The sequence below is a fragment of the Streptomyces sp. MMG1533 genome (assembly GCF_001279775.1).
In the GTDB taxonomy this organism is placed as follows: domain Bacteria; phylum Actinomycetota; class Actinomycetes; order Streptomycetales; family Streptomycetaceae; genus Streptomyces.
The window spans coordinates 1-43,154 of sequence record NZ_LGDG01000270.1 but is presented as its reverse complement, the minus strand read 5'-3'; the positions used below and the strand labels follow the sequence as shown (position 1 = coordinate 43,154).

Below are 43,154 nucleotides of genomic sequence, written 5' to 3'. Positions count from 1 at the left end.
CGGGGGAGACGGGGGCTCGGCCGGCCGCGGGGGCGGCCGTGAGCGGGGCGCGCGCCGGAGTCTTCCCGTCGTCGCCCACCGCCTTCGCGACCAGAGGGATCGCCGCCCCCGTAGCCGCCACCGCGGCGCCCGTGAGCACCGCACGCCGCCCCGGCCCTCGCCGCTGCCCGGTCCACCCCGGCTGTCCCTCGGTCATCCGCTTCCCCAAGTCCCCGTAAATCGCCGTAGGGGATGGTCTGTACGCCCCCACAGGCTGTGAACGAGCTTGCAGTTTGCAGGTACTTCCTGTGAACACCGTTGCGGATTCATGGCGGTGGGCTTGCGGTGCTGTGGCGATCGGGGCCGGTCAGCCGGCGGGCGGCGACCAGACGTACGGCGTGGTCGTGGTGACCGCCCGGAAGCCCAGGCGCCGCAGGACGGGCGCGCTGTCGTCGGAGGCGTCGACATGCAGGTGGGTGACGCCCCGGGCAGCGGCGAGCCGGGCCCGCTCGGCCACCAGGGCGCGGTAGATGCCCCGGCCGCGCCACTCCGTGAGCGTGGAGCCGCCCCACAGGCTCGCGAACTCCGTTCCCGCGCGGAAGACCAGCCAGGCGGCGCAGACGACCTCCCCGCCCGCCTCGGCGACGTACACGGCGATCTCGTCCGGCGCGGAGGCCACACGGCCGATCAGGTCCTCGGCGAGCCAACTCCAGTCGTCGTCCCACACGACGGACTCCATGGCGGCGATCCGGCGCATGTCCGCGTCCGCCGTGACCCGGCGCAACGTGACACCGTCCGGCAGCACCGGTTCTCGTACGGCCATCTGCGCGACGCGTCCGACGAGCACCGTCTCCCGCTCCTCGGGCACGAATCCGGCCGCCCGCAGCCGGTCGGTGAGGTCGGCCGGTACGTCGTGCGCCCGGGTCTTCCACTCCACGGCCTCACCGCGCGCCGCGAAGAAGTCCCGCTGACGCGAGATCAGCCGGTCCAGCGCGTCACCCTCCACGCCGAGGTCGCGCGGCCCGCCGACGAACCCGCGGAACTGCCCCACGATCCGCAGCAGCGGGCCGTCCCGCTCGTACGTCACGCCTGCGGGCGGGTTCGGGGGAGCGCCGCGCATCTGGTCGTCGTAGGCGGCGAGGAGGGGATCGGTGGCTGTTTCTGTCACCGGATGACGGTCGGGCACGACAAGGGCGAGGGCAACCGTTTTCCGCGTTCAGGGGCTCTTCTCTGCCGGCACGCGCGCGTGAAGGTGCTCCGTCCAGTGAAGGTGCTCCGCCCCGTGAAGGTGCTCCGTCACTCGTCGCCCTGCACGCGCGCGTGCAGGTGGTCGTCATGCCAGCCGTCCGCGTGCAGCAGCGCGCCGCGCATGGTGCCCTCCAGGGCGAACCCGGCCTTCTCGGCGACATGGCAGGATGCCGGGTTGGCCACCGAGTGGCAGAGCGTCAGCCGGTGCAGTCCCAGGTCGTCCAGGGCCCACCGGCTGAGGCGACGCGCGGCCTCGACGGCGATGCCGCCGCCGCGTCCCGCGGGCAGCACCCAGTAGGCGATCTCGGCGTTGCCGCGGTTGAGATCGATGCCGATCCACGCGGCCAGGCCGACGACCTCGCCCCCGTCGACCCGCGCGATCGCCCAGACCGCAGCGGTCTCCGCCGCCCAGCGCTCGTGCATCCGCTCCACGCGCACGCGTGCCTCGTCGTCGGACAGCGCGGGCAGGAGGTTCCAATGACTGATCGCCGGATCGTGACTGGCGGCGACCAGCGCGTCGGCGTCCGCGAGCCGCCACGGCCGCAGTTCCAGACCGGTGCCGGGAAGGTCCAACAGGGGTTGGGCGTTGTCGGACATGCGGCCCGCCGGGACGACAGGGGGTATGGGAGCGATCATCGGCGCATCATGACATGCCTGGTCAGAGGGGAGTCAGGGCGTGATCGCTCACAGCGAACGCGGCCGGGGGAACATTCGGGGGCTCACGTGCATTGAGTCGGCATAGCTCAACTTGACTGCCGAAGGGGAGATCATGGCTGCTGAGTCCACGGCGTTCACACCGCTCACCTTGCCCGTGCTGCCGCTCGACGACGAGGTCGTGCTGCCCGGAATGGTGGTTCCGCTGGACCTGAACGACGCCGATGTGCGCGCCGCGGTGGAGGCCGCCCAGGCCGCCGCGCGGTCGGAGCCCGGCAAGCCCAGGGTTCTGCTGGTGCCACGCATGGACGGGACATACGCGAGCACCGGCGTGCTCGGCACCGTCGAGCAGGTCGGCCGGCTGGCCGACGGCGACCCGGGTGCGCTGATCCGCGGCCGCGGGCGGGTGAAGATCGGTGCGGGGACCACGGGCCCGGGTGCCGCCCTCTGGGTCGAGGGCACCCGTGTCGAGGAGAGCGTCCCCGAGCCGCTTCCCGGCCAGGTCGCCGAACTGGTCAAGGAATACAAGGCGCTTGCCACGGCCTGGCTGCGCAAGCGCGGCGCCTGGCAGGTCGTCGACCGCGTCCAGGCCATCGACGACGTCTCCGCGCTCGCCGACAACTCCGGTTACTCGCCGTTCCTGACCACCGATCAGAAGGTGGAGCTCCTGGAGACCGCCGACCCGGTCGCCCGGCTCAAGCTCGCCACCCGGCAACTGCGCGACCACCTCGCCGAACAGGACGTCGCCGAGACCATCGCCAAGGACGTCCAGGAAGGCGTCGACAAGCAGCAGCGCGAGTTCCTGCTCCGCCGCCAGCTGGAAGCCGTACGCAAGGAACTGCGCGAGCTCAACGGCGAGTCGGAGGGCGAGGAGTCCGACGACTACCGCGCCCGTGTCGAGGCCGCAGACCTGCCCGAGAAGGTCCGCGAGGCCGCCCTCAAGGAGGTCGACAAGCTGGAGCGGTCCAGCGACCAGTCGCCCGAGGGGTCGTGGATCCGGACCTGGCTCGACACCGTCCTCGAACTGCCGTGGAACGAGCGGACCGAGGACCAGTACGACATCCGGGGCGCCAAGGAGATCCTGGACGCCGAGCACGCCGGCCTGGAGGACGTGAAGGAGCGGATCACCGAGTACCTGGCGGTGCGCAAGCGCCGCACCGACCGGGGGCTGGGCGTGATCGGCGGGCGCCGCGGTGGTGCCGTGCTCGCGCTCGTCGGCCCGCCCGGCGTCGGCAAGACCTCGCTCGGCGAGTCCGTCGCGCACGCGATGGGGCGGAAGTTCGTCCGGGTCGCCCTCGGCGGCGTCCGGGACGAGGCCGAGATCCGCGGTCACCGGCGCACGTACGTCGGTGCGCTGCCCGGCCGTATCGTCCGCGCCATCAAGGAGGCCGGGTCCATGAACCCGGTGGTCCTCCTCGACGAGATCGACAAGGTGGGGTCCGACTTCCGGGGCGACCCGGCGGCCGCTCTCCTGGAGGTCCTGGACCCGGCGCAGAACCACACCTTCCGGGACCACTACCTGGAGGTGGAGCTGGATCTGTCGGACGTCGTCTTCCTGGCCACGGCCAACGTGCTGGAGGCCATCCCGGAGGCGCTGCTCGACCGTATGGAGCTGGTCCGCCTCGACGGCTACACCGAGGACGAGAAGATCGTCATCGCGCGCGACCACCTGCTGCCGCGTCAGCTGGAGCGGGCGGGGCTGGAGGAGGCCGAGGTCACGCTCGACGAGAGCGCGCTGCGCAAGCTCGCCGGCGAGTACACGCGCGAGGCGGGCGTCCGCAACCTGGAGCGGTCCGTCGCACGGCTGCTGCGCAAGGTCGCGGCCCAGCACGAACTGGGCCGCCGGAAGCTGCCGTTCACCGTCCGGGACGAGGATCTGCGCGGCCTGATCGGCCGGCCGCACCACGTCCCCGAGTCCGCGCAGGACCCGGCGGAGCGGCGCACGGCGGTGCCGGGCGTGGCGACGGGCCTCGCGGTCACGGGAGCGGGCGGTGACGTGCTGTTCGTCGAGGCATCGCTGGCCGACCCGGAGACGGGCGCGGCGGGCCTGACCCTGACGGGCCAGCTCGGCGACGTCATGAAGGAGTCGGCGCAGATCGCGCTGAGCTTCCTGCGCTCGCACGGGGCGGAACTGGAACTCCCCGTGGCCGACCTGAAGGACCGGGGCGTGCACATCCACTTCCCGGCGGGCGCGGTGCCGAAGGACGGCCCGAGCGCGGGTGTCACGATGACGACGGCGCTGGCGTCGTTGCTGTCCGGTCGTCTGGTCCGCACGGACGTGGCGATGACCGGCGAGGTCTCGCTGACCGGCCGGGTCCTCCCGATCGGCGGCGTGAAGCAGAAGCTGCTCGCCGCGCACCGGGCGGGCGTCACCACGGTCGTCATCCCCAAGCGCAACGAACCCGACCTGGACGACGTCCCGGCCGAGGTCCTGGACAAGCTCGACGTCCACGCCGTCACGGACGTCCGCCAGGTCCTGGAGCTGGCGCTGTCCCCGGCGACCAACGGGGCCGCGCCGGAGGTTCCGGTGGCGGCGTGACGGACGCGACCGGATGAGGGAAGGCCCGGTTTTCGTGAGGGAGGACCGGGCCTTCGCCTTTGTCCGATTCGTTGTCCGTTTCCTTGCCCGCTTCGCGGGTCAGCCGTTGGCGAGGGCGACGACCCGGTCGAGCGCCCCGTTGAACTTGTTGTGGTCGCCGACCGTCGGGCCGGAGGAGGTGTACTGCCACATGGTGTAGTAGCTCCAGCCCGCCGGGAGCGTCCCCACAGTCGAGGCGTACCGGGCGATCCACAGCGGGTTGGCGGTGGCGAAGCCGGCGTAGTTGCCGGTGCACTGGGTCCACCAGCTGGTGGCCGTGTAGATCACCGCGTCCCGTCCCGTGCGCGCCTTGTACTGGTTCAGGAAGTCACGGATCCAGGTGACCATCGCGCTCTGTGTCCTGCCGTAACAGGCGTCGCCGTACGGGTTCCACTCGATGTCGAGCGCGCCGGGCAGGGTCCTGCCGTCCTTGGACCAGCCGCCGCCGTGGTCGGCGAAGTAGTCGGCCTGCGTGGCGCCGCTCGTGGTGTCCGGGGTGGCGAAGTGGTAGGCGCCGCGGACCATGCCGACGTTGTACGAGCCGTTGTACTGCTGGGCGAAGTACGGGTTCGTGTAGTACGTCCCCTCGGTCGCCTTCGCGTAGGCCCACTTGACGCCGCTGCTCCACAGGGTCGACCAGGCGACGTTGCCCTGGTGGCTGGAGACGTCGACGCCTTCTGTCTGGGTGGCGCGGGTGTCGGCGGGGACGCCGCTTCGACCGTCGTGGGCGAGGACGCCCATGCCCATGTGGGCGGAGCCGCGGGCGGGGGTGCCGGCTGCGGATGCCGGGGCTGAGAAGCCGAGGGTGAGGGCGGCGAGCAGGATGCCGGTGAGGAAGAGGCGCCGGGAGTGGAGCGGACCGGGTCTGTGCACGGGCATGGCGTGCCTCCGAAGGGCTCGGTGCTGCGCGGTGGGGGGAACGCGGGGCATGTCCACCGCGACGGATCACCGTCGACCTGCCGTCATCATGGTGCTGGCGTGGGCATGCCAGTAATTGCCTGATAAAGAAGCTACGCACGTAGAACGCGGGGTGGGAAGAGGGCCCGGAGGCTGCCGTTGGTCTAGCCCTGCGAAATACTGGTGGAGCTGCGGCGATGAGGGCCTTTGGCGGAAACTTTCAGGACCGGGAAAACCGAGGCAGGGGCTGACGTGCACGAAGACGGAAACGGCGACGGACGCGGAGTCGAATCCGGCGTGGCCGCGAGCGGTGTGGACCAGCCCGCGTTCCTGGCGCTGGAGCGCGAACTGACCGTCCTGCTGCGGCGCGCCCGGGCCAACCAGGGCGAGATGGCCCGCGAGGTCCATCCCGACCTGGAGTCGGCGGCGTACGGCCTTCTCGTCCGCCTCGACGAGTGCGGCAGCCAGCGTGCCACGGAACTCGCCGCGTACATCGGCGTCGGCAAGGCCACGATGTCCCGCCAGCTGCGCGCCCTGGAAGACCTCGGCCTGGTGGCCCGGGAGCCGGACCCGGCCGACGGGCGCGCCTGGCTGGTCGCACTGACCCAGGAGGGGCACGACCGGGTGCGAAGGGTGCGCGAGGCGCGTCGGGCGCGGTACGCCGGGCGGCTTGCCGACTGGGATTGGCGCGAGGTGGGGGAGCTGGCTCGGTTGCTGCACCAGCTGAATCGGGGAATGGAGAAGTAGCGCCCGCCTCCGCGACGGCCGGCGTCACAGCTCCACGTACACCACCGTCGCGTCGTCGTGCGTCTTGCTGCGCCCGAGGAACTCCCGGGCCTCCGCATCCCCCCGCTCCAGCCCCCGAACCCGCTCCACCAGCGCCCCCGCCCCCTCCTTCCGTACGAACGTGTAGCAGTCGGTCCAGTCGCCCTCGCGGAACTTCTCCACCCACCGCGTCGCCCCGTCACTCAGGGCGGCCAGTGCTCGCACCTCCGAGCGCGGCAGCACGCCCGTCACAGACCGGCCCGCCACCGACGGGTCCGCCGCCGCCGTGAAGAAGCCGCCCTCCCTGTTGCGGACCGTGGAGTCGATCAGGGCGTCCGTGGCGAGGGCGGAGCGGGGGAGGCGGGACAGGCGGTCGTCCAGGTGGGCGGTCACCGTGCCGGCGGGGGACTCGACCAGCAGGGCCGAATCCGACAGGACCAGGTACTCCACGGACTCCGGCGACCAGCGGGCCACAACCACCGTCGCCTGCGGGGTGCGTGGGTGAGAAAGGTCACAAGTCGTTTCGTGGGCCTCGGCTGTTCGGCCTATCGCCCGCGAGAGGATCTCCGGCAGCGTCAGATCTCGGCAGGAAACGGTCAGTTCGGTCAGTGCGCCGCCGAGGCGGGACGTGAACCAGGGGACCGAATGCAGACAGCCCGTCGCACCCTTCGGGGGTGTGACCCCGTCCAGGACGACCAGCGCGCCGCCCAGTCCGGACGCCGGTAGGGCGACGCCGGCGAAGTCCTCGTTGGGGCGGTCCGGATCACCCGGCTCCGAAACAAGTTCCGTACGCATCCGGCCAGTCTGCACGAGCTCTTCACAAGGCGCGCGAAAGGGTGGCATCACTCGCCGAATTGATGCAGTCACGCAGGTCAGGCGCCTGGTTTGGGGTGGAATGCTTCGCTCCGGGAAGGCGTGGCGGCGAATACTGCCACCGCGGGCCGCCGACGTCCAACCGGCCTGCCGCGCAGGAGCGTCGCACACGCCGGAGGAACTTGCCCGCCAACTCCCGTCCGATGTTCACTCCTTCGGGTGGCGGGTCCAGTGATGCGCGGCCACTGCCCACCGGCACTGGGAGGGTCGGGGACCGTACCGGGTGTACGCAGAGTCGGCACTCGGTGACGGAGCGTAGCCCGACCCATGGGTACTCACGAGTTCAGGAATGCGAGCACCGGTGCAGAAGACGCGGCCTCGTCGTACAGGCAAGAAGGCGGCCTCCGAAAATGGCGTGGAGCGCACGCCCGGCACCCCCACCCCCGGTACGCCCGCCTCCGACACCCCCGTCGGCAAGGGCCGGCGCACGCACGTACGCACCCGGCTCATCCTCGCCGTCACCGTCGTGGCCGCCGCCATCGCCGGGGCCGGCGCGCCGTCCCTGATCACCGCCTCCGGGGACCTCGGCGACTCGCAGGACCTGGTGACGCTCGCCGAGCAGACCCAGGACGCGCTCGCGCTCGCCCACTCGCTCGCCGACGAGCGCGACGAGGTGACGCCGTACATCGCCGCCGGACGGCCCAAGTCCAAGGCGCCCAGCGAGCAGCGCAGCGTCCGCGTGGACCGGCAGGTCGAGGAGCTGCGCGCCGACACGGACCTGCCCTCCGCCCTCCGCGGCGACCTCGACGGCATAGCGGCCGTCCGCAGGGCCGCGCTCTCCGGCAAGAGCAGTGCCCTCGAAGCGCACCAGGCGTACTCCGCCGCCATCACCGACCTCCACCGGCTCGCCGAGGACCTGGCCGAGCAGCTGCCGCCCCGCGCGGGCTCCGGCGGGTACGCCCTCGCCGAACTGGACGCAGCCGTCCAGCAGGCCGCCGCGACCCGCGGGCTCCTTCTCGCGGCCCTCGCCGTGCCGACGACGACGCAGACCGTCGTCGACCCGATCACCGGCCTGCCGTCCACCGAGACCACCTCCTCGGACGCCGACGCCAAGCAGCGCGACGCCCTCTCCGCAGCCGCCCAGCAGGCCCGCCTGCGCTCGGACGCGGCCCTCGCCGACTTCGCGGACACCGCGCCCACGACGGCCAAGACGCGCTACGACTCCACGGTCACCGGTCCCGAGGTCAACTCCGCCGAGAAGTACCTCGCCACCCTCACCGACCAGCCGACCCTGTCCGACCGCGAACTCGGCACCAGCGCCACCAAGGTCGACACGGCCCTCTCCGCCCGCATCGACGCGATGCGCGGCGCGGAGGCCGCCCTCTACGACCGCCGGGTCAAGGACCTCGCCCAGCTGCGCGACGACGACGTCACCGCGCTGGAGATCCGCATCGCGGTGCTCGGCGCGCTGATGCTGCTGGCCGTCGGCATCGCCACCGCCATGGCCCGTACGCTCACCCGGCCGCTGTCCGTCCTGCGCCGCGGCTCGGCCCGGCTCGCCGGGGCCGAGGACCCGAGCGCCGAGGAGCCGGTCGCCTTCACCGGCCGCAACGACGAGTTCGCCCAGGTCGTCCGCTCCGTCAACGCCCTGCACGCGCACGCCGCCACGCTCGCCGAGCGTGTCACCACCCTGGAGGCCGACCGCAAGCACCTGGTCGGCCAGCGGCAGAAGATGGCCGACGCCCGCGAGGGGCTCAAGGCCGAACTCGCCGAGTCCGCCGCCCAGTTGGAGCGGATGCGCACCAGCATCGGCGCCACCTTCGTCAGCCTCGCGCTGCGCACCCTGGGCCTCGTCGAGCGGCAACTCGCCGTCATCGAGAGCCTGGAGGAGCGCGAGCAGGACCCGGACCGGCTCGCCACGCTCTTCAAGCTCGACCACTTCTCCACCGTGATGCGCCGGCACAGCGAGAACCTCCTCGTCCTCGCCGGCACCGAACACGTCCAGCAGACCGCCGGTCCCGTCCCGCTCGTCGACGTCGTGCGCGCCGCGGTCAGCGAGATCGAGCGCTACGAACGGGTTCGTATCGCCGCCCTGCCGCCGCACGCCCACATCGCCGGGTTCGCCGCGGACGACCTGTCCCACCTGCTGGCCGAACTCATGGAGAACGCCACCTCGTTCTCCCCGCCCGACCTGCCCGTCGAGGTCTCCGCCTGGCTCCTGGAGAGCGGCGAGGTCATGCTCTCCGTCCAGGACGAGGGCATCGGCATGACCGGCGACCGCCTCACCAGGCTGAACACCCGCCTCGCGGACTTCGACGCCGAGACGACGTACGACTCCTACGAGCAGGAGGACGAGGAGGGTCTCGGTCTCGGCCTGTACGTCGTCGCCCGCCTCGCCCACCGGCACGGCGTCCGCGTGCAGTTGCGCGAGCAGAAGCAGGGCGGCATCGCGGCCGTCGTCGTGCTGCCGAAGACCCTGCTGGCGCCCGCGCCGACCGCCGCGGTCCCGTCCGCGTCGTCGCCCACGGCCACCGGCGGCACGCACGCCTTCTCCCTGCCCGGCGCGGACGCGGAGGTCAACTCCAACGTCCTGTACGGCCGCTCGGAGAACGGCGACCCACTGGTCGCCCTCGCGGAGAAGGCCGTACGACGGTCGGAGGGGGAGACTCCGGAGACCCCCGCCGAGACCACGATGGAACTCCTGATCCCCGAACCGGCAGCCACCGTGGACGGCGGGGGCACCCCGCAGGGGCCGTCCGCACCCGGCGACGAAAGCAGTGCGGGTGGGACCGAATCCGTCGAAGGCGAAGCCGATACGGAACACGAGCGAGTCCGCGACGAGCCGGAGGAACTCGTCACGGACAAGGGCCTTCCCAAGCGCACCCCGAAGATCACCGCACCCGCACAGGCGCCGCGCCAGCGCAGTGGCTCCGTGGACGCCGAAGCACTCCGCCGCCGTCTGGGCGGCTTCCGCCGGGGGGCGGAGGCCGGCTACCGAGACGTGGAGGCGGAGATCGCCGAACAGACGGGCACGCACAAGGCATCCGTCAGGGAATCCGAAGCATCCGCAGAAGCCACGGGGGGCACCGTCGAGGAGGCAAGCAGTTGACCGCGCCCAGTACCTTCGGACTGAGCCGTGAGGCCCGCAATCTTCACTTTCTGCTGACCAATCTCGTCGAGGAGGTGCCGGGCATCCAGTCGGTCGCCGTCGTCTCCTCCGACGGCCTGCTCCTGCTCTCCTCCGACGCCGAACGCAACGCAGCGGCACGGGAGGCACACGAGGAGAAGCCCACCGGCCCGCGCGGCTCCTCCGCCGACCTCGCCACCATCGTCTCCGGCATCGGCAGCCTCACCATCGGCGCCGCCAAGCTGATGGACTCCGGTCCGGTGAGGCACACCATGGTCGCCATGGACGAGGGCAGCCTGTTCGTGATGTCGATCAGCGACGGCTCGCTGCTCGGTGTGCACGGCGCCGCCGACTGCGACATGAGCGTCGTGGCGTACCACATGGCCCTGTTCGTGGGCCGCGCCGGCCACGTGCTGACGCCCGAACTCCGCAGCGAGCTACGGCAATCCCTGGAGAACGAGTCGACGTCGACGGGGAGTACCCGATGAGCAGCACGCCGAAGAGGCTCCCCGTGCGCGGCGCCGACCGCAAGCCGGCGCGGGTGCGCCCCTACTCGCTCACCGGCGGCCGTACCCGCTTCGGGCACGTTCTCCTGGTGGAGACCTTCGTGGCCACCACCGCGGAGATCGAGGCCGCCGAGGAGCGCAAGGAACTGACGAACGGTTCCCTCAACAGCCGGGTCATGCCGGAGATGCGGGCCATCGTCGAACTGTGCCGCCGTATGCGCACGGTGGCGGAGATCGCCGCGCTGCTGAAGATGCCGCTCGGCGTGGTCCGGGTGCTCCTCAGCGACCTCGCGGACCAGGGAACGATCCGGGTGTACGGAACAGGAACCGGTCACGGCACGGGTCGGCCGGACCGCGCTCTGCTGGAAAGGGTGCTGAGTGGACTCCGTCGTCTCTGACGCCGCTCGTGGCGTCTCCCCGCGTCTCGAACCGGGGCGCGTCGAACCGGAGCTCGTCGAATCGGACGAGCCGCTGCGGCCCTGGCAGACGGACCGCACCCGCGCCCCGATCGCCACGAAGATAGTCGTGGCGGGCGGCTTCGGCGTCGGCAAGACCACGCTGGTCACCGCCGTCTCGGAGATCACGCCCCTGCAGACCGAGGCGCTGATGACCGAGGCGAGCGAGGAGCACGACGACCTCACCGCCACGCCCGGCAAGCTGACCACCACCGTGGCCATGGACTTCGGCCGCCTCACGCTCGACGACGACCTGGTGCTCTACCTGTTCGGCACGCCGGGCCAGCAGCGGTTCTGGTTCATGTGGGACGACCTGGTGCGCGGAGCGATCGGCGCGGTCGTGATGGCCGACACCCGGCGGCTGAAGGACTGCTTCCCCGCGCTCGACTACTTCGAGAGCTGCGGGCTGCCGTACGTCGTGGCGGTCAACCACTTCGACGGCAGTGAGCGGTTCGAGCCGGAGGACGTGCGGGAGGCGTTGACGATCCCCGTGCACATACCTGTCATGATCATGGACGCGCGCCGCAGGATCTCGGTCATCGAGACCCTGCTGTCCCTCGTCGGTCACGCGCTGGACGTCACACCCGAGTAGGAGAACAGCACCCGTATGCGGAAGATACTCGTCGTCGGAGCCGGCCAGTCCGGACTCCAGCTCGCCCTCGGACTCCAGTCGCACGGGTACGAGGTCACCCTGATGTCCAACCGGACCGCGGACGAGATCCGTTCCGGCCGGGTGATGTCGACGCAGTGCATGTTCCACACGGCACTCCAGCACGAGCGCGATCTCCAGCTGAACTTCTGGGAGTCCCAGGCCCCGAAGATCGAAGGACTCGGCGTCTCGGTCGCCGCCCCGGGCTCGTGGGGCGAGGGCCCCGCGGCACGCGCGATCGACTGGGTGGGCAGGCTCGACGGGTACGCGCAGTCGGTCGACCAGCGGGTGAAGATGGCCGGCTGGATGGAGACGTTCGCACAGCGCGGCGGCCAGCTGGTCATCCACGGCGCGGCGGTCGGCGACCTCGACTACTTCGCCCGTGCGTACGACCTGGTGCTGGTGTCGGCGGGCAAGGGCGAGCTGGTGTCCATGTTCGCCCGGGACCCCGAGCGCTCCCCCTACAGCGAGCCGCAGCGCGCCCTCGCGGTGGCGTACGTCCACGGCCTGGGCCCGCGTCCGGAGCACCCGGACTACGACGCGGTCCGCTGCAACCTGGTCCCCGGCGTCGGCGAGCTGTTCATCATGCCGACGTTCACGACCTCCGGCCGTGCCGACATCCTCTTCTGGGAGGGCATACCCGGCGGCCCGCTCGACGTCTTCAACGGCGTCAAGGACCCGGCGGAGCACCTCTCCCTGACCCTGGAACTCATGGAGAAGTTCACGCCCTGGGAGCACGCGCGGGCCTCGAAGGTCGAACTGACGGATGCCGGTGGCACGTTGGCGGGCCGTTACGCGCCCACGGTCCGCAACCCCGTCGGCCGGCTCCCCGGCGGCGGTCTGGTGCTCGGCGTGGCCGACGTCGTCGTCGCCAACGACCCGATCACCGGACAGGGCTCCAACTCGGCGTCCAAGTGCGCGGCGGCCTACCTCGCGTCGATTCTCGAGCACGGGGACAAGGAGTTCGACGAGGACTGGATGCGCGGCACGTTCGACCGGTACTGGGACACCGCGCAGCACGTCACCAAGTGGACGAACGCGATGCTCGCGCCGCCGCCGGAGCACATCCTGAACCTCATCGGTGCGGCGGGTCAGCTTCCGCCGGTGGCTGATCGTTTCGCCAACGGGTTCAATGATCCGGCCGACTTCGAGAACTTCTTCTACGAGCCGGAGAAGACGGGGGCTTACCTGGCTTCCGTTACCGGGGCCTAGGCCTGACCGGCGGCTCAAGGGCGATGGCAGGTGGGCCCACCTGGCCCACCTGGCCCACCTGGCCCGGCGCATGGCACAGGCTTGGTCCACCATGCCGGCCATGCTCTGAGGCATGACCCCGGGCCGGACCGGCGATCACTGCAGATTGAAGAAGATCATGGGGTTGTGGGAGCTCTCCCGGAGAGGCAGGCCCAGGGCCAGGCTGCGCTTCACGTCCTTCAGCCGGTCGTGGATCTCCGGCGCGTGGGCCCGGGAGGGCGTGAAGTAGGCGTTGTCCCGTTCGGCCAGCCAGCGCAGCACCACCGCACCCTCGCTGAACGGCATCGCCCTGCGGCCGTGGAAGACGTCGTGGACGCAGACCGGGATGCCCGCAGTCATGCGCGGGAAGAGGCGCTGGATGTACCAGCGGGCGAACCGTGCGGAGTGGGCCGCGTCGATGAAGAGGAAGTCCGCAGTGTCGGGGATCTTCTCCAGGTTCTCCCGGGCGTCTCCCTGGGTGAAGGTCCAGCGGCCGGCCGAGAGATGGTCCGGGACGTTCCGTACGACGTGGTCCACCATGTCGTACGAGTAGAGGTGCCCGGTGCCGTTGTCCCGCAGTGCGTGGAGTATCCAGATGGTGGACCAGCCGTGGAAGGTGCCGATCTCCACGACGGTCTCGGGGCGGGTGTCGCGCAGGAGAAGGTAGGTGATCTCCGCCTCGATGTCGTCGAGTTGGGCCTTCATCGAGGTCGGTGGCGCGAGCAGTTTCCGCTGCTTCTCGCGGACCCGGTCGAGGTCGTCGGCGTAGGTGCGGTAGAGGCTGCTGATGTGGTCGAAGTCGATCTGCGGGTGCATGCATGCTCCGTACGAAACCGGTCGATGGTCGGGACGCGGTGACGCTAGAAGCACGGTTCGGGAGGGCGCGTCACACCTGGGTGCCAACTCGGGCCTCGTACCTCGGTATGACGGCGCCAAGGTCCGGGCGCACGGCCGCCCGCACTCCTGAGCCCGCCACCGTCGCTGCGAGCGGGCGAGCGGGCGAGCGGGCGATGCCGTGGGCCGGCCGGGGCCGGGCATCCGCACGGTTCCGGCCACGGCGGCGATCGCACTACCCCGGGCCCACGAGTGCGGCGTCCGGCGAGCCGGCACCTTCGCGCCGGCGTGGCCGACCGCCGCGCAGACCCCCCGCACCCGGTGCGTGGGAAGCGTCGTGACCACCGCGAGCAGGAGGGCGAAGCCCGCGCAAGCAGCGCGGACCCGTCAAACCGACGGCCGCCAAGAGACCGACAGCAACGACCAGAACGCCCGGCAACCACCCACCCGCACCAGCCGCGCAACGGCGGCCGAAACCGCGCTCGTAACCGCCAGCCAGCCCTGCGGGCACGGGGAGCAGGACGTGAGCCAGACGATGCGCTTCATGTCGCCGGCCCCAGCTGCCACGGCGGCCCCGCATACGCTGCCGCCATGGGACTGGACCTCAACCTGCGTATGGCCGACTGGGGGCGGCTGCGCGAGATCCCCGTCGAGGATCGCACCCGAGTACTGGACGAAGCGATCCGGCCGACGGGTCTCGACGACACGTACTACGGCACGTACGGCTTGGCCGACGGCTGGGTGTGGCCCCCGGACCAGGATCCGGCGTGGTGCGCCGAGTACCGCTTCTTCAGCACCAGCGGCTCCTACAAGCCGCACTCCCACGCGGGCGACGCCTGGGCCGATATGCGGGTGCTCGTCGACGCATCACTGCGCAACGCAATGGACCGCTTCTTGAACGGCCTCATCTGGGACGAGGATCCGGCCGAGGAACGGGACGAGGATCCGGCCGAGGAACGGGCCGAGGATCCGGCCGAGGACCCCACGCCGACCGCCGGCGGGGGCTTCTTCCCGCCGGTCACCGACCGATGGCGACCCCGCCTGCTCCTCGTCTGCCCGCCGGAGGCGGCACCCGGCAAAGCCCGGGCCTGGCAGCGGGCCGCGCCGCGCCTGGAGGAGCTGCGCGGACCCTTCGCCGCGGAGTGCGAGGGCTGGGCCGGACGCCCGGACACCTTTAGGGAGTTCACCACGCTCATCCGCGAATGGGGCGACGTGGTGACGGAAACCGCCGTCCGCGGCTGGGGCCTGATCGGCCTGCCCTAGGGGCACACTCGACGCGCCCACCGCACGCCCCCCTGTCCGCCGGACAGGTCCTAGTCGGCGTAGGGGCCGCGGGGAGCCGGCGGCTGCGGGGTGTCCGTGGCTTGTCGCGCAGTTCCCCGCGCCCCTTCGGGTGGGCCATCCGGACGCACGGCTCCCAGGATGGGGTACGACGCGATCGGCGAGACCTTGATCTTCTCGCCGGTTCGCGGGGCCTCGACCACCTTGCCCTCACCCCTGTACATCGCCACGTGTGTCGCCTCGGGGAAGTAGATCACCAGGTCACCCGGTCGCAGCTCGTCGAGGGGGATCCTCGGGAGCTCGGCCCACTGTTCCTGGCTGGTGCGGGGGATCGGCGTCCCCGCCTGGCCCCAGGCCTGAGACGTCAGGCCCGAGCAGTCGTACGTCTTCGGACCCTCGGCGCCCCATTCGTACGGCTTCCCCAGTTGCCGTACGGCGTATCGCAGCGCCCGGTCGCCCTCGCGTGACGGCTTGCGTTCGCTGCTGAGGGCGCCGGAGGTCATGAGCTCGTCCTGGGCCTCGGCGATGTCCTGCTCCTCGAACTCGGCCAGGGCGGTGAGCTGTTCGGCGGTGAGGGAGGCGAGGAGTTCCTCCACGTCCTTCAGGCGCTTCTGTACGGCGTCCCGCTCCTTCTTCTGGCGGGCGGCGAGGGTGAGTTGGCCGTCCAGGGCCTTGCGGGCCTCGCGGGCCAGGTCGTCGGCCTTCTTCTCGCTGCCGGTCAGGCGGCCCACCGTCTCGGCGCGCTCGCGCGCCAACTGGCCGATCACATGGCCCTGGTCGAGGGCGTGCTGGGGGTCGCGGGCGAGGAGCAGGCGTACGTACGGGGAGATGTCGGTGCTGTTCTGGTACTGCTGCCGGGCCAGCAGGCCGGCCGCACCCCGGCTGTCGTGCAGCGAGAGCCGGGCCCGGGACAGCTCGGTGTCCAGGCGCCTCACCTCGGTGCGCCGTTCCTTCAGCTCTTCCTCGGTGGCGTTGTACGTCTCGGTCGCCTTCTCGGCCTCCTGGTACAGCCGCTGAAGGTCCGTCAGGAGCTCGGCGACAGACTCCCGGCCGGGCTCCCGTGGCTCGGGTACCGCTGCTGCCGGCAGGGGTGCCAGAGCGGTTCCGGCTGCCAATGCCGCCGTCGCCGCCGTACAGACGAGACGCAGAAGCCTTCCTGACACGTCATCACCTCCGGTGCGGGGCAGCCCTTCCGCTCCGCACCGCGAGCATGGGACGTGTGTGCCGGGTCCGCGCGCCGAGTGTGCGCGGTTCGGCGCAACGGGGTCACCCGTCGGTGGCGTCCGGCTTGCCGCCCGGCGTGGCGTCCGGCTTGGACCAGGGCCACTTGCGTCGGCCGGCCTGTCCGGTGGGGTCGTACTCGTACTTCCACCCCTGGTGGAGCCCGAGCCGCTTGCTGTGGGCGCGCGGGACCCGGCGGTAGACCAGCACGGTGGGCGGACCGCCGGCGGCGTCCGGGACGGGGATGCGGTAGGTCTTGGGCGGGTGCCCGGTGGCGCCGAGCAGGACGGGCAGGACGCGCCCGTCCATGGGGCCGCCCTCGAAGGGGGTGTCTTCGCTCTTCACGGCACCAGTGTCGGCCATCCGCCGCGGGCCTCAGCCATCGGCGGCGAGGGCCTCCACCAGGGCCTCGGTCTGCGGGTCGCGCCGCGCCGTCACCGACAGGACCGCCACGAACTGCTCCACCAGCCAGTCCCGCAGTTCGCCGGCGGGCGGCTGCTTGTCCTCGTCCAGCCAGATGAGGGAGGCCGCTTCGACGGCCGTGATCCACATGCGGACGGTCATCCGCAGCCGGGGGCCGGGCTCCGTGACCTCCAGGTGCCGCATGATGTGCTCGGCGGCGGCCCGCCGTACGCCGTCCACTATGGCCGTCGTACGGGACGTCTCGACGACGCTGCCGCCCTGGAGCAGCGCGCTGAAGCCGGCGTCGTGCTCGTCGACGAAGGCCAGATAGCGGTCCAGGGCGCGGGAGAGGCGGGGGAGGAGGGAGCCCTCGCGGGGCTCGTCGAAGCACGTCTGGAGTTCCTCGGCGGCGGACCGGAGGGCGGCCTCGTACAGCTGCTGCTTGCCGCCCGGGAAGTACCGGTACACGAGCGGCCGTGACACCCCGGCCGCCTCCGCCACGTCGTCGAGCGACACGTCCTCGGGCACCTGGTGCGCGAAGAGGGACAGCGCGGCGTCGAGCAGCTGAGTGCGTCGCTCCTCGACGCTGAGGCGGCGGTAGGCGGGGGTGGGGGCGGAGGGGGTCATGACGGGCAGCGTAACCGGCATGCCCCCGTAGGTAACCGGGCGAACCGGCCGGTACCAGGGCCGTCCGGCGGATCATGCCGCGGGCGCGGGGCCTGGCACGCCGATCTGCGGCGTTGTCGCCGGACAGGTCCTGCTAGGCCAGGAGCCCGGACGACCGCCACAGCCGCCGTCCCGCTCCCCGCAGCACCCCGATGTCGTCCAGGAAGTCCGTCAGCCGCTTGGCCCCCGTCTGCATGACCTCCCGGCGGTGTCCGCTCGCCTTCACCTGGGCCATGGCCTCCCGGCGGTCCAGTCCCACGTTCGTGTAGACCTCGGGATTCACGAACGCCACGGAGAACACCCGCGCGAACTCGCCCGAGGTGACCCGGGTGAACTCCTGCGACCACTTCGGTGCCGTCACCATCTGGCGCCGCAGCTCCTCGCGGGCGTACCGCACATGGCGGGCCTCCTCGACCACGTGGATCCGGGTGACCCCGCGTATCAGGGTCTGCACCCGCTCGTCCGGGAAGGTCAGCCGCTGCATCCAGTCGAGGACCTCCTCGCCGAGCAGCGTGGCGGTGAAGGAACCCGGTGTGGTGGAGATGGTCTTGAACAGTCGTCCGAGGTGCTGGTGGGCCCGGCTCACCGGGTACCAGGGCGTCCCGCCGTGCGAGATCAGCCGGGCGAACATCTTGGAGTGGCGGCACTCGTCCTCGATCTCGGTGAGGGCGTACCGCACGTGGGCGCTCGTCGCCGCCTTGTCGTAGACGTGCCGGACGAGCAACTGCATCAGGATGAGCTCGAACCAGATGCCGAGCGAGGCGAGCGCGGCGGCCTCGTGCCGCGACAGCAGGATCCGCTGCTCCTCGCTCATCCGCTGCCACATCGGGGTGTCGTACAGCGACACCAGCTCCGGCGGCCAGAACCACTTGCCCTCCTCGAAGGGCGCGTCCCAGTCCAGCTCCTTGTCCGGGTCGAAGGAGTGCCTGGCGGAAGAGGCGAGCAGCCGCTCGGCCACCTGCTCGCGGTCCTTGAGCAGGCCGAGCGCGTCACGCAGCCCGTCGAGCGCGTCGGCATCGGTCAGGGTCGTCATGGCTGATCCACCTAAGTTACCCGGGGTCACGTCGTGTCGTCCGTCTTATGAGACTGCTTGTCAGCAAGCCCGTCAATCCCCTCTGCGTGACTTGTTGACCCGGCGTCTGTGTGTCCCCCGCATCCAGTAACGTTCTGACGTGTCCACACCCCCTCCGCCGCAGAGCCCGTATCAGCCGCAGCCGCCGCAGAACCCGTACGGCCCGCAGCCGCCGCAGGGTCCGTACGGCGCGCCGCACCCGCAGCAGCCGTACCCCCAGCAGCCCTACGGGCAGCAGTCCGCCCCGCCGCCCTACGGCGCCCCGTACCCGCAGCAGCCCAACGGCTGGGTCCCGCCGACCCCGAAGAAGACCAGGGCCGGGCTCGTTCTCGGCATAGTGGGCGGGGTCGTCGCCGTGATCGCGGTGGGGATCGGCGTGAAGATCAACAGCGGTTACCCGGCGTCCGAGTACGCCCTGACCCTGCCGAAGACGCTGCTGGACGACCGTTACCGGCTGACCGAGGACCTCTCCGACGCCGAGGGCCAGGAGGTCGAGGACGAGATGGATGGTGCCTGGGACGCCAAGGTCGTCGACGCCAAGGTCGGCACCTACGGCCTGGACGGCGACGAGACCAAGGGCGCGTTCATGGTCTCGGGCATGTACGGCCGGTTCAAGAACCCCGACGACGACCGCGACAGCATGCTGGAGGGCGCCGCCCAGGCGGAGAGCGCGACCCTCGCCGTGTCGCCGAAGGACTTCCGGCCGAGCGGCTCGGACATCACGGTCACCTGCGAGGTCGTCACCCAGCAGCGGCTCGGTACGACGATGACCTACCCGGTCTGCGCCTGGGCGGACGGCAACACGGCGGCCGTGGTCGCGGAGGTGACCCCGGATGCCTACACGCAGGACCCTTCCGAGGTCGACCTGGAGGCGGCCGCTGAAACCGCCCTCCGGATCCGCTCCGAGATCCGGAAGCCGATCGACTGACCCGGACGGGCCGGGGGCCTGTCCGGGCAGCACACCTAGACCGAGCACCCCAGATCCTCGGGAACCTCCCCGACCACGGGCTCCACAGGCTCCGCAGCCCCCGCCGGGAACGACGTCCGCAGGGTGAAGGCGTACGGCGTCGGGCCGTTCGCCCGCAGGTGCAGGAGGCGGGCCTCCGCCTCGGCGATGGTCGGGCGGTGGCCGGCCGGGATCCACCACAGGGCCGTCATCGCCTCCGTCACGCGCTCGAACCACTCCTTGCGGCGGGACAGCATCTCGCGGTGGCGGCCCTGGTACATGAAGGCCGTCAGCGCGCTCTGGTCCCGCCACACCGTCATGTTGATGATCAGCCAGTCGTCGTCGAAGACGCGGAGGTCCGTCGCGTCGCCGGAGTCGCTCTGCAGCCGCCAGACGTAACCGTCGGCCGCCTCGGCGTCGGCGTTCACGGGGTCGAGGGCGTCGACGAAGTCCTTCAACTGAGGGGAGTCCAGCGGGGCTTTGAGTCGGGAGATGTTCACCTGGGCGAGTTCGTGTGCGGCGGCTGTCGTCATGGACCGAACGATAGGTCGGGAGTGTGGGGGCGGCCCAGACCCTGTCTCGTCAGATGGGCATTGTCCGTCTTTCACAACCCGGTCGCCGTCCGAGTGAGTACCTGTGTACCGTCGGCTTACGAACCAGAAACCGCCTTCTGACCTGCGCACCCGTAGCCTCACGGGGCATGACGGGGAACGTATCGACCACCCAGGGTTCGACCAATCAGGGTTCGACCGATCAGAGTTCGGCCGATCAGAGTTCGGCCAGTCAGAGTTCGGCCAGTCAGAGTTCGACCACCCGGCGTCCGGCCATCCATCGTTCCACCGGCCTGAGGCTGTCCGGCCTTCCGGGCTGGAACTCCATCCGCGGTCGCATGGCCATCGTCCTGGCCGTCCCGACCTGCCTGCTGCTCACCCTCATCGGAATCGGCGCCGCCGACCGTGCCGCCGACTGGTCCGCCGCCCGCGCCACCGAGGCGCACGTCGGTGTCCTGCTGCGCGTGCAGGACCTGGTACGCGAGGTGCAGCGTGAACGCGGGCTCACCAGCGGGCTGTTGGGCGGCGCCGAGGAGTACCGGGACGACGTGCGGGGGCAGCGGGGCCGTACCGACGCGGCTCAGGACGAGCTGCGGGCCACGCTCGACGACCAGCGCGGTGACCTTCCCGGCGCCACCGTCGCCGCCCTCGACGCCACCGAGGGCCCCCTCGCGGCGCTCACCTCGACCCGCGCCGACGTCGACGACGGCAAGGCCGGCCGTACCGCCACCCTGACCGCCTACACCAAGGCCGTCACCGCCCTGATCGACGCCGAGTCGGCCGGCGCGCCCGACGGGGACGGCGGTATCGGCCAAGGCGTGCAGGCGCTCCAGTCGCTGGCGCGTGCCACCGAGGCCGTCGCCCTCGAACGCGGCTCCATGAACGGCGTGTTCGCCGCCGGGCGCTTCCGCTCCGGCGAGTACCTCGACTTCACCGAGATCCGCGCCACCCGGCTCGCCGCGCTCGGCCAGTTCCGTCAACTCGCCGACGGAGAAGAGGAATCCGGGCTCGACAAGGCCTTCGCGACCGCCGCCGCCCGCCGCGTCACCGGATACGAGCAGCAGGCCGAGGGCGGTGCCGACGGCTCCGCCCTCTCCGTCGCCCCCGCCCGCTGGTGGGCCGACATGACCACCCTCGTCGACGATCTGCACGGTGTGCAGAAGCAGGTCGGCGACGACGTGCGCGGCCGCGCCGAGGAGACCGGGGAGGCGGCCACCCGGCAGCTCGTCGGCTTCCTCGCGCTCGGTGCGCTGATCCTCGCCGTGGCCACCGCGCTCGCCCTCTTCTCCGCCCGCTCCATCACCCGCCCGCTGGGCGCCCTCGCCGACGAGGCGGACGCGGTGGCCGGGGCCGGGCTGCCCGCCGCGGTGCGGCGCATTCAGGAGGCCGACCCCGACGCCCCGCTCCCGCCCGAGCCGGACAAGCCCGAACTCCCGGGCGGCGCACGGGAGATCACCCGCCTCGCGGCCGCCCTGCGCAACGTCGAGCGGACCGCCGTCGACCTCGCCGCCGAACAGGCCGTCCTGCGTCGCAACAGCACCGAGTCCCTGACCAGCCTGGGCCGCCGCAACCAGGCGCTCCTCAACCGCCAACTCGGTCTGATCACCACCCTGGAGAGCCAGGAGCTCGACCCGGAGGCCCTCGCCGAGCTCTTCGAACTCGACCACCTGGCCACCCGGATGCGGCGCAACGCCGAGTCCCTGCTCGTGCTGGCCGGCGCGGAGTCCCCGGCCCGGGTCTGGCGGGGCACGGTCGCCGTCCACGAGGTCGTGCAGTCGGCCGTGTCCGAGGTGGAGCAGTACCAGCGGGTCGCGGTCACCGACGTACAGCCCTGCCAGGTGCGCGGCCACTACGTCGCCGAACTCTCCCATCTGCTCGCCGAGTTGGTGGAGAACGCCCTGATGTTCAGCCCGCCCAACCAGCCCGTCGAGGTCTACGGCTGGCAGGACGGCACCGAGTACTGCCTCGCCGTCGTCGACCGGGGCATCGGCATGACCGCCGCCCGGATGGCGGAGTCCAACGCCCTGCTGTCCGGCCGCGATTCCTTCCTCAAGTCCCCCACCCGCTTCCTCGGCCACCATGTCGTCGGCGCCCTCGCCGCCCGCCTCGGCGCCCACGTCGAACTCCGGCCGACCCAGGGATCGGGCGTGACGGCGTACGTGGCCCTGCCGAGCGCGCTGGTCCAGAAGGTGTCGACCGCCGCCGCCACCCGGTGAGTGTCCGGAAGGCACCCCGGCCGCTGCCCCTCACCGCCCAGGAGAGGTCAACCCCCGCTGCCCCCACCCGAGTTCAGCACCGCCTCCATCACCGCCCGGGCGATCGGCGCCGCGTCCCCACCCCCGCTGATCTCCCCCCGGTCCGCCTCCGCGTCCTCCACCACCACCGCCACGGCCACCCTCGCCTCCATGTCACTGTCGCCCTGCGCCCAGGAGACGAACCAGGCGTACGGCGTCCCGGAGTTGCCGATGCCGTGCTGGGCGGTGCCGGTCTTGCCGCCGACGGTGGCGCCGGGGATGGCCGCGTTGGTGCCGGTGCCCTCCGTGACCACCTCCGCCATCAGCTCCTGCAGCCGGACGGCGGTCGCCGGCTGCATCGCCTGCCGGACGGGACGCGGGCCGGCCGTCGACACCGTGGCACCGCCCGCCCGGGTGGTCCGCTCCACCAGGTACGGCTGCCGCAGCTGCCCGCCGTTGGCGACCGCCGCCGAGACCATCGCCATCTGCAGGGGCGTGGCCCGCGTGTTGTACTGCCCGATCGACGACAGCGCCAGCTGTGCCTTGTCCACCGAGGTGTCGAAGGTGCTCTGCGCCGCCGAGAAGGGGATCCTTAGGTCCGTGTCGTTGAAGCCGAAGGACTGCGCGGTGGCGCTCATGTCCTCGACACCCACGTCCACGCCGAGCTTGGCGAACACCGTGTTGCACGACCACTTGAACGCCTCCCGCACCGAAAGGTCCTCGCAGCCGTCCGACTCGTTGGTCAGGCTCGTCGTCGTCCCGGGCAGCCGGTAGGGGGCCGGTGAGTCGGTCGGCTCGTCCACGTCCGTGACCACGCCCGCGTCCAGCGCCGCCGCCGCGGTCACCACCTTGAAGGTCGACCCCGGCGGATACGTCTGCCGTACCGCCCGGTTGAGCATCGGCCTGTCCGCGTCGCCGTTCAGCCGTGCCCAGGACCGGCCCACCGTCGCATCGTTCCCGGAGAGCGCCGCCGGGTTGTACGACGGTGTCGACACCAGCGCCAGGATCCGCCCGCTCGACGGCTCGATCGCGGCCACCGCGCCCTTGCGCCCGCGCAGGCCGTCGTACGCCGCCTGCTGAGCGTCCGGGGCGAGGGTGGTCACGACGTCACCGCCGGAGGGCCGGGAGCGCGTGAAGTCGTTCCACAGCGGGAACGCCGACAGCATCGGGTCCGTGCCGGACAGCACGGCGTCCTCGGAGTGCTCCAGGAGGGTCGTCCCGTACTCCTGCGAGGCGAACCCGGTGATGGGTGCGTACAGCGGCCCGTCCTGGTACGTCCGCTCGTAGCGGAGCTGCTCGCCGGTGTCCCGGGAGCCGGTCACCGGCACCCCGCCGACCAGGATGTCGCCGCGCGGCTGGCCGTAACGGGCGATGCTGCTGCGGCGGTTGGCCGGGTTGTCGTCGTAGGACCGGGCCTGGAAGACCTGGATGCGGGTGGCGTTGACGAGGAGTGCCACGAGCAGCAGGGCGCAGAAACAGGCGGCGTGCCGGATGTACCGGGTCACGGCCCCACCTCCCCGTCGTACTGGCTGCGGGCCGAGTCGCTCACCCGGATCAGCAGCGCCACCATCGCCCAGTTGGTGACGACCGACGAGCCGCCCTGGGCGAGGAACGGCATCGCCATGCCGGTCAGCGGGATCAGGCCCGTCACCCCGCCCGCGATCACGAACACCTGGAGCGCCACGATCGAGGCGAGTCCGACCGCGAGCAGCCGTCCGAAGGGGTCGCGCAGGGCGAGGCCCGCCCGGTAGCCGCGCTCCACCAGGAGGGCGTACAGCAGGAAGAGCGCCAAGAGGCCCGCCAGGCCCAGCTCCTCGCCCGCGGTGGCCAGGATGAAGTCCGACTTGGCGGCGAAGTCGATGAGGGTGGAGTGGCCGAGGCCGAGGCCCGTGCCCGTCATGCCGCCGGCGGCGAAGGAGAAGAGCGACTGGGCGAGCTGGTTCGGGCCCTGGCCCGCCTCGATCGACGCGAACGGATGCAGCCAGTCCTCGACCCTGCTGTGCACATGCGGTTCCAGCCGGCCCACGGCGACCGCGCCCAGCGAGGCCAGCAGCAGACCGACGGCGATCCAGCCGGTGCGGCCGGTGGCGACGTACAACAGGACGACGAACAGGCCGAAGAACAGCAACGAGGTCCCCAGGTCGCGTTCCAGGATCAGCACGCCCACGCTCAGCAGCCAGACCGCGACGATCGGGCCGAGGACGCGGCCGGTGGGGAGCTGGAGCCTCCAGACCCGGCGTCCGGCGTACGCCAGCGCGCTGCGGTTGGCCGCCAGGTAGGCGGCGAAGAACACCGCGAGCAGCACCTTCGCGAACTCGCCGGGCTGGATGGAGAACCCGGCGATCCGGATCCAGATGCGGGCGCCGTTCACCGCCGGGAAGAAGATCGGCAGGATCAGCAGGACCATCGCGGCGACGACACAGACGTAGACATAGCGCTGGAGGACGCGGTGGTCGCGCAGGAGGAGTACGACCACGATGAAGAGGGCGATCCCGAGGGTGGACCACACGAGCTGGGTGGGCGCCGCCCGGTCGCCGGGCGTCTCCAGGTCCAGCCGGTAGATCAGGACCAGGCCCACGCCGTTGAGCAGGACGCCGATCGGCAGCAGCAGGGGGTCGGCGTAGGGGGCGCGCAGGCGTACCGCGATGTGCGCCAGCAGCGCGAGCACGCCGAGCCCGGCGCCGTAACCCGCGGCGCCGGGCGGGACGGTGCCGTTCCTGGCGAGGCCGACATCGCAGTAGCCGTACACGGACAGCAGGACGGCGATGACGATGAGGGCCAGTTCGATGCCGCGGCGCCGGGGGAGATGTACGGCGGGAGCGGGGGCGTCCGCCTGTACGACGGTGGTTCCGGCGTTGGTCATGTCCGGAACTTACCCAAATAGGGCGCCTTGTTCGCCTCCCGCATCAGCACCAGCGGGGCGCGGCCCCGATGTTGTCGATGTACCGGGCGGCCCCCCACGCCCAGGTGCCGTCCGTGAGGAGGTACCAGAGAGGGTTGCCGTCGACGTTCTGGCCGCCGGTCTTGCAGAAGATGGAGACGATCTCGCCCCGGTGGGCGTACCGGATGACCTGGCCGCCACGGTCGGGACGGGCGCGCAGGGCCAGTGTGCTCGCCGTGACCCGGCCCCGGTACAGGCGCTGGTTCTGGCTGTTGCTGGCGTTGGCGCTGGTGCCGTTGCCGTTGCCGTTGGGGTTGGCGTTGCCGTTGCCGTTGCCGTTGCCGTTGGGGTTGGGGTTGGGGTTGGCGTTGCTGTTGCTGTTGCTGTTGCTGTTGGCGTTGCCGTTCTGGTCCCAGTTGTTGTCGCCCTGGTCGCCGCCGTTCTGGCTCCAGTTGCCGTCGTTGCCGCTGGTCTGACCGCCTTGGCCGTTCCAGTCGTCGTCCGCGACCGCGGGGGTGGCCATGGCCGCGACGGCCAGGGTGCCGACGGCGGTCGCTATGGCGAGGCGGTGGGTGAGGGAGGAGCGCAGGGGCATGGGAGTACCTCCATGAGGGAGCGAAACGGTCGGAAGCCGACTAATCGCCACATTAGGAGTGGTGTTCGCGCGGCGCCCCTCACACTGCGCCATCGGGGAGGCCGGCCCCCGCAGGCCTTCCCTGAGGCAGTGTCAGCGAGGCGTACGCCCCGCCGTCCGGCGCGTTCAGGAACTCCAGCCGCGCGCCGAGGACTTCCGCCTGCCCCGACGCGATGGTCAGCCCGAGTCCGTGCCCCTTGGACCCGCCCTCCGTACGGAACCGCTGCGGGCCGTGCTCCACCAGGTAGTCCGGATACCCGTCCCCGTGGTCCCTGACGGTGACCACCGGCCCGTCCACCGTCAGCACCACCGGCCCCCGCCCGTGCCGATGCGCGTTCGCCACGAGATTGCCGAGCACCCGCTCCAGCCGCCGCCGATCCGTCTCCACCGCCGCATCCCGTACGACGACGACCTCCGTGTCCGTCCCCGACGCCCGCACCACCCGCTCGGCCAGCGCGGCCAACGGCTCCCGGTCCAGCTCCAGCCGCTCCCGTCCGGTGTCGAGGCGGGAGATCTCCAGCAGGTCCTCGGTGAGCGTGCGCAGCGCCGCCACCCGGTCCCGGACCAGCTCGGTCGGCCGGCTTGCCGGCAGCAGTTCGGCCGCCGCGTGCAGTCCGGTCAGCGGGGTGCGCAGCTCGTGCGCCACGTCCGCGGTGAACCGCTGCTCGGCGAGCAGCTTGCCTTGGAGGGACGCGGCCATGGAGTCCAGCGCGGCGGCCACCGCGGCCACTTCGTCCTCGGGGCGCGTCGGATTCTTCGTACGGGGGTCGTCGACGCGGGCGTCCAGGTCGCCCGCGGTGATCCGCCGGGCCACCTGCGCGGTGGTGTGCAACCGCCGGGTAACCCGGGTCACCGCGAACGCGCCGACCAGCAGTGTCGCCCCGATCGCCAGCCCCGACGACCACACGATCGCCCGGTCGAGGCCGTCGATGGTCCGCTCGCCCTGCGAGTAGTCGACCTCCACGGCCAGCGCCCGCCCGCCGTCGACCGGGCCCGCCGCCCACATAGTGGGGCGTCCGCGGTGCTCGCCGACCATCGTGCCGCGCTCCCCGGCCGCCGCCAGCTCCCGCAGCGGCTCGGGCAGGTCCGGGGGATCGACGCCGACGCCCCGTGCAGGCGAGTCCCCGGCCTCGAACGCCGCGGTCGCCTCGGTGAGCCGGTCCAGCGCGAGGTCGCGGGCCTGGCCGACGGTCTGGTTCGTCACCGACACGTGCACGAGGACGCCGAGCAGGGCGGCCAGCGCACAGCACATCACGGTGATGAATGCCGCGGCCTTCACGGCGAGCGTCCCGGCCCAGCGGGGGAGCGCGAGCCTCATCGGCCGCTCGCGGACGGGGAAGCGGACGGGGAGGCGGACGGAGAAGCGGACGGAGAGGGGTGTTTCGAGGCCTTGCCGCCGTCCCGCGGCAGCATCTCGTCGTGCGTCAGCAGCATCACGCGCTGGCCCGGATCCCAGGTCCACTGGAAGCGGTACTCGTAGCCCGCGATGTCGGACGGCGAACGGATGATCACGGACCGTCCGGCCAGTTCCACCCCGGTCACCGCGTCGTCGTTGGACATGACCCGCACCAGCCGGCCCGACTGGAAGGTGTAGACGCGTACGGCCGTCTGGTTGCCGGGCAGGAGCTCGAAGCCCAGCGTCAGGTCGTCGCGGCCGTCGCCGGTGAGGTCGCGGTAGTACGGCTTCAGGACGGGACAGCGGCCCTTGGCCACGCCCTCGTCGCAGTCGGCGATCCGGCGGGCCGTCTCGTAGTACGGGGCTTTCGTCCCCGTGTACGAGTCCGGGTGCCGGGCGATCTCCGCGCGGACGACGGCCACCGGGTCCACCTTGCGGATGTCGTCGCCGGGAGCCGTGAGCCCCCGCACGAGCTCGGACTCGCCGTCGTCGTAGTCCCAGGCGGGGCTGGACGCCGGGGCCAGGTCCGGCCACAGCCGGTCCGGGCTGATCGCGGTGGCCGTCGGCCCGGCACCCCGCAGGCCGCCCGCGTCGCCGCAGCCCACGGCGGTCGCCAGCAGCAGGGCGACGGTGGAGGCGGTGCGGAAGGGTGTGAGCGGCACGCCGTACACCTTATTTCTTCGGGAAGTCCTTTTTGCGCGGCGATCGCGGCCCGGTGGGGACGCGGAGGGCGGCCGAGAAGAAACGATTACTCGGCGAGCTCCTCAAGGAGCCGTGCCGTCGGCAGGCCCGCCTGCAGGTACTCGACGAACAGCTCGTTGTGCAGGGCCCAGGGCGAGCGGCGGGACCGGATCAGCCGTATCGCCTCGTCCGCCGAGTGCCCTCGCCGGACCAGGGCGTGCGCGACGACCAGGCCCGAGCGGTTGTAGCCGTGGTAACAGCGGACGAGGACCCTGCGGCCCCCGTCCAGCGCGTCGCACGCGGCCTGTGCCAGCCGTATCACGCCCGCGAGCTGGGTACCGTCCAGCGGTCCGTCGGGAATCGGCCACACATGGTGCTCGACGCCCGCGTCCGGGCCGTGTCCCGGCAGCCTCAGCAAGGTCTGGACGAGATCGAACTCGTCCCGTACGACGGCGAACTCGACCTTCCCGGAGCGGCCCCTGAACTCGTGGCCGCCCATCCACAGCCCGGGCACGACCTCGTTCCACGCATGCTCCGGAGCGGGCACGTCGGCCTGCTTCCTGCGCGTCCGCAACGGCGCCTCCCCAAGCCCCCGCCAACTCACCCATAGGTACCCGGGTCAACTCACCTTCAAAGGTGTCCGGCAAAGGCGACCGACTTCTTGCCCCTGGAGCGCCCGGCTGTTCCCATGGCAGGGGGTGAGGTGCATGAGCGGACTGCGCGTCGTACCGACCTGGCGCCACGGTCAGGAACGGCTGTACGTCTGTCTCACGGACGGCAGGAACATCGCCTGGTACGACCGTGAGACATCCCGGGTCAACCTGCTGAGCGAGGACCGCAGACAGGACGTGCTCGACGTCCTCGGGCCCTTCCTGACCGGAACGGTGGCCGTCGGACCGCCCCCGGTGCCGACCCCCGCGGAGCTGGCCCGGCTGTCCCTCCACCCGGACGACGACCTGGCGCCCAACCGCCCCGGCGAGGCGCTCCAGATCGCCCTGGACCGGGACCCCGGCCCCGCCCACCGGCTCCGCCCCGACCCCCGCCGCCGGGCCCTCGCGGCCGAACAGGCGGTGGGGGAGGCACTGGACCGTCTCGACGGAGCCGGCTGGCACGCCCTGCACTCGGTCCCGCTGCCCGGCGGCGACCGCGTCCACCACCTCCTGATCGGCCCCGGAGGGCTCTTCGCGGTCCACACGCTCTACGCCCGCAAGCAGCGGGTCACGGTCGCCGACCCCATGGTCACGCTGGGCCGCCGCGAACCCCGCCCGCTGCTGCGCCGCGTCCGCGCCGCCGCCGACCGGGCCTCCTACGCCCTGACCGCCGAGGTCCACCCGGTCCTGGCCCTTGTCGCCCCTGCCGACGTGCAGGTCACCGCTCCGCTGCGCGAGGCCCGGATCGTGACGGACACGGAGGTCGAGCGCCTGGCCGGGCTCGGCGGCATCCTCAAGCCGGCGGACGTGGAGGCGCTGCACGCGGTGGCACGGGACCGGCAGACGTGGGTGCGGGTCTGAGCCGCCTCGTCTGCGCCGCTGCAGATGAGCCACTGCAGCTGAGCCGCCGCAGCTGCGCCTCGTCTGCGCCACTGCGGCTGAGCCACGGCATCTGAGCTGCTTCAGCGGCCTGAAGCAGTGGGCGAGTGCCCAGCGGCCGATGCGCGTGCCGACCTCGGCGGCGACGACGTCACTGGTGCGGAAGTGAAGCTGTTGTCCTCAGGGCAGCGATCCCGCCGCGTCCGCGTCGAGGAGCGGGGCCAGCAGATCGCCGTAGTCCTGCACGCGAGGCGCGATGTCCGGCGCCTGGAAGGCCAGTTGCCCGGGCGCCCGGCACTCCTCGACCTCACCCCACGTCACCGGCGCCGACACCAACGGCCGCGCGCGTGCCCGCAGGGTGTAGGGCGTGGCCGTGGTCTTTCGGGCGGCGTTCTGGCTCCAGTCGACGAACACCTTCCCGGGCCGCAGGCTCCGCGTCATGCGGTGGACGACCAGCCGGGGCATCGCCTTCTCCGCCTCGACGGCGAGCTGTTTGGCGTACTCGGAGGCGGCGCCGGAGGAGACCGGCCGCAGGGCCGCCAGCAGATGCAGCCCCTTCGACCCGGCGGTCTTCGCGTACGCCTCGATCCCGTCCGCCGCGAGCCGCTCGCGCAGCCAGAGGGCGACCTCGCAGCACTCGACGATGCTCGCCGGCGTCCCGGGGTCGAGGTCGAAGACCAGCCGGTCGGCCTCGCCGGGCGCGTCGAGGACCCACTGGTGGGTGTGGAACTCGGTGACCAGGTTCGCCGCCCAGATCAGGCTCGCCAGGTCCTGCACCAGCACCATCCGGGCCGGCCCCTCCGACCTGGGCACCTCGGCGGTGGTGACCCAGTCGGGCGTACCGGGCGGCACGTTCTTGGTGAAGAACACCTGCCCGTCGGGCCCGTCCGGATAGCGCAGGAAGGACACGGGCCGATCCCGCAGATGGGGCAGCAGGACCTCGGCGGTGGTCGCGTAGTAGTGCAGCACCTCGCCCTTGGTGAACCCGGTCGCGGGATACAGCACCTTCTCCAGATTGCTGAGCGCGAGCCTTCGCCCCTCCACCTCTGTGATCGGCGTCATACGATGAGAATCCCAGACATTCAGCAGTAAATATTTACAAGTCTTGGCAAAACGATCGAAAGGGTGCTGCACGTGCGATCCATCTGGAACGGCGCCATCTCGTTCGGCCTGGTCAGCATTCCGATCAAGCTGGTGAACGCCACCGAGAGCCACTCGATCGCCTTCCGCCAGATCCACACGGAGGACATGGGCCGCATCCGCTACCGCAAGGTCTGCGAGCTGGAGGACCGCGAGGTGAGCGGGGCGGAGATCGGCAAGGGCTACGAGGACGCGGACGGCACGATCATCCCGATCACGGACGACGACCTGGCCCACCTGCCGCTCCCCACGGCCAAGACGATCGAGATAGTGGCGTTCGTCCCGGCCGACCGGATCGACCCGCTCCAGATGGACGCCGCGTACTACCTCGCGGCGGGCGGCGCCCCGGCCGCCAAGCCGTACACCCTGCTGCGCGAGGCCCTCAAGCGCAGCCAGAAGGTCGCCATCGCCAAGTTCGCGCTGAGGGGCCGCGAGCGCCTCGGCATGCTGCGGGTGGTGGGCGACGCCATCGCCCTGCACGGCCTGCTCTGGCCGGACGAGGTCCGCGCCCCCGAGGGCCTCGCCCCCGACACCAAGGTCACGGTCAACGACAAGGAACTCGACCTCGCGGACGCCCTGATGGACACCCTCGGAGAGATCGACCTCGAAGACCTCCACGACGAGTACCGCGAGGCCCTGGAGGAGGTCGTCGCCGCGAAGGCCGCGGGCGAGGCCCCGCCCGAGGCTCCCGAACCGGCGAAGAGCGGCAAGGTCCTCGACCTGATGGCGGCGCTGGAGAAGAGCGTGAAGGCGGCGAAGGAGTCGCGGGGCGAGGAGGGTGCCGGGGAGCACGCCGAGGTCAGATCCCTCCCGCAGCGGAAGTCGGCGCGGGCCACACCGAAGCAGGGGGCGGGGAAGAAGTCGACGGCTGCCGCGAAGAAGACAGCGGCCAAGAAGACGACGGCCGCGAAGAAGTCCACGGCCAAGTCGGCCCAGGGCACGAAGAAGACGGCGGCGAAGAGTACGGCGACGAAGAGTACGGCAACGAAGAAGAGCGCGGCGAAGAAGACGGCCACGAAGAAGGCGACGACGTCACGCAAGCGCACGGCCTGACCCGTCGCCCCGGTCCTACGGCACTTGAGCCCTGCAACTCTTGAGTCCTGCAACTCTCGAGCTCTACAACTCTTGAGCCCTGCAGCTCTTGAGTCCTACGGCTCCTGCCGCACCCTCCGCAGCGCCAGCACCGCGTTGTGCCCCCCGAACCCGAACGAGTTGCTCAGCGCCAGATCCCCGTCCTCCGGCAACGCCCGCGGCGCGCCGGTCACCACGTCCAGCCCGATCGCGTCGTCCACCTCCCCGCACCCCACGGTCGGCGGCACCACCCCGTGGTGCAGCGTCAGTACCGTGGCCACCGCCTCGACGGCGCCCGCCGCCCCCTGCAGATGCCCGAGGTGTCCCTTGAGCGCGGTGACCGGCACGGACCGCGTCCCGAGCACCGCACGCACCGCCCCCGCCTCGGCCAGATCCCCGTCCACCGTGGCCGTCGCATGCGCGTTGACATGGACGACGTCGACGACATGCCCTCCGGCGTCCCGCAGCGCCCGTCGCAGCGCGAGCGCGACCCCGCTGCCGGACGGATCGGGCGCGGCCATGTGATGCGCGTCGGCGGACAGCCCCCACCCGGCCGCCTCGCAGTAGATCCGCGCTCCACGGGCCAGGGCGTGCTCCTCGGCCTCCAGGACCAGCACCCCCGCCCCCTCTCCGTTGACGAACCCGTCCCGGTCCTTGGCGAACGGCCGTGACGGCGAGGCCCCGTCCGCGAGCCCTCGCGTGGACAGGGCGCGCATCGCTGCGAAGGACGCCATGATCGCCGGCGTGACGACGGCTTCCGCGCCGCCCGCGAGGGCGACGTCGACACGGCCGTACCGTATGCGGTCGACCGCCTGCCCGATCGCCTCGGTCCCGGACGCGCACGCGGCGGTCACCGTGCGGGCCTCGCCGGTGATGTGCAGGTCGAGCGAGACCTGGGAGGCGGCCTGCGAGGGCACGGTCATCGGCGTGGTGAGCGGCGAGACGGCGCGCGGCCCCTTGTCCCGCAGCTTCCGGTCACCGCCGACGAGCACGGACGCGTCCCCGAGGATCGCGCCGAGACTCACCCCCACCCGCTCGGGATCGAGCCCGCTCTCCCGGGTGCCGCCCGCGACGAACCCGGCGTCGGCCCAGGCCTCCCGAGCGGCGAGCACGGCGAACCGGGCGGCCCGGTTCATCCGCCGGGCCACCGTCCGGGGCAGCAACTCGGCCGGATCGACGGGCACGGTGCCGGCCACCCGCACCGGCAGCCCGTCGAACTCGGCGTCCGCCAACTCCCGTATCCCGTGCCGTCCTTCGAGCAGCCCCCGCCACAGCTCGCCGACCCCGACGCCCAGCGGCGTGACGGCCCCGAGCCCGGTGACGACGACCCGTCGCGGCATGTCCGTGCGCACAGAGGTCATGGTTGAAAGGTAAACCGGGACCGGTTCTCAACTGCTGCAACAGGGACGGTTGTTCAGCGTGCGGCCCCTCACACCCGAACCCTCCCCCGGTCACGCACCGAACTCTCACCCGTATGTTTCCGGGATTTAACGCAAGACCCCTTGGTGGATCGCTTTCTACGCGCGTAACTTGAGCCGACTCCCCACGGGCAATGGTTCAAGCTCCGTCCCCGGACGGCGCGTTGATGTCCGTACGTACACGAGGTACGTACGCGAGGTACGAGGAGACCGCCAGCGTGTCCAGACCCGCAGGAAGCAGACCCCGCGCGCGCCGCGCCGCCTACCCGATCGTCTCCGTGGGCGCGGCGGGCGCGCTCGCCTTCACCGCCCTGCCCGCCGCCTTCGCCGCGCCGTCGGCCACCGCGGTGATCGCCGAGGTCTACGGCGGCGGAGGCAACTCGGGGGCGACCCTGACCCGGGACTTCGTCGAACTCGCCAACGCCGGCTCCGCGGCCTACGACCTGTCGGGCTACAGCGTGCAGTACCTGCCCGGTTCGCCGTCCGCCACCTCCCAGTGGCAGGTGACCGCACTCAGCGGCTCGGTCGCCCCCGGCGCCCGCTACCTGGTGGCCGAAGCCGCGGGCACCGGCGGTACGACCGCCCTGCCGACCGCCGACGCGACCGGCTCCGTCGCGATGAGCGCCACCTCCGGCACGATCGCCCTAGTCTCCGGCACCACCGCGCTGGCCTGCAAGACCGCCGCGGACTGCGCGGCCGACACCCGGATCGTCGACCTCGCGGGCTACGGCAGCGCGGTCGTCCGCGAGGGCAGCGGCCCGGCCACCGGCTCCTCCAACACGGCCTCCGTCGCAAGGGCCACGTCCCTGGCCGACACCGACGACAACGCCGCGGACTTCACCGCCGGTACCCCGTCACCGGTCAACTCGGCGGGACAGACACCGGGTTCGGGCGACGGCGACGGGGATGGCGACGGCGGGGGCTCCACCGACCCCGGCACGGTCCGCGTCCACGACATCCAGGGCCCCACCCGCCTCTCCCCGTACACCGGACAGACGGTCACCCGGGTGCCGGGCATCGTCACCGGCGTCCGTACGAGCGGCTCGAAGGGCTACTGGATACAGGACCCGCAGGCCGACACCGACCCGCGCACCAGCGAGGGCGTCTTCGTCTACACCGGCTCGGCCGCGCCCACCGTGGCGGTCGGCGACTCGGTCCTGGTCACCGGAAAGATCAGCGAGTACCACCCGAGCAGCACCAGCCAGTCGGTCACCGAGATCACGGGCCCCACCGCGACGGTCCTCTCCAGCGGCAACGCCCTCCCCGAGGCCGCCACCCTGGACGCCACGACGGTCCCCGACGGGTACATACCGACCGCGGACGGCGCGAGCGTGGAGTCGCTCCCGCTCGAACCGGCCGTCTACGCCCAGGACTTCTACGAGTCCCTGGAGGGCATGCGGACGACGCTCGCCGACGCGCGGGTCGTGGGAGCGACCGACGCGTACGACGAGCTGTGGGTCACGGTGAAGCCCGAGGAGAACGCGACGACCCGCGGCGGGACCCTCTACTCCTCGTACGACCGGCCCAACACGGGCCGCATGAAGGTGGCGTCGCTGGACACCGCCGCCGCCGTCCCCGCGGCGAACGTCGGCGACGAACTCTCCGGCACGACCACCGGCCCCCTCGACTACTCCACCTACGGCGGCTACATCCTCCAGGCCACCCGGCTCGGCACCCGGGTGGACAACGGCCTGAAGCAGGAAGTGACCCGCCGTCAGAAGGCCGACGAGCTCGCCGTCGCCACGTACAACGTCGAGAACCTGGACGCACTCGACGACCAGGAGAAGTTCGACCGCCTCGCCGAGGGCGTCGCGGTCAACCTCAACTCGCCCGACATCGTGGCTCTGGAGGAGATCCAGGACGACAACGGCGCCGTGAACGACGGCACCGTCACCGCCGAGGCCACCCTGACCAGGTTCACCGACGCCATCCGCGCGGCCGGCGGCCCGCGCTACTCCTGGCGCTACGTCGCCCCCGAGAACAACCAGGACGGCGGCGAGCCCGGCGGCAACATCCGCCAGGTCTTCCTCTACAACCCCAAGCGGGTCTCCTTCACGGACCGCACGGGCGGCGACGCGACCACGGCCACCAGCGTGGTGAAGACGAGGAAGGGCGCCCGACTCACGTACTCCCCGGGCCGCATCGACCCGGCCGGCGACGCCTGGGACAGCAGCCGCAAGCCCCTGGTGGGCGAGTTCACCTTCCGCGGCGAGTCGGTCTTCGTCATCGCCAACCACTTCACGTCGAAGGGCGGCGACCAGCCGCTCCACGGCCGCTACCAGCCGCCGGCCCGCAGCTCGGAGACCCAGCGAGCGGCCCAGGCGGCGGAGGTCAACACGTTCGTGAAGTCCCTCCTGTCGGCGGACAAGAACGCCAAGGCGGTGGTCCTGGGCGACCTGAACGACTACGAGTTCTCCCAGACGGTGACCACGCTCACGGCCGGCCGGGCGCTGACCCCTTTGATCGCCACCCTCCCCGCCGCCGAGCGGTACACCTACGTCTACGACGGCAACTCCCAGACCCTGGACCACATCCTGACGAGCCCGGCCGTCACGTCGTTCGACTACGACGTCGTCCACATCAACGCCGAGTTCGCGGACCAGGCGAGCGACCACGACCCGCAGATCGTGCGGATCGATGTGGCGAGGTGCGGCAGGCACTGACACCGGCGCGCAGAGGGTGAGGGGCGGGACGACGGCTTGTCGCCCCGTCCCTACGCCTGTGTCGGTGTCAGGCGGCTTCCTCCAAGGAGTCCTTGGAACCGTCGGCGTCTTCGGGCTCCTTGAGCCGGCGTTCGGGCGCCCGTCCGGGCAGCATCACCAGAGCGACGCCCACCGCAAGCCCCAGCGCGGGCAGCACGGGGAACCGCCCCTCGTGAGCGAACCCCTGCGCGGCGAACCGGGTGAGCGCGGCCACACCGGCGGCGAGGCCGAGCCAGAGGGCCCAGGGACGCCCTGTCCCGCCCCGCTCGTACAGGACGCCCAGCCCACGCTCCAGCGGCCGAAGAGCCACCACAACCCCGACCAGGACGACACCGAGAACGACCAGCCAGGGCACCCGCAGCGCCCACCACCCCGCGGACCCGTAGCGGGGCTGGGGCGCGAGCCCGGTGAGATAGAAGGCGGCGGCGACAACGAGCACGGGCAGCATGTGCCACAGATAGAGCGTCATGCTGACCCCGCCGAGCGGCCGTACGGCCCGCCACACCCGCTCCCGCTCCAGGAGCCGCCGCAGGGCGGGAGCGAGGAGAAGAGCGAGCCCCACCTGGGCCACGGTCCAGGCCAGCATGGCGGCGGACGGCGGATCGGTGTTGCTGGGCTCCTGCCCGGTGACGAGGATCAGGCTGACGGGAAAGGGCCCGAGTCCGACGAGCGCGGCGAAGGCGCCCCCGCCACCCGCGACCATGGCGACGGGCACCCACTGCTTCCGGTCCTGTCGGTCCTTCCGGTCCTTCCGGTCCTGTCGGTCCTTCCGGTCCTTCCGGTCCTGTCGGTCCTTCCTGCCCTTCCGGTCCTTCCTGGTCCCGCTTCCGGTGATCAGACCGTCCCGCCAGCAGAAGCCGAGCTGGTAGGCGACGCCCCAGACGAGCACGTAGTTGAGGAGCCCGACGTACGGCAGGTGCGCGCTGAGCACCAGGATGTCGGCGGCGAGGGCGACCAGGCCCATGACGACGGGGACGAGGAGCCCCCACCGCCGGTGTGCCGCGTACAGCACGGGGGTCAGGGCACTGAGCAGCAGGTAGACGGGCAGGAACCAGAACTGCATGGCCATGGCCCAGCCCACGAGAGCGAGGGTCCCCGGATCCACGCCCACGGCAGAACAGACGGCCACGGCGCCCAGCACCAGCCCGCTGTAGACACCGGCCGGAAGCAGCAGCCGCAAGGCCCGTCGCCCCACCCATTCGGCCGTACCGCCTGCGGCACGTGACCAGGAGCCGCCGGCGGCATGGCCCCCGGCCAGGAAGAACAGCGGCATGATCTGGAAAAGAAGGGTCAGCCACTGGGTCCAGGGAACGGTCGCCAGCAGCTCGGGCGCGCTGATCTCACCGCCGGGCCCGCGAACCAGCCCGGTGATCAGCCAGTGCCCGAACACGACGAGGACGATCGCCCAGGCACGAAGGAAGTCGACGTATCGATCTCGCAGATCTCGCCGATCTCCCAGATCTCGCCGATCTCGGCTGATGCGACTCATAAGACGTCATGCTGCCGTGGGCACGGGCCGGTCACGGCGAAAAGCCCATGCCGCGCCCATGCCGCAACCTTTCCGTGCCCGGCACGACACCACCCGGACGGGTCAGTCCAGAACCTTGGCGCCCTCGATGACGACGGGCTGGGTGGGAACGTCCCCGTGCCCGCGGCTGCTGCCGGTCCGAACCTTCTTGATCGAGTCGACGACGTCCTGCCCCTCGGCCACCCGGCCGAAGACGGTGTAACCCCAGCCGTTCGGGGTCTTCGCCGTGTAGTTGAGGAAGTCGTTGTCCGAGACGTTCACGAAGAACTGGGCGGTCGCGGAGTGCGGGTCGCTGGTGCGCGCCATCGCCACGGTGTATGCGGTGTTCTTCAGCCCGTTGTCGGCCTCGTTCGGGACCGGCGCCATGGTCGGCTTCTGCGCCATGTCCGCGGTGAATCCACCGCCCTGGACCATGAAGCCGTCGATCACGCGGTGGAAGATCGTGCCGTCGTAGTGCCCGTTGCGGACGTACGTCAGGAAGTTCTCGACGGTCTTCGGAGCCTCGGCGTCGTTGAGCTCGAGGACGATACGCCCGAAGTTGGTGGTCAGCTCGACCCTTGACATGGGAATGGTCCCTTTCTGACGGGGCTTGACCGAGGAATGGTGTCACACGGGCCGGACACCCAGGGCCGACGACCCGTGACCCGTGGCCCGTGCTGCGAGCCGACCCGGTTCCGGCGCATGCTGGAGACATGGACGTACGCCCCCCTGTGGTTGTGCTCCCGCCGGAATCGGACGGCGGGCGACGGGTGACGATCGACGACGAGCGCATGGGCACCGCCTACAGCCTGTTCGACGTGCTGGACTTCATGCACGGCAAGGGCCTGCCCGCCGAGGACCGGGCCGTCGACGACCCCGAGCTCATCGAGTGGCGCGGTGGCGGACCGTACGTATGGAGCAACACGCCGTAGTAGTGGCCGACAGACTGCAGCAGCGCTCCGCGGCCGTCACCCGGGTGCTGTGTGCACCCGGGTGACGTGTGCCCCCGGATGCCGTGTGCACCCAGATGCCGTGTGCACCCAGATGCCGTGTGCCCCCGGATGCCGTGTGCCCGTCAGCCGGTTTTCCCGCCCCACCGGGTGTCGACCCGTGCCCACTCCGCGGCCCACTGCTCCCTGCGCCACCGGTCGAGCCCCGCCCGCACGGCATGCGCGCCGCCCGCCACGGCCCCGCCGGCGACCACGGCACACAGCACACCCGAGAGGACCGCCTGGAGCCGGGCCTCTCCGTGCGTCACGGGTTTCGACACGACCGCGCCGCGCTCGTCCGTCCACACCTCGACCGGGGTCCGGGCCTTGGCGCCCGGCTGCACCTTGATCAAGCCGGTGTGCCGCGAGCCGTCCGTGCCGGTCCAGCGCGCCTTGACCCACACCCGGTCGTCGTCGACGGCGGCCGCGGACGGCTTGTCCTGCGCGTTCTCGACGAGCACGGCAGTGACGGTCCGACGCTCCACCCGCTGCCGATCGAGGTCCCGCTCCACGGCGCCCTGGGCAACCAGCCCCACCAGGACACCTCCCACCAGCGCCAGAACCCAGGCGGCCAGCACGACCCAGGCCTCGACCACATCACTGCCGCGCCGGAGCGGATTACGCCGCCACCGCCACAACCACACCTTCGTACGCCGCGTCCTCGCCACCACCGGCCGACACCCCCTTGCCTGCGCCGACACCCTTTACCCCAGTGTCCGCCCTGAATCGATTGAGGGCGCGTTCGTGTGCGGCTCTCATCGAGGAGGCCGTGCTGCGGCGCTTTCCCGGTGGCGGGAGATCAACAGGGAGCAGCGCAGTGTTTCGTCTCCCAGGGGTATCGCGGCTGTCCGGTAACGGGGTCCAATGGTGAGAGTCAAGCCCTTCGCACCCGCGCCGGTCAGAAGAGGCACGCAATGGATCCATGGCTGATCTGGTTGATCATCGCAGCCGTGTTGGCTGTGGCGGAGATCTTCACCCTTACTGTTGCGCTCGGAATGCTGAGTGCGGCCGCATTGGTCACGGCGGGGTCCGCCGCGGTGGGGCTGCCGCTGCCCTTCCAGTTCTTGGTGTTCACCACCGTCGCCACGGTCACCGTGGTGTTCGTGCGCCCCGTTGCGCTGCGCCATGTATTCGGACCCCAAGTGGAGCGATTCGGCATAGACGCACTGGTCGGCAGGGCTGCCTATGTCGTGTCGGAGGTGACGGGCCGGGGCGGCAGGGTCCGTATCGACGGCGAGGAATGGACGGCCCGCGCCTACGACGAGACGCTGGTGATTCCTCCAGGAACGACTGTCGACGTCATGGAGATCAGCGGCGCCACCGCGATCGTCTACCCCCGGGACTGAAACCATGGAAACCTCGGCGTTCCTCATTGCCGGCCTGATCGTCGCTCTTCTCGCGGTTTTCACCGTGGTGCGAGCGGTCCGTATCGTGCCCCAGGCACGCGCTCGCAATGTCGAGCGACTGGGCCGATATCACCGGACCCTGAACCCCGGCCTGAGCCTCGTCATTCCTTACATCGACCGCGTTCACCCGGTGATCGACCTGCGGGAACAGGTCGTCTCCTTCAAACCGCAGCCGGTCATCACCGAGGACAATCTGGTCGTCGAGATCGACACCGTCCTGTACTTCCAGGTCACGGACCCACGAGCGGCTTTCTACGAGATCGCGAATTTCCTTCAGGGGGTCGAGCAGCTCACCGTCACCACCTTGCGCAACGTCGTGGGATCCATGGACCTGGAAAAGACCCTCACCTCCCGGGACACCATCAACAGCCAACTCCGTGGCGTGCTGGACGAGGCCACCGGCAAATGGGGGCTGAGGGTCAACCGGGTGGAGATCAAGGCCATCGATCCCCCGCAGTCCATCAAGGACGCGATGCAGAAGCAGATGCGAGCCGAGCGGGACAAACGGGCCGCGATCCTCGGGGCCGAAGGACAACGCCAGTCGCAGATCCTCACCGCCGAAGGCGACAAGCAGGCTGCCGTCCTGCGCGCGGAAGGTAACCGAACCGCTGCGATCCTCCAGGCCGAGGGCCAGTCCCGGGCCATCGACGAGGTGTTCCAGGCCGTACATCGCAACGACCCCGACCCCAAGCTGCTCGCCTACCAGTACCTCCAGACGCTGCCCCAACTCGCGCAGGGCTCGGGCAACAACTTCTGGGTCATCCCCAGCGAGATCACCTCCGCACTCCAGGGCGTGTCCCGCGCCTTCACCGAGGTGCTGCCCCAGTCGCCGGCCACCCGCGAGAAACCCTCGGACGACATGGTTGCCCAGGCCGCCAACGACAAGGCTCAGGCCGAGGAAGCCGCTGCCGCGGCCCTCGCCGACGCAGCCAAGGCCGAGGGCGTCACCTCCGACGCCACCCCACCCCGCCTCCTCGCTGACGGCGGGTGACAACGACCGGACATCATGGTGCGGCAACGAGACCGACGAGTCCGAGCGACACAGGGCCCAGCGGCGGGCTACGGTCTCGCCCGTGAGCCCTCCTGGGTGTCCCGTGTCCCGGGTCGTATCGCGTCGCCTACAACTGTCCTGACGGAGCTTCCGCAAAGCACCGGTGCAGCCCACGAAAGAGCAGCGGAGACCTCGGAGCGGAGGAGTTGCCGGGCCACTCCGGCCGGTGCGGGCGCCGACCTCCGACCCTGACTCGCGCCGCGAAAGGCGTTGGGTCAAACCTTGATGACGGTGGCGCGTCCACCGCACAGGGTGGTCAACGCGTGAAGCCCCTCGGTACCCGGAACCTGTTCTTCGCAGACCTGTTCCTACCAGGGGCTTCACGCGTATCTGATGTCGGGTCAGCCTGTCCCTGGTCAGAAAGATCTCGGACCTGTCGGACGGGCGGCATACTCTGAGCCCCGTCCGCACTATCTGGGGGAGTCATGACAAGTAGGTTCACCGAGTTGACCGTTGACTGCCATGATCCGGAGAGGCTCGCGGCCTTCTGGTGCGCGGTCCTGGACTTCAAGGTGATCGACCGGAGCGAGGGCAAGGTCGAGATCGGCTCCTGGGTGCCGACCGTCGAGGAGGTTCGGGCCCGCCAGATGCCACCCACCCTGCAGTTCATCCAGGTGCCCGAGGGCAAGACCGTCAAGAACCGGCTTCACCTCGACGTCAGCCCGATCGACGGCAGCACCGAGGACGAGGTGACTAGATTGCTCGGCCTCGGCGCCACCACGACGGATGTAGGCCAGGGCTCAGACCGAAACTGGGTGGTCATGGCCGACCCCGAGGGCAACGAGTTCGACGTCCTACGCACCCTGGCACCGCAGAACTAGGCCGCGAGCGGGCACCCGCGCCCAGTCCCACACCGCAACCATCGCGTTGCCGAGAAGACCTCAATGAGAAAGAGCGGGACCCAGTGAGACTGGTTCCCGCTCTCTCATGTCGGCATCCGCCCTGGTCAGCACTTAATTTCTGCTGTTCCTAGGCGAGTGCCCCCGGCAGGATTCGAACCTGCGCACACGGCTCCGGAGGCCGTTGCTCTATCCCCTGAGCTACGGGGGCGTGTCGGCTGCGGTGTTCGCGGCGACGGGTAGAACCCTACCAGTTCCGTCGGGGTGTTCATGAACAGGTTTCTCGGGGTCAGGGGAGGTCGGGCCAGGCCCTAACTGAGGGGTCAGGTCGCCCCCGAGACGGGATGGGTACCTCGCACGGGGCGGAAGTGGGGAAAACCCGGACGCGGTGGCCGGTCCCGACCTACTCTCGAGTTGTGCCAGGCGCGTCGGGCCGGGTGCTTGTTGTGGACGACAACAAGGTCATCCGGCAGCTGATCAGGGTCAATCTCGAGCTGGAGGGCCTCGAGGTCGTGACCGCGGCCGATGGTGCCGAGTGCCTGGATGTTGTTCATCAGGTGCGGCCCGATGTGGTCACCCTTGACGTCGTCATGCCTCGGTTGGATGGGCTTCGGACCGCCGCTCGGCTGCGTGCCGACGACCGGACTCGTGATCTTCCCCTCGCCATCGTCAGCGCCTGTACTCAGCACGAGGTCGAGGCCGGGCTGGAGGTCGGTGTCGATGCGTTCCTTGCCAAGCCCTTCGAACCCGCCGAACTTGTGCGGCTCGTACGGCAGTTGATCGAGCGGGAGCGGAGCGGGGTGCCCGGGGGAGAGGAGGACGGGGCGGTCTTCGGGAGTGTCCTCGGGGGTGGGGAGGCCGAGCGGGCCGGCCGTACCGGCGGCTGAGCAACCCCAGTTCCACCGCGCCGTGACCATCCCCGGCAGCGGCTGAGCAACCCAGTCCACCGCGCCGTGACCATCGCCCGCAGCGGCTGATCATCCACCGTCCAGCGAGCCGTGACCGTCCCCGTCAGCGGCTGAGCACCCCAGCTCACCGAGCCGTGACCATCGCCCGCAGCAGCTGATCGTCCACCGTCCACATCCCGGACCCCACCCAAACCGACTCGCCTACCCACCCCCCTCCTCCCCTACGCTTGTCCCGTGACCCCCGTCGAGCTCTCCCGTACCGTGCTGTGCGCGGTGCGTCGTGCTGTCGACGAGGGGGAGCTGAGCGTCACCGTTCCGGGGCGTGCCGTGGTCACCAGTCCGGGGCCCGGGGGCTGTGGTGACTACGCCAGCAACATCGCCCTGCAGCTCGCCCGCCCGGCCGGGCAGCCGCCCCTTCAGGTCGCCGAGGTCCTGCGGCCGTACCTCCTCGCTGCGGACGGCGTCACCGACGTCGTCGTCACCGGGCCGGGATTCCTCAACATCAGCTTGCAGAGCGATGCGCCCGTGGCCCTCGTCGAGGAGATCCTGCGGCGCGGAAAGCGGTACGGATACGCCCATGGGCCCGACGCGCAGCCGCTCGTGCGGCTGCACGCCCCCCACGAGGTCCGTGCCGTCGTCGTCATGGACGCGACCGCCCGCATCCTCCGCTCCCAGGGTGCCTTCGTCCGCACCGGCTGTGAGGCCCGCATCGAGCCCGAGTGGGCCGACATCCTGGGCGTACGCGTCGACGGCCACGGCACCCCCGCAACCCCGGCCTTGTTCCTACGACCGGCTGCGGCCCCCGTGGACCCCCTCCCGCTCGGCCGCGACGCCGCCCGCTGGGCCCTCCTGCACCCCGCGCCCCACGACCGCCCCCGCCTCGGGCAGCGACTT

At 71.1% G+C, this 43,154-nt stretch carries 38 protein-coding genes, 1 tRNA gene and 3 pseudogenes; 19 read left to right on the top strand and 23 right to left on the bottom strand.

Annotated features, from left to right (window positions below; genetic code table 11):
• The 3 genes and pseudogenes from ADK57_RS51800 to ADK57_RS41620 all read right to left on the bottom strand — a co-directional run.
• Positions 1 to 196 (bottom strand): annotated as a pseudogene (locus tag ADK57_RS51800) (hypothetical protein); the annotation flags it as partial.
• A 150-nt stretch (positions 197 to 346) separates the two neighbouring features.
• Complete coding sequence (locus tag ADK57_RS41625) at positions 347 to 1,099, bottom strand: GNAT family N-acetyltransferase (protein WP_053754946.1); 753 nt, start codon at positions 1,097 to 1,099, stop codon at positions 347 to 349.
• Positions 1,100 to 1,275: 176 nt separating this feature from the next.
• Positions 1,276 to 1,863, bottom strand: coding sequence for a GNAT family N-acetyltransferase (locus ADK57_RS41620; protein ID WP_053754939.1), 588 nt, complete (start codon positions 1,861 to 1,863; stop codon positions 1,276 to 1,278).
• 133 nt (positions 1,864 to 1,996) lie between these two features.
• Here ADK57_RS41620 and lon point away from each other — a divergent pair, with 133 nt between their 5' ends.
• On the top strand, positions 1,997 to 4,420 hold the full coding sequence (gene lon, locus ADK57_RS41615; protein WP_053754938.1) for an endopeptidase La: 2,424 nt from the start codon (positions 1,997 to 1,999) through the stop codon (positions 4,418 to 4,420).
• Positions 4,421 to 4,519: 99 nt separating this feature from the next.
• On the opposite strand, the gene ADK57_RS41610 is transcribed toward lon, so the two are convergent.
• The gene (locus ADK57_RS41610; RefSeq protein WP_053754937.1) at positions 4,520 to 5,338 is read right to left on the bottom strand and encodes a lysozyme; all 819 of its coding nucleotides are present in this window, start codon (positions 5,336 to 5,338) and stop codon (positions 4,520 to 4,522) included.
• Positions 5,339 to 5,608: 270 nt separating this feature from the next.
• On the opposite strand from ADK57_RS41610, the gene ADK57_RS41605 reads away from it, so the two are divergent.
• Positions 5,609 to 6,103, top strand: coding sequence for a MarR family winged helix-turn-helix transcriptional regulator (locus tag ADK57_RS41605; RefSeq protein WP_053754936.1), 495 nt, complete (start codon positions 5,609 to 5,611; stop codon positions 6,101 to 6,103).
• Positions 6,104 to 6,127: 24 nt separating this feature from the next.
• Here ADK57_RS41605 and ADK57_RS41600 read toward each other — a convergent pair whose 3' ends face one another.
• Positions 6,128 to 6,916, bottom strand: a complete 789-nt coding sequence (locus tag ADK57_RS41600; protein WP_053754935.1) for a protein phosphatase 2C domain-containing protein — start codon at positions 6,914 to 6,916, stop codon at positions 6,128 to 6,130.
• A 367-nt stretch (positions 6,917 to 7,283) separates the two neighbouring features.
• On the opposite strand from ADK57_RS41600, the gene ADK57_RS41595 reads away from it, so the two are divergent.
• Genes ADK57_RS41595 through ADK57_RS41575 form a run of 5 tightly spaced genes read left to right on the top strand, consistent with a single transcriptional unit; the run spans position 7,284 to position 12,883 of the window.
• Positions 7,284 to 10,043: a nitrate- and nitrite sensing domain-containing protein gene (locus tag ADK57_RS41595; RefSeq protein ID WP_078973629.1), complete on the top strand. Its 2,760-nt coding sequence runs from the start codon at positions 7,284 to 7,286 to the stop codon at positions 10,041 to 10,043.
• Positions 10,040 to 10,549 carry a roadblock/LC7 domain-containing protein gene (locus ADK57_RS41590; protein WP_053754933.1) on the top strand — a complete coding sequence of 170 codons (510 nt, stop codon included), beginning with the start codon at positions 10,040 to 10,042 and terminating at the stop codon, positions 10,547 to 10,549. Before ADK57_RS41595 ends, ADK57_RS41590 begins: the two co-directional genes overlap by 4 nt.
• Positions 10,546 to 10,965: a DUF742 domain-containing protein gene (locus tag ADK57_RS41585; protein ID WP_053754932.1), complete on the top strand. Its 420-nt coding sequence runs from the start codon at positions 10,546 to 10,548 to the stop codon at positions 10,963 to 10,965. Before ADK57_RS41590 ends, ADK57_RS41585 begins: the two co-directional genes overlap by 4 nt.
• Positions 10,946 to 11,614, top strand: a complete 669-nt coding sequence (locus ADK57_RS41580; protein ID WP_053754931.1) for a GTP-binding protein — start codon at positions 10,946 to 10,948, stop codon at positions 11,612 to 11,614. The genes ADK57_RS41585 and ADK57_RS41580 overlap by 20 nt, the downstream gene beginning before the upstream one ends.
• A gap of 15 nt (positions 11,615 to 11,629) precedes the next feature.
• Positions 11,630 to 12,883 (top strand): styrene monooxygenase/indole monooxygenase family protein, encoded by a 1,254-nt coding sequence (locus ADK57_RS41575; RefSeq protein WP_053754930.1) that lies wholly within the window; start codon positions 11,630 to 11,632, stop codon positions 12,881 to 12,883.
• Positions 12,884 to 13,018: 135 nt separating this feature from the next.
• Here the strand turns inward: ADK57_RS41575 and ADK57_RS41570 are convergent, their stop codons facing one another.
• Positions 13,019 to 13,717, bottom strand: coding sequence for a class I SAM-dependent methyltransferase (locus ADK57_RS41570; protein WP_053754929.1), 699 nt, complete (start codon positions 13,715 to 13,717; stop codon positions 13,019 to 13,021).
• A 609-nt stretch (positions 13,718 to 14,326) separates the two neighbouring features.
• Here ADK57_RS41570 and ADK57_RS41565 point away from each other — a divergent pair.
• On the top strand, positions 14,327 to 14,998 hold the full coding sequence (locus ADK57_RS41565) for a hypothetical protein (RefSeq protein ID WP_053754928.1): 672 nt from the start codon (positions 14,327 to 14,329) through the stop codon (positions 14,996 to 14,998).
• A gap of 50 nt (positions 14,999 to 15,048) precedes the next feature.
• Here the strand turns inward: ADK57_RS41565 and ADK57_RS41560 are convergent, their stop codons facing one another.
• From ADK57_RS41560 to ADK57_RS41545, 4 genes are all read right to left on the bottom strand, one after another.
• Positions 15,049 to 16,179, bottom strand: a complete 1,131-nt coding sequence (locus ADK57_RS41560; protein ID WP_078973628.1) for a C40 family peptidase — start codon at positions 16,177 to 16,179, stop codon at positions 15,049 to 15,051.
• A 103-nt stretch (positions 16,180 to 16,282) separates the two neighbouring features.
• The gene (locus ADK57_RS41555; RefSeq protein ID WP_199830798.1) at positions 16,283 to 16,600 is read right to left on the bottom strand and encodes a hypothetical protein; all 318 of its coding nucleotides are present in this window, start codon (positions 16,598 to 16,600) and stop codon (positions 16,283 to 16,285) included.
• A gap of 12 nt (positions 16,601 to 16,612) precedes the next feature.
• Positions 16,613 to 17,266 (bottom strand): TetR/AcrR family transcriptional regulator, encoded by a 654-nt coding sequence (locus ADK57_RS41550; RefSeq protein WP_053754944.1) that lies wholly within the window; start codon positions 17,264 to 17,266, stop codon positions 16,613 to 16,615.
• Positions 17,267 to 17,399: 133 nt separating this feature from the next.
• Positions 17,400 to 18,338 carry an AurF N-oxygenase family protein gene (locus ADK57_RS41545; RefSeq protein ID WP_053754927.1) on the bottom strand — a complete coding sequence of 313 codons (939 nt, stop codon included), beginning with the start codon at positions 18,336 to 18,338 and terminating at the stop codon, positions 17,400 to 17,402.
• A 139-nt stretch (positions 18,339 to 18,477) separates the two neighbouring features.
• On the opposite strand from ADK57_RS41545, the gene ADK57_RS41540 reads away from it, so the two are divergent.
• On the top strand, positions 18,478 to 19,305 hold the full coding sequence (locus tag ADK57_RS41540; protein ID WP_053754926.1) for a hypothetical protein: 828 nt from the start codon (positions 18,478 to 18,480) through the stop codon (positions 19,303 to 19,305).
• A 35-nt stretch (positions 19,306 to 19,340) separates the two neighbouring features.
• On the opposite strand, the gene ADK57_RS41535 is transcribed toward ADK57_RS41540, so the two are convergent.
• Positions 19,341 to 19,856: a DUF3291 domain-containing protein gene (locus ADK57_RS41535; protein ID WP_053754925.1), complete on the bottom strand. Its 516-nt coding sequence runs from the start codon at positions 19,854 to 19,856 to the stop codon at positions 19,341 to 19,343.
• Positions 19,857 to 20,212: 356 nt separating this feature from the next.
• Between ADK57_RS41535 and ADK57_RS41530 the strand changes: the two genes are divergently transcribed.
• Complete coding sequence (locus ADK57_RS41530; RefSeq protein ID WP_053754924.1) at positions 20,213 to 22,090, top strand: nitrate- and nitrite sensing domain-containing protein; 1,878 nt, start codon at positions 20,213 to 20,215, stop codon at positions 22,088 to 22,090.
• 47 nt (positions 22,091 to 22,137) lie between these two features.
• On the opposite strand, the gene ADK57_RS41525 is transcribed toward ADK57_RS41530, so the two are convergent.
• The 6 genes from ADK57_RS41525 to ADK57_RS41500 form a co-directional block, all read right to left on the bottom strand.
• Positions 22,138 to 23,613 carry a penicillin-binding transpeptidase domain-containing protein gene (locus ADK57_RS41525; RefSeq protein WP_053754923.1) on the bottom strand — a complete coding sequence of 492 codons (1,476 nt, stop codon included), beginning with the start codon at positions 23,611 to 23,613 and terminating at the stop codon, positions 22,138 to 22,140.
• Positions 23,610 to 24,971, bottom strand: a complete 1,362-nt coding sequence (locus ADK57_RS41520) for an FtsW/RodA/SpoVE family cell cycle protein (protein WP_053754922.1) — start codon at positions 24,969 to 24,971, stop codon at positions 23,610 to 23,612. The genes ADK57_RS41525 and ADK57_RS41520 overlap by 4 nt, the downstream gene beginning before the upstream one ends.
• A 43-nt stretch (positions 24,972 to 25,014) precedes the next feature.
• Positions 25,015 to 25,584, bottom strand: a complete 570-nt coding sequence (locus ADK57_RS41515; protein WP_053754921.1) for an SH3 domain-containing protein — start codon at positions 25,582 to 25,584, stop codon at positions 25,015 to 25,017.
• Between the two features lie 79 nt (positions 25,585 to 25,663).
• Positions 25,664 to 26,941, bottom strand: a complete 1,278-nt coding sequence (locus tag ADK57_RS41510; RefSeq protein WP_053754920.1) for a sensor histidine kinase — start codon at positions 26,939 to 26,941, stop codon at positions 25,664 to 25,666.
• Positions 26,938 to 27,681: a hypothetical protein gene (locus ADK57_RS41505; protein ID WP_053754943.1), complete on the bottom strand. Its 744-nt coding sequence runs from the start codon at positions 27,679 to 27,681 to the stop codon at positions 26,938 to 26,940. Before ADK57_RS41505 ends, ADK57_RS41510 begins: the two co-directional genes overlap by 4 nt.
• A gap of 86 nt (positions 27,682 to 27,767) precedes the next feature.
• Positions 27,768 to 28,274, bottom strand: coding sequence for a protein-tyrosine phosphatase family protein (locus ADK57_RS41500; RefSeq protein ID WP_078973626.1), 507 nt, complete (start codon positions 28,272 to 28,274; stop codon positions 27,768 to 27,770).
• Between the two features lie 133 nt (positions 28,275 to 28,407).
• Here ADK57_RS41500 and ADK57_RS41495 point away from each other — a divergent pair, with 133 nt between their 5' ends.
• Entirely contained in the window at positions 28,408 to 29,211 is an 804-nt protein-coding gene (locus ADK57_RS41495; protein WP_053754918.1) for a nuclease-related domain-containing protein, read from the top strand.
• Positions 29,212 to 29,409: 198 nt separating this feature from the next.
• Here ADK57_RS41495 and ligD read toward each other — a convergent pair whose 3' ends face one another.
• The gene (gene ligD, locus ADK57_RS41490; RefSeq protein WP_053754917.1) at positions 29,410 to 30,291 is read right to left on the bottom strand and encodes a non-homologous end-joining DNA ligase; all 882 of its coding nucleotides are present in this window, start codon (positions 30,289 to 30,291) and stop codon (positions 29,410 to 29,412) included.
• 72 nt (positions 30,292 to 30,363) lie between these two features.
• On the opposite strand from ligD, the gene ADK57_RS41485 reads away from it, so the two are divergent.
• Positions 30,364 to 31,422, top strand: coding sequence for a Ku protein (locus ADK57_RS41485; RefSeq protein ID WP_053754942.1), 1,059 nt, complete (start codon positions 30,364 to 30,366; stop codon positions 31,420 to 31,422).
• A 95-nt stretch (positions 31,423 to 31,517) separates the two neighbouring features.
• Here the strand turns inward: ADK57_RS41485 and ADK57_RS41480 are convergent.
• Positions 31,518 to 32,777, bottom strand: a pseudogene (locus tag ADK57_RS41480) (beta-ketoacyl-[acyl-carrier-protein] synthase family protein); the annotation flags it as partial.
• 359 nt (positions 32,778 to 33,136) lie between these two features.
• Here ADK57_RS41480 and ADK57_RS41475 point away from each other — a divergent pair.
• On the top strand, positions 33,137 to 35,521 hold the full coding sequence (locus tag ADK57_RS41475) for an endonuclease/exonuclease/phosphatase family protein (RefSeq protein WP_234390574.1): 2,385 nt from the start codon (positions 33,137 to 33,139) through the stop codon (positions 35,519 to 35,521).
• 67 nt (positions 35,522 to 35,588) lie between these two features.
• On the opposite strand, the gene ADK57_RS48485 is transcribed toward ADK57_RS41475, so the two are convergent.
• Entirely contained in the window at positions 35,589 to 37,049 is a 1,461-nt protein-coding gene (locus ADK57_RS48485; RefSeq protein ID WP_053754915.1) for an acyltransferase family protein, read from the bottom strand.
• 102 nt (positions 37,050 to 37,151) lie between these two features.
• Entirely contained in the window at positions 37,152 to 37,652 is a 501-nt protein-coding gene (locus ADK57_RS41465) for a peptidylprolyl isomerase (RefSeq protein WP_053754914.1), read from the bottom strand.
• A gap of 128 nt (positions 37,653 to 37,780) precedes the next feature.
• Here ADK57_RS41465 and ADK57_RS41460 point away from each other — a divergent pair, with 128 nt between their 5' ends.
• The gene (locus ADK57_RS41460) at positions 37,781 to 37,999 is read left to right on the top strand and encodes a hypothetical protein (protein ID WP_053754913.1); all 219 of its coding nucleotides are present in this window, start codon (positions 37,781 to 37,783) and stop codon (positions 37,997 to 37,999) included.
• A gap of 143 nt (positions 38,000 to 38,142) precedes the next feature.
• Here the strand turns inward: ADK57_RS41460 and ADK57_RS41455 are convergent, their stop codons facing one another.
• Positions 38,143 to 38,727, bottom strand: coding sequence for a hypothetical protein (locus ADK57_RS41455; protein WP_234390573.1), 585 nt, complete (start codon positions 38,725 to 38,727; stop codon positions 38,143 to 38,145).
• Positions 38,728 to 38,970: 243 nt separating this feature from the next.
• Here ADK57_RS41455 and ADK57_RS41450 point away from each other — a divergent pair, with 243 nt between their 5' ends.
• From ADK57_RS41450 to ADK57_RS41440, 3 genes are all read left to right on the top strand, one after another.
• A complete protein-coding gene (locus ADK57_RS41450; protein ID WP_053754912.1) occupies positions 38,971 to 39,402 on the top strand; it encodes an NfeD family protein in 432 nt (143 codons plus the stop codon).
• Positions 39,403 to 39,406: 4 nt separating this feature from the next.
• Positions 39,407 to 40,453 (top strand): SPFH domain-containing protein, encoded by a 1,047-nt coding sequence (locus ADK57_RS41445; RefSeq protein ID WP_053754911.1) that lies wholly within the window; start codon positions 39,407 to 39,409, stop codon positions 40,451 to 40,453.
• A gap of 485 nt (positions 40,454 to 40,938) precedes the next feature.
• Positions 40,939 to 41,334 (top strand): VOC family protein, encoded by a 396-nt coding sequence (locus tag ADK57_RS41440; protein WP_053754910.1) that lies wholly within the window; start codon positions 40,939 to 40,941, stop codon positions 41,332 to 41,334.
• 157 nt (positions 41,335 to 41,491) lie between these two features.
• Here ADK57_RS41440 and ADK57_RS41435 read toward each other — a convergent pair.
• Positions 41,492 to 41,563, bottom strand: a tRNA-Arg gene (locus tag ADK57_RS41435).
• Between the two features lie 133 nt (positions 41,564 to 41,696).
• Here ADK57_RS41435 and ADK57_RS41430 point away from each other — a divergent pair.
• On the top strand, positions 41,697 to 42,239 hold the full coding sequence (locus ADK57_RS41430) for a response regulator (protein ID WP_078973623.1): 543 nt from the start codon (positions 41,697 to 41,699) through the stop codon (positions 42,237 to 42,239).
• 255 nt (positions 42,240 to 42,494) lie between these two features.
• Positions 42,495 to 43,154, top strand: a pseudogene (locus ADK57_RS41425) (hypothetical protein); the annotation flags it as partial.

What these genes read in the sequence shown, in the direction of transcription:
- ADK57_RS41625 (WP_053754946.1), bottom strand. Translation starts at nt 1,099, where the DNA reads ATGCGCGGCGCTCCCCCGAACCCGCCCGCAGGCGTGACGTACGAGCGG.
- ADK57_RS41620 (WP_053754939.1), bottom strand. Translation starts at nt 1,863, where the DNA reads ATGATCGCTCCCATACCCCCTGTCGTCCCGGCGGGCCGCATGTCCGAC.
- lon (WP_053754938.1), top strand. Translation starts at nt 1,997, where the DNA reads ATGGCTGCTGAGTCCACGGCGTTCACACCGCTCACCTTGCCCGTGCTG.
- ADK57_RS41610 (WP_053754937.1), bottom strand. Translation starts at nt 5,338, where the DNA reads ATGCCCGTGCACAGACCCGGTCCGCTCCACTCCCGGCGCCTCTTCCTC.
- ADK57_RS41600 (WP_053754935.1), bottom strand. Translation starts at nt 6,916, where the DNA reads ATGCGTACGGAACTTGTTTCGGAGCCGGGTGATCCGGACCGCCCCAAC.
- ADK57_RS41595 (WP_078973629.1), top strand. Translation starts at nt 7,284, where the DNA reads ATGCGAGCACCGGTGCAGAAGACGCGGCCTCGTCGTACAGGCAAGAAG.
- ADK57_RS41585 (WP_053754932.1), top strand. Translation starts at nt 10,546, where the DNA reads ATGAGCAGCACGCCGAAGAGGCTCCCCGTGCGCGGCGCCGACCGCAAG.
- ADK57_RS41575 (WP_053754930.1), top strand. Translation starts at nt 11,630, where the DNA reads ATGCGGAAGATACTCGTCGTCGGAGCCGGCCAGTCCGGACTCCAGCTC.
- ADK57_RS41570 (WP_053754929.1), bottom strand. Translation starts at nt 13,717, where the DNA reads ATGCACCCGCAGATCGACTTCGACCACATCAGCAGCCTCTACCGCACC.
- ADK57_RS41565 (WP_053754928.1), top strand. Translation starts at nt 14,327, where the DNA reads ATGGGACTGGACCTCAACCTGCGTATGGCCGACTGGGGGCGGCTGCGC.
- ADK57_RS41555 (WP_199830798.1), bottom strand. Translation starts at nt 16,600, where the DNA reads ATGGCCGACACTGGTGCCGTGAAGAGCGAAGACACCCCCTTCGAGGGC.
- ADK57_RS41550 (WP_053754944.1), bottom strand. Translation starts at nt 17,266, where the DNA reads ATGACCCCCTCCGCCCCCACCCCCGCCTACCGCCGCCTCAGCGTCGAG.
- ADK57_RS41545 (WP_053754927.1), bottom strand. Translation starts at nt 18,338, where the DNA reads ATGACGACCCTGACCGATGCCGACGCGCTCGACGGGCTGCGTGACGCG.
- ADK57_RS41535 (WP_053754925.1), bottom strand. Translation starts at nt 19,856, where the DNA reads ATGACGACAGCCGCCGCACACGAACTCGCCCAGGTGAACATCTCCCGA.
- ADK57_RS41530 (WP_053754924.1), top strand. Translation starts at nt 20,213, where the DNA reads ATGGCCATCGTCCTGGCCGTCCCGACCTGCCTGCTGCTCACCCTCATC.
- ADK57_RS41520 (WP_053754922.1), bottom strand. Translation starts at nt 24,971, where the DNA reads ATGACCAACGCCGGAACCACCGTCGTACAGGCGGACGCCCCCGCTCCC.
- ADK57_RS41515 (WP_053754921.1), bottom strand. Translation starts at nt 25,584, where the DNA reads ATGCCCCTGCGCTCCTCCCTCACCCACCGCCTCGCCATAGCGACCGCC.
- ADK57_RS41510 (WP_053754920.1), bottom strand. Translation starts at nt 26,941, where the DNA reads ATGAGGCTCGCGCTCCCCCGCTGGGCCGGGACGCTCGCCGTGAAGGCC.
- ADK57_RS41495 (WP_053754918.1), top strand. Translation starts at nt 28,408, where the DNA reads ATGAGCGGACTGCGCGTCGTACCGACCTGGCGCCACGGTCAGGAACGG.
- ligD (WP_053754917.1), bottom strand. Translation starts at nt 30,291, where the DNA reads ATGACGCCGATCACAGAGGTGGAGGGGCGAAGGCTCGCGCTCAGCAAT.
- ADK57_RS48485 (WP_053754915.1), bottom strand. Translation starts at nt 37,049, where the DNA reads ATGAGTCGCATCAGCCGAGATCGGCGAGATCTGGGAGATCGGCGAGAT.
- ADK57_RS41465 (WP_053754914.1), bottom strand. Translation starts at nt 37,652, where the DNA reads ATGTCAAGGGTCGAGCTGACCACCAACTTCGGGCGTATCGTCCTCGAG.
- ADK57_RS41460 (WP_053754913.1), top strand. Translation starts at nt 37,781, where the DNA reads ATGGACGTACGCCCCCCTGTGGTTGTGCTCCCGCCGGAATCGGACGGC.
- ADK57_RS41450 (WP_053754912.1), top strand. Translation starts at nt 38,971, where the DNA reads ATGGATCCATGGCTGATCTGGTTGATCATCGCAGCCGTGTTGGCTGTG.
- ADK57_RS41445 (WP_053754911.1), top strand. Translation starts at nt 39,407, where the DNA reads ATGGAAACCTCGGCGTTCCTCATTGCCGGCCTGATCGTCGCTCTTCTC.
- ADK57_RS41440 (WP_053754910.1), top strand. Translation starts at nt 40,939, where the DNA reads ATGACAAGTAGGTTCACCGAGTTGACCGTTGACTGCCATGATCCGGAG.
- ADK57_RS41430 (WP_078973623.1), top strand. Translation starts at nt 41,697, where the DNA reads ATGGGTACCTCGCACGGGGCGGAAGTGGGGAAAACCCGGACGCGGTGG.